This window comes from Microbispora sp. NPDC004025, from assembly GCF_053604425.1.
In genome coordinates, this window is sequence record NZ_JBSGHN010000020.1 from 1 (window position 1) to 55,299 (window position 55,299).

The following is a 55,299-nucleotide window of genomic DNA, read 5'->3' on the forward strand; positions in this document are numbered from 1 at the left end:
CGAACTCGCTGGTCAGACGCCGTTTTGGCTGGTTGAGCGGAGAGCGTGGGATTCGAACCCACGAGACCGGTCACCCGGCCTAGCGGTTTTCAAGACCGCCGCCATCGTCCACTAGGCGAGCTCTCCCCGGCGCCCCGCGCTGGAGGCGCCACGCAGCAGCCTAGCCTCTCACCCGCGGGCGCGTGACCGCGACCGCGAAAGAGATCATTCCCGCCCTGTCAGTCGCCTACAGGTGGTCCGGAATCTCGGAGAACCTGCGCTCGGACAGCGCCTGCGGGCCCGCGAACCCGTCGCCCACGCTGGCGGCCAGGCGGAGGTAGGCGTCCCGGGTCGTCTGCTGGAGCCGGTCCAGGTCGATCTCCGCACCCTCCTCCAGGTGAGGGTCGTACGGCACTCGGACCACGGTGCGGCAGCGGGCGGCGAAGTGGGCCTCCAGCTTGTCGAGGTCCACCGTGGACTTCGACCGGGGCCGTACGCTGCACAGCACCACGGTGGCGGCCCGGACGAGGTCGCCGTAGTGGTGCGCCTCCAGCCAGTCCAGCGTGGCCGAGGCCGCGCGGGCGCCGTCCACGGACGGCGAGCTGACCAGCACGATCTGGTCGGCCATGCCGAGCACGCCCGACATGGCGGAGTGCAGGAGACCGGTGCCGCAGTCGGTGATGCAGATGGAGTAGAAGTTCTCCAGCACCTGCGCCACCGCGTGGTAGTCCTTGGCGCTGAACGCCTCCGACACCGACGGGTCACGGTCCGACGCCAGGATCTCCAGCCGCGAGGGCGTCTGGGACGTGAAGGCCCGGATGTCGACGTACCGCTTGATCTGCGCGCGCTCGTTCAGCAGGTCGCGTACGGTGGCCGCCGTCTCCAGCTCGACCTTGTCGGAGAGCGTTCCACGGTCGGGGTTGGCGTCGACGGCGATGACGCGGTCGCCGCGCACCTGCGCGAGCGTGGCGCCGAGGCCGACCGTCGTCGTGGTCTTGCCCACGCCGCCCTTGAGGCTGAGCACGGCGACCCGGTGGTGGCCGGTGGCGACGGGCGTGCGGGCGCGCTGCACGAGTTCGCGGCGCCGCCGCACCTCCGGGGCCTCGCCCGGCTTGATCAGTCCGGCCGACGCCTTGTAGACCAGCCGCCGCCAGCCCGTCGCGGGGGTGTTCCTCCGCCCCCTCAGCAGGGTGACCGGGTCGAGGCTGTCGGCGGTCGGCTTGGACCCCGCCTTCGACCCTGTCGTACGCGCCGGCGAGCTGAAGGCGGAAACGGGAGGAGCCGGGCGGCGCGCGGTCTGGTACGCCTCCCGCTCCGCCACCGCGTCACGTTCCACCGCGTCGCGTTCCACGGTGGGCGCCTGCTCGAGTGCGGGGCTCGGCGCCGACGCGCGCTCGGGCGGGGGCATGGGCGCGGGTGACGGCACGGGCGCGGGCGCCGCGACAGGACCCGGCTCGTACGGCTTCCGCTCCTCGGCGGCCAGGTCCTCCCGCAGCGAGCCGGTGAAACGGTCGTCCGTGAAGTCAGGCGCGGTCTCGGCCCGCGCAGGGCCGAAGGGCCCCTCGGGGACGAAGGGCCGCTCAGGGCCGAAGGGCCGCGCGGGAGGCTCCTCCGGCTCGGTGGCGCGTTCCTGTTGCGAGGGCGGCACGGGTACGGCCGGCTCCAGCCAACCCCGCAGAGGCTCCTGCGACGGAGACGGCTCGCCGGAGGCCGGTGGGGTGTCGGGCTTGACGGTCTCGCTGCCGGAGAAGGCCCCGACGTTGTAGGAGTCGGTGTCCGCGGGGGAGCCGGGGATGACGCCGCCGCCGAAGCCCCGTTCGCCGAACAGGGGGGTCGTGAAGGCCGAGGAACCGCCCGGCGGCGGGATGGAGTAGCCGTCGTCGTCCGGCTCCCGGTCGCCGCTAGGCGACTCCGCCGCCGCCTCCGAGGGCTCCGGTCTCGCGTCGACTGACGAACCGAAGGACGACGCGGCCGATCGATCCGACGCCTGGCCGTAGGACGACTCGGACGCCGGCTCGTAGGACGACTCGGACGGCGAACCGTAAGACGACTCGGACGCCGAACCGTAGGAAGTCTCGAAGGACGGGGCGCTGACGGGCCCGGTCGACGCGGCGGACGTCTCCGAGCCGGAATCGGGGCCCTTCTCGGAGGCATCCGCAGCGGCCGGGCGCTCGGCCGGCGCGTCCTCGCTCTCCTCGGTAGACGAGGGCTGAGGCCTGGTCACGAAGGCCGTGTCACCGAAAGCCGAGTCACCGAAGCCCGAATCACCCAGGCCGGTGTCACGGAAACCACCGTCACCGAAGGCCGTCTCGCCGTAGCCCGATTCGGCGCCATACCCAAATCCGGACTTTTCGCCACTTTCATACCCAAAGCCGCCCGAATATCCACCGAAGGTGGACTCCCGGATGGGACTGGTGGCGGACGCCTCGCCGGTCTCCGAACTCTCGAAGGTCTCCGCGTCCTCCCGCGACGGGGCACCGTACGCGGAGCCGGTCGCGCTGTCGGCGGCGCCGCGGAGCAGCCCGCCGGAGGCGGGCTCGGACGGGACGAGGCTCCAGGGGTCGGCGGGGTACGGGGAGGCGGACTCGGGGTCGGCGGGCGGCGGCTGTGGAGAGGCAAGGGTGGCGGAGGTGACAGCGCTGACCGCTATCTCCACCTCATCGGGCATCTCCTTGATCGCGTCGAGCCACGCGAGCTGGTCCTCGAGAGAATGGGGATCCTCGCGATCATGTCTCGCCACCGTGTACCCCCTCGGGCTGGGCTAATGGGGTAGCAAACACATTGCAGATTAGCGCCACGTAACCCGGTGAATACGGGCAACCGCCGAGTTCTGTGCCACGCTACTTTAGGTCACATGCGTGCGATAGTGATTTCCGAACCCGGCGGACCTGAGGTTTTGGCCTGGCAGGAAGTGCCCGACCCGCGTCCCGCCGCAGGTGAGGTGGTCATCGACGTCGCCGCGTCGGCCGTCAACCGGGCGGACCTGCTCCAGCGCCGCGGCTTCTACCCGCCGCCGCCCGGCGCCTCCGAGATCCCCGGGCTGGAGTGCTCCGGAGTGATCATAGAGGTCGGGGAGAACGTCCCGCACCTCGCGCCGGGCGACCGGGTCTGCGCCCTGCTCGCGGGCGGCGGGTACGCCGAACAGGTGGCGGTCCCCTGGCAGCAGGTGATGCCGGCGCCGGAGGGGATCGCGCTGGACGAGGCCGCCGCCCTTCCCGAGGTCGCCTGCACGGTGTGGTCGAACGTGTTCATGACCGCCCGCCTGAGGAAGGGCGAGACCCTGCTCGTCCATGGCGGCGCGAGCGGCATCGGCACCATGGCCATCCAGCTCGCCAAGGCGTACGGCTCCCGCGTGCTGGTGACGGCGGGCTCGCCGGAGAAGATCGAGCGGTGCCGTGAGCTGGGCGCGGACGAGGCCGTGAACTACCGCGAGGAGGACTTCGCCGAGCGGTTCGAGGGCCGGGCCGACGTCATCCTCGACATCATGGGCGCGAAGTACCTGCCGGGGAACCTCCGTGCCCTCGCCACCGGCGGGCGGCTGGTCGTCATCGGCATGCAGGGCGGCACGAAGGGCGAGCTCGACCTCGGCGTGCTGCTCGCCAAGCGGGCGGCGGTCCACGCGACCGCCCTGCGCAGCCGGCCGGCCGACGACAAGGGCGTGATCTGCCGCGGCGTCGTCGACAACGTCTGGCCGCTGGTCGCGGCCGGGTCCGTACGGCCCGTGGTGCACGAGCGGATCCCCCTCGACCAGGCCGCCCGCGCCCACCAGGCGCTCGAAGAGGGGGAACACGTCGGCAAACTCCTGCTGGTCAGGTGAGTTAGGTTGGATCGGGTCGGGAGTGCCTGACGAAGCTGCCCGTCGCATGACAGGGCGGTGATCCGGCAGGTACGACCTGGCACGGTGTGCCCCAGCGGAGCGAATCAGGAGTTGTAAGCGATCGATGAACGCAGACGAGAGCACGCCGCAGATCGTGGTCGTGGGGCCGCAGGGCCTTTCGGTCTCCGGCGGCAACGGTAAGGACGAGCACGAGGAGCGGTCCGTCGCCGACCTGGTGGAGCAGCCCGCCAAGGTGATGCGGATCGGCAGCATGATCCGCCAGCTGTTGGAGGAGGTGCGGGCGGCTCCTCTCGACGAGGCCAGCCGCAAGCGGCTCAAGGACATCCACCAGAGCTCCATCAAGGAGCTCGAGGAGGGCCTGGCGCCCGAACTGGTGGAGGAGCTGGAGCGGTTGTCCCTGCCGTTCGCCGACGATAGCGACACCGCGCCCAGCGACGCGGAGCTGAGGGTCGCGCACGCCCAGCTCGTCGGCTGGCTGGAGGGCCTGTTCCACGGCATCCAGACCACGCTGTTCGCCCAGCAGATGGCCGCCCGGGCGCAGCTTGAGCAGATGCGCCGCGCACTCCCCGGCGGCATGGGCCAGGCCACGCAGGACGACCAGGGCCACCGCGCGGGCGGCCCCTACCTCTAGAACCCCCCGTACGCGCGGACTCAGAACAGGGTCTCGAGCACGACCGCCACACCGTCGTCGTTGTTGGCCGCCGTCACGTGATCGACGGCGGCCAGCACGTCGGGGTGGGCGTTCGCCACCGCGTACGAGATGCCGGCCCACGTCAGCATCGGCAGGTCGTTCGGCATATCGCCGAACGCGACCACCTCCGCGGGCTTGATCCCCCGCTCGTCGGCAAGCGTGGCCAGCGCCGTGGCCTTCGTCACACCGTGCGCGCTCATCTCGATCAGCGCCCGCCCGCTCGAGTGGGTCGGGGTCACGATGTCGCCCACAATCTCCAGCACCCCGCGGTGCAACTCGTCGGGGTCCATCGAGGGATGCTGCGCGAGCAGCTTGGCGCACGGCCGGGCCGTCAGCGCCGAGATCGCCAGCTTCCGGCCGAAGGACAGCTCCCGGGCGTCCCACCCGCCCAGCGGGTAGTCGGCCTCGTGCGCGAAGCCCCCCTCGTACTCGACGGAGAACGTGAGATCCGGCACATGCCGCCGCAGTCGGGCGACGCACTCTTCGAGGACGTCGGACGCGATCAGGTGCGACTCGACGATCTCCTCGGTGTGGAGGTCGTACACGAGCGCGCCGTTCGCGCAGATCGCGAGCCCGCGGTGCCGTACGGCTCCCGCGACGGTGTGCATCCACCGCGGTGGCCGGCCGGTCACGAAGACGAGGGTGCCGCCCGATTCCTCCACCCGGGCGAAGGCGGCGGCCGTACGAGGAGAGATCGTGCCGTCGGTGCGCAGAGCGGTGCCGTCGAGGTCTGTGGCGACGAGGCGGGGGCAGGTCATGACAGGTTCCAGTGTGCACTGAGATATGCCATGGCATGTCCTCGGCCGCCCCCCGGGCGAGAAATCTCCTCCAGACGTGGAACACCAACGGGCTACATAGTGTTAGATGTGAAGGCGTTGTATTAGCTGTTCCCGTAGCGAAAACCAGTTTGACTGTATGAGCCACCCGGGGAGCTGTGCGACACACCCGGGGTCCACGAGGTGTGGTCCCCAAGATTCACTTCCTTAGGGAGAGCAGTAATGGCTCAGGGAACCGTCAAGTGGTTCAACGCTGAGAAGGGCTTCGGCTTCATCGCACCGGACGGCGGCGAGCCCGACGTGTTCGTGCACTTCTCCGCGATCACGGGCAGCGGCTACCGCAACCTGGAGGACGGCCAGCGGGTCGAGTTCGAGGTCATCGCCGGTCCGAAGGGTCCGCAGGCTTCGAACGTCCGCGGCCTCTGACCTGACGCGACGAAGGCGGGGCTCGCCTGGCGAGCCCCGCCTTTCGCGTGCCCGGGGATGTCCGGACCGGGCAGAGCGGCGCCGCCGAGCTCAGGAGCCTGAGCCGAGTCCTCCCCGGAGGAGAGCCGAGCCCGGCCGGCCGCGCGCGGAGCGGTCGAGGTCACCCGGACGGCCGAAAGACCTCCGCGCATGAAAGTTTCACTCGCAAGGCCTTCTCCGCGCGCAAATCCCGTCCGAACTGAGAGATTTACATCACACCTGACGGCCCTACCGCCAAGGGCGGCGTTTCGCACTCTCTGGGGCTTCCGGCCGCACTTTCCGGCAGCGGCCGACGGTGTCCCGCGCGAATCGCCGCGGCCAGGACTTTCTCACGATGAGACACGAAGACCTCCGGACCTGGCGGTCGCCCGCCACGCCGGAGGTCCTCCATGGACAGCCCGTCAGCGGGACAGCGGCTCCAGGACGTCGAGCCCCACGTACGGCCGCAGCGCCTTGGGCACGACCACCGAGCCGTCGGCCTGCTGGTGGTTCTCCAGGATCGCCACGATCCAGCGGGTGGTCGCGAGCGTGCCGTTGAGGGTGGCCACGTGCTGCGGCTTGCCGTCCTCGTCCCGGAATCGCACCTTCAGGCGACGGGCCTGGAAGTCGGTGCAGTTCGAGGTCGAGGTCAGCTCGCGGTAGCGGCCCTGCGTGGGCACCCAGGCCTCGCAGTCGTACTTGCGCGCCGCCGACGAGCCGAGGTCGCCGCCCGCCACGTCGATCACGCGGTAGGGCAACTCGACCTTCTCGAGCATCTCCTTCTCCCAGGCCAGGAGCCGCAGATGCTCCTCGTGGGCGTCCTCCGGGCGGCAGTAGGAGAACATCTCGACCTTGTCGAACTGGTGGACCCGGATGATCCCCCGGGTGTCCTTGCCGTACGACCCGGCCTCGCGGCGGAAGCAGGACGACCATCCGGCGTAGCGCAGCGGCAGCGACGCCCGGTCGAGGATCTCGTCGGAGTGGTAGGCCGCCAGCGGCACCTCGCTGGTGCCGACCAGGTAGAGGTCGTCGGCCTCCAGCCGGTAGACCTCGCTCGCGTGGGCGCCGAGGAAGCCGGTGCCGGCCATCGCCTCGGGCTTGACCAGCACGGGCGTGATCATCGGCGTGAAGCCGGCCTCGACGGCCTGCTGGATCGCCATGTTCAGCAGCCCGAGCTGGAGCCGCGCGCCGACGCCCTTGAGGAAGAAGAACCGGGCGCCCGAGACCTTGGCTCCGCGCTCGGTGTCGATCGCGCCGAGCAGCTCGCCCAGCTCGACGTGGTCGCGGGGCTCGAAGTCGAAGACCGGCTTCTCGCCGGCCTCCTCCACCACCACGTAGTCGTCCTCGCCGCCGGCGGGCGCGCCCTCCTCGACGATGTTCGGCACGGTCATGAGCAGCTCGTCGAGCTCGCTCGCCAGCGCGGCGGCCTCGCCCTCGGCCGCCTTCACCTGCGCGGCCAGCTCCTTCGCGCGGTCGAGCAGCGCCTGGCGCTCGTCTCCGGACGCGCGGGACACCGACTTGCCGATGCTCTTCTGCTCGGCGCGCAGCGACTCGAAGTTGTTGAGCGCGGCACGGCGGCGCTCGTCGAGCGACAGCAGGGTCTCCACGACCGAATCGTCCTCGCCGCGGACGCGCTGCGACGCCCGGAGCCGGTCAGGGTCCTCACGAAGGGTTCGCAGGTCAATCACGGCTCAAAGGCTACCGGAGCCGGTGTGGCTTCCGCCCGTCAAGCGCGACCGGCGCGGATCTTCGCGAGCCAGTCGGCGGCCTCGGCGAAGTCCGCGTCCGCCGTACCCTCCTTGATCTGCGTGAGAACCCGGTCGGCGCGCGGATAGCTGCCGAGGAAGCGCACGTCGTCACAGAGCCGGTGCAGGCCGGCGACGGCCTCCCCGACGCGGGCGTCGGCGATGTGGCCCTCGAGATCGAAGTGGAAGAAGTAGCGGCCGATGCCGTCCCCGGTGGGACGCGACTCGATGCGGGTCAGGTTGACCCCGCGGACCGCGAACTCGCTCAGCATCTCCAGCAACGCGCCCGGGTGGTCGTCGCGGAGGAAGGCCACGAGCGAGGTGCGGTCGGCTCCGGTGGGCTCGGACAGCCGCCCCGGGCGGTTCACCTTGATGAACCGGGTGACGGTGTCGGAGCGATCGCCGATGTCCGAGGCGATGGCGTCGAGCGCGTAGTACTCCCCGGCGATGGCCGGGCTGATCGCCGCGTCGTACGGAGACTCGGGAGAGGCGACCTCCTGCGCGGCGGCGGCCGTCGACGACGCCGCGACAACGACGGCGCCGGGCAGCTCACGCTCGATGTACCCACGGCACTGCGTGTGAGCCGCCGGGTGGGTGATGACCCGCTTGATCTGTCCCAGCTCGGTGCCGGGCCGCACCAGCAGGGAGAACTCGACCGGAAGCAGCCACTCGCCGGTGATGTGGAGCGGCCTTCCCCCGGCCAGCTCGTCGAGGGTCTGGGTGATCGCCCCCTCCACCGAGTTCTCCAGCGGGACGACCGCGCCGTCCGCCTCGCCGTCGCGGGCGGCGTCGAGCGCGGCTCCGACGTTGGCGCAGGGCAGGCGCTCGGCGTCCGGCTCCAGGAGTCGCAGGGCCGCCTCACAGAAGGTGCCCTGAGGCCCCAGGTACGCGAGCTTCGACATGTCCTCAAGGGTATCCGCAGGTTCGTGTGGCGAGCATGCGAAAAACGCTCCCTGTGGACAACTCCACGATCACGCTTGCCCTGTGGACGGCCCACGTCGGCGCCGGTCAGCGGAGGGGAACACCGCGTCAGCGGGGGGCACGGTACGCCCTCGGAGGGCGCGGCACGCCCTCGGGGGGCACCGTGCGTCAGCGGGGGGACTGTGCGTCAGCGGGGGACGCGGCGCGGCTCGGCCTCCGGCCCGATGCCGAGCCTGGCGGCCCACACGGCGTGCTCCTCCTCCGGCGACAGCGGCTGCACTCCCTTGCCCCCGCGTACGGCACGGGCGTACGTGCGGGTCTCGGTGCGTCCGTTGATCGACGTCAGCACGATCCCGTCACCGAAGCCGTTGATGAGCGCGACCGAGAACGACAGCCTGCCGGTCATCTCGTCGAGCGCGTCGTACCGGTACAACGCCACGTCGCGGATCGCCCTGCTGTCCCCCTGGCCCTCGACGCCCTCGACGGCGGCCCGCCGGGCGAGGACGTCCAGGCACTCCCGCACACTGCGGCGGGCGGCCCGCAGCGCGATCAGACCGACGGCCACACCGGTCGCACCCGCCAGGACCCCGGCCATTTCCACAACGGTAACCAGCACGGCACCGAGCGTAATGAGCCGGTCAAGTCGCCGCAGCGGGAACGGCGACAGCGGCCCGCCGTCGCGGCAGCCAGGAGCCGAGGAGCCAGACCAGGCCGATCGCGCCGAGCCCGAACGCGTTCTGCACGATCTTGCCCGCGACCGGGCTGAGCACGGGGATCTCCAGCGCCTTGAGCGCCACCCCCCACCACGGGATGGGCAGCACGTAGAACAGCCACACGCCCGCCGCGACCAGCAGCCGGACCGGATCGCGCCCGGACCCCGCGAGGGCCGCGAGCACGACCACGACCCAGGCGATGTGGTGGATCCAGGCCACCGGCGACAGCAGCACCGCCATCAGCCCGGTGAGCGCCACCGCGGTCGTCACGTCGCCGTCCAGGTGGGCCCGGCGGGCGCGGCGGAAGCCGTACCAGCCGATCGCGGCGACGGCGGCGAGCCAGGCGACCGAGGTCAGCCAGCCGGGCAGGTAGAGCCTGAGCAGCATGCCGCGCAGCGACTGGTTGGTGGTGGCGGCGTTGGCGCCCAGCCGCTCGGAGTCGAGCAGCGCCCCGAACCAGAAGTCCCGGGCGTCGTCGAAGATCACCAGGAACGGCAGCAGCGTGAGCAGGGCGGCCGTGAACACCGCCATGAGGAAGGCCCTGCGCTGCGCCGTGTCGCCCTCCCGGGGCGGGAACGCGGTGATCGCCAGGTAGACGAGGAACACGCCGGGAGTGAGCTTCACGGCGGTCGCGAGGCCGATCAGCATCCCGCGCGGCCACCACGGCCTGCGCGCCACGCAGTCCAGCAGGCACAACGCCAGGAGGAACAGATCCACCTGGCCGAACCTGAACTGGTCCCTGATCGGCATGAGATACGTGCACGCGACGCACAGCACGGCGAACAGCAGCGGCGCGGCAAGGGCGCCGCGCACGCCGCCCAGGAAGGCCCGGAAGGCATGCCGGACGGTCACGGCGAGGACGGCCACGATGGCGGCCGTCCACACCCACTGCGCGACCGGCCACGACATCAGGGCGAGCGGCACCGCCAGCATGGCGGCCACCGGCGGGTAGGTGAACGGCAGCAGCTGGGGAGCCGGCGTGATCACGTCGTAGACGGGCAGGCCCCGCAGCAGCGCCCAGCCGCCCGTACGGTAGACGTCCAGGTCCACCAGACGCTGGTCCTCCGGATTGGTCAGCCAGTAGGCGATCAGCGGCGCGGCCGCGGCGGCCACCGCCACGAGGGCGAGCGCCCATGCCCAGGCGGGCCGGCGGGCCCCGGCGATCCGGCCAGTCGTCATGATTAGGCAGGTTACCGTGGAGGACCGCGGCCACAGCGTCGTCGATCATGAGGGAGCGCGCGACAGTGCCACCTGGTTCAGCACCGGCTCCGGCGGGCCCGGCGATCCGGGCCTCCGGCCGGCCGGGCGGCTCGCCGTGGCCCTCGAACACGGCCCGGCCCTCCGGCGGCTCCCTCCGCTGCGGGAGCCGCGACCGGCGTCGCGGACTGCCCACGCTCACCGCCGTCACAGGCCACCCACGGGCCGTGCCCGGCCTGTCCGCCACGCGGCACCGCCCTCCGCTGACCGTGCCCGGCCTTCCCGGCGCCCGGCGTGGTGCGCTTGCGAAGGTCTTCGCGTCGCTGCTGATGCTCCTCGTCGCGGCCCTCGTCCTGCCCGCCGCCCCCGCGTCGGCTTCGGGACACGCCACCGCCGCACAACAAGCCACCGCCGCACAACAAGCCGCCGCCGCAGGACAAGCCATGGTGACGGGCCGGGTCGTGCTGATCGGGGTGCCCGGGCTCCGCTGGGACGACCTCGACCCGCGGCGGACGCCCGCGCTGTGGGATCTGGCCGGTCGCGGCTCCAGCGGGTCGCTGTCCACGAGGGCCGTCCCTCCGGAGGGGCTGCCGGTGACCTGCCCGGCCGCCGGATGGCTCACGGTGTCCGCGGGCCAGCGTGCGGGGGCTCCGGGCCCGGGCTGCGCGCCACTCCCCGGACCCGGCGGCACGGCGACGATCCCGGACTGGTCCGAACTGGTCGCCGTGCAGCAGGCCGGCCCCTTCAAGGCCCGGCTCGGGCTCCTCGCCGACGCCGTGACCGCCGCCGGAGGACGGATCGCGGCCATCGGCCCGGGGGCGGCTCTGGCCGCCGCCGACTCCTCGGGCAGGGTCGCGACGTACGCCGCGACGCCCGCCGCGCTGCCCGACCTCACGCCGTACGCCCTCGTCGTCGCCGAGGCGGGGGAGATCACCGGCGCCGGAACCGGCGGGCAGGCGCGCCGGGAGGCCGTGAACGCGGCCGACCGGACCGTCGCGGAGGTGCTCGCCAAGGTGCCCGCCGGTTCGGCCGTGCTCGTGGCGGGGCTGTCCGACTCCCCCGGCCGCGGCGAGGGCTCCACCGCCCACCTGCACGTCGCGATCGCCGCGGGCGGGCCGTACGGGCACGGGTGGCTGACCGCCGCCTCGACCCGGCAGCGGGCGCTGGTCACGATCACCGACGTCACGGCGACGGTCACCCACCTGCTCGGGGTCCCAACTCCCGAGGGCGCGGTCGGCAGGGCCTGGACGGGCGACGGCGCGATGCCGCCCGTGGCCGAGGCGGCCCGCGAGCTGGCCGACGCCGACCTGGCGAGCCAGATGCTCCGGGAGGTCAGGGAGCCGTTCTTCATCACACTGGTCGCCGCGCAACTGCTCTTCTACGCCCTGGCCGCGGTCGTGGTCAGGCGTCACCGGCGGATGCTCACCACCACGCGGGTGGTGGCGACGGTCAGCGGCGCGCTCCCGGTGTCGATCTTCCTGGCGCAGCTCGTGCCGTGGTGGGGCTTCGCGCACCCGATGCCCGCCCTGCTCGGCACGATCCTGGCCTTCGCCGGTCTGGTGGCGGGGCTCGCGTACGCCGGGCCGTGGCGCCGCCACCTACTGGGGCCGCCGGCCGTGGTCGCCGCGGTCAGCTCGCTCGCGCTCCTCGCCGACGTGGTGACGGGCTCGCGGCTGCAGGTGAACGCCGTGGCCGGGTACGAGCCCGTGACCGGCGGCCGGTTCTACGGCTTCGGCAACATGGCCTTCGCCGTCTACTCGACGGGCACGATCCTGCTCCTGGCGGCCGTCGCCCACGCGCTGCGCCGCCGGCCGAGGCTCGCCGTGGCCGTCTGCACGGCGTACGGCCTGCTCGCGATCGCGGGGGACGGCTGGCCGACGTGGGGCGCGGACTTCGGCGGGGTGCCGTCGTTCGTGCTGGGCGTCGCGGTGTGCGTGCTCATGGCCGCGGGCGGGCGGGTGTCGGTCCTCCGGCTCGGGCTGGTCGCCGTGGCGGGGGTCGTGCTCATCGCGCTGATCGCGGTGCTCGACTGGCTGCGGCCCGCCGACCGGCGTACCCATTTGGGGGCCTTCGTCCAGCAGCTCGTCACCGGCGAGGGCGGTTCGGTCGTCGGGCGCAAGCTCGGGGCGATGCTCCACACGCTGGGCAACCTGCCGCTGACGCTGCTGTCGCTGGTCGCGCTGGCGTTCCTGTTCCTCGTGCTGGCCCGGCCGTCGCGGTGGGGCGCCGCCGCGCTCAGCCTGGCGTACGAACGGGTCCCGGAGTTGCGGGCCGGGCTGATCGGGGCGCTGACCGCGGCGTTCGCCGGGTTCCTGATCAACGACTCGGGGATCGCGATCCCGGCGATGGCCCTGACGGTCGCGGTGCCGCTGGCGCTCGCGGCGTCCGTACGCGCGCTGCAGACCGCGCCGCCCACCACAGCAGCGCGATCGTCAGCGCCAGCAGGAGCGACGGCGCCACCCAGGCCCTGACCACGTCGACGAGCCAGCCCAGGTCGCGCGGCTGATCCGCCTGGCGCGCGGGCAGGTAGGCCAGCGAGAGCACGGCGAGCCGGGCGACCAGGAACGCCTCCAGGCCCGGCCAGGCGACCAGGGCCAGCAGCGCGAACCCCAGCCCGTCGTACCAGGGCAGCGCGTACGGCGTGGCGAACAGCCAGGCCACGGCGACGGCGAGGGCGACCACCGGCCCCTCGCGGTCCGCCGCGGGGCGTCCCCGCAGCAGGAGGACGGCGAGCACGGCCAGCAGGAGCAGCGACCCGGCCTGGATCCACGCCCGGTAGGCCCCAGGGCCGGACAGCGCCTGCAGCGCCCTCTGCGCGAGCTTCCACGGCGTGGCGAGCGAGACCGACTTGCTGGCGTTCAGCAGCTGGTCGAGCGCGTGGGGCCCGGCCAGCAGATAGGCCACGAGCACGGTCAGCGCCGCCAGCCCGGCGACCAGGGCGAGCCGCCGCGGGTTCCTGCGCAGCTCCCACGCCGTGCCCAGCGCCACCAGGCCCACGGTGGCCTTGACCGCGACGCCCAGGCCGAGCGGCACGCCCCTGCGGGCGGCCAGCCCGGCCACGACGAACGCGATGGCCACGGTGTCGAGGTGCATCCCGGCCACGAGCTCGTAGACGACCAGCGGGTTGGCCGTCCACAGCAGGGCCGCGCGGCGCTGCCGTACGGTGTCGCCGGCGGCGGCCCGGTGGAGCAGCAGGCCGGTGGCGATGAACGCGGCGGCGTTGACCAGGGCCATCACGAAGACCGTCAGCCGGACCGACTCGCCTCCCGCGTGGCTCGCCAGCGCCTGCACGGCCGTCGCGACCGGGCCGTACACGCTGGGCGTCCTGGTCCACTCCTCCACCCGGCCGACGACGGGATCGGCGGGAAGGTCGGCGGGCACGGTCACGTACGGGTCGAGGCCGAGAGCCGCCATCCGGCCGTACGCCGCGTAGTTGAGGTGATCGGCCGACCCGGAGGGCGGCAGGAACGCGAGGACCACGGCGGCGGCGCACCCGGCCAGGACCAGCGTGCGCGCCCGCGGCATCCGGTCGGGGTACGCGAGGCCGGCGGCCAGGCCGATCGCGCCGAGCACGAGCGCCGCGGCGGCCAGGGCGACGACGAGGTGGCCGCCGGGCGCGAGGCCGAGGGAGTAGGGAGGCTGCCACGGCCGCCCGGGCAGCGCGGGCACCATCGCGGACGGCCCGAGGGCGCCGATCGTGATCGTGAGGAGGATCGACAGGCCGCCGGCGGCCGGGGCCAGCCGGGCGGCGGTCCGTGCGCGCCCCCGAGAATCCACCCGAGAATTCCACCACATCGGCCCGCGACGTCGGCGAAGTCACCGGTTCGGGCCTCCCGGGCGCACGGGCCGCCACAGCGGGTCAGCGGCCCGACGCAGCGGCGCGGCTCAGCGGCGCGGCGGGCGGAGGGCGGAGCGCGCCTGGCCCACGGCGGGCTCGCGGGCGGCGAGGGCCAGGCCGACGTCGCGGAGCTGCCGGGCTCTGTGCAACTGGGAGCGCCAGTCGGTGCCGGTCGCCCGGTGCGCCATTTCGACCTCGACCTCGACCACCCGGAAACCCTTCCTGAGCAGGTCGACGGTCAGGCCGGTCTCGACGCCGAAACCGTGCGCGAGCGGCCGGCCCGCCTCGAACGCGGCCCGGGTGAGACAGCGCTGCCCGTTGAGCGGCTGGGTCGCCTCCCAGCCGGTGAGCCGCTTGATGCCGTCACGGGCCAGCCGTACGACCATGCCGTGCCCGCCGAGCTTGACCCTGGTCATGAACGCCGCGATGGTCATGTCGGCCTCGCCGTCGCGCACCGGCGCGATCAACGGGAGGGCCGCCGCCGCCGTCTCGCCCAGGTCGGCGTCGAGGAACAGCAGGTGCCGAGGATGCTCCTCGTCGAGGAGGCGCACCGCCTCGGCCCCGCTCTCCATCGCCGCGGCCTTGCCCCGGTTGCGGCTGTGCCGTACGACGCGGGCGCCCGCCGCCCTGGCCACCCGGCCGGTCTCGTCGGACGAGCCGTCGTCGACCACGACCACGAGATCCACGCCGGGCAGCTTCAGGGCGGCGGTCACGGTGGCGCCGATCCGGTCGGCCTCGTCCTTCGCCGGGATCACCACCGCGGTGTCCGGCTCGGGCACTGCCATTTCCCCCATGCGCCTAACCCTGGTGCTCGGCCGTGAGCAGATCGGCGGGCACCGTGTCGTGCACGGTGAACACCGAGTCCAGCCCGGTGACCTGCAAAATCTTGCGTACCGCCGGTCTCGGCGCCGCCACCTCCAGCGTGCCGCCCCGCTCGCGCAGCCGCTTGAGCGCCGACAGCAGCACGTTCATGCCCGTGGAGTCGCAGAACTCCACTCCGGACATGTCGATGACCACCCGGTCCGGCCCGGTCTCCAGCAGGCGGGTGAACTCCGCCTGCAGCCGGGGCGCGGTATATAGGTCGATTTCGCCGAAGACAGCCATGACGGCCTGACCGGCGTGGGATTGCGTCGCGACTTTGAGCTCCACGAGGCGCACACTAGCGTCGTCCCGGCCCCGGGTCACGCTCCATCGGATTCATCGAAGAGTCGTCCGCCCTTTGTCCCCGATTCCGGCCCCATGTAAACGGCGAGTGCGCGAAGCTTGACGCTATGCGACACCGGCGTCGCCGGATGGAGGGCCCGGAACCTCCGCGTCTTGGTCGTCACTTCGCAAAGGAGGGCGGGCGCCGAGCACAGCGGGCCCGAGATCAGATGAACACTGAGATACCCGAGGATCCCCACCGCCGCGTGCTGCGCGAGCATCTGGAGACCATCCAGGTGCGCACCGAGAAGGCCTCGTCGTGGCGCGAGGCGGCCGAGCCGCTGCGCGGCCTGGTCAACCGCGAGGGGTACGTCCCGGTCAGCGCCCGCCTGGCGGCCGAGGACCTCGATTTCCTCGCCGAGGCCCGCGAGGAGCTGCTGTGCTTCTCCGAGCTCGGCATCCGGCTGCTCGACCTGCATCAGCCCAGGGACGCGGGCGGCATCTCGAGCGACCCGGCCAACCCCATCCTGCGGTGCCGGAGCTGCATGTGGCGCTGGCCCTGCCCCACGTTCCGGGCCATGACGGAGGCGTTCGCCCCGCGCCGCCGGGAGGCCGCTCCCGGCATCCCCCCGTGGCGCGGCCAGCTGGAGCACCAGGGCGAACCGTGACCTCGCCGACCTGCGCTTTCCTGCGGCTTCTCCCGGCGCCAAGAGCCGGCGAAGTCGTCGTTAAGCGACCGCCATGGAGGCGCTCCTAACTTCCCCTGTGTAAGGGCCGGCGTACGGAGACGGACGCCGGCCGACACAGGAGAGGACCGCGAAGCCTGGACGTGGAAGGGCTTCCAGGTCCTGGATGGGAAGAGCGTCATGAAACTGGTCTACAAGGTCCTGGCCTCGCTCGTCGCCGCCGAGGTCGCCGTGCAGGCGATGATGGTCGTCCTCGGCGACGCCGGCCTGTTCAAGTACGTCGAACAGGGTGGCGTGATCGACAAGGCGACCGCGGAGAGCGGGGGGATCCAGTTCCCCGAGTTCTTCGCCTTCATGGTCCACGGCGTGAACGGGATGATGGTCATCCCCGTGATCGCGCTGCTCCTGCTGGTCTCCTCGTTCTTCGCCGAGATCCCCGGGGCGGTCAAGGGGGCGGCCCTCGTGGTCCTGCTCGTCGTGGTCCAGGTCTCCCTCGGTCTCCTCGGTCACCAGATCCCCGCCCTGGGCGCCCTGCACGGCCTGAACGCACTGCTGCTGTTCAGCGCGGCCGTCCACGCCGCACGCCGTGGCCGCCGGACGGAGAGCGTCCCGGACCGGTCGCACGCCCGTGTCGAGACCGCCGTCTGACGGCGACACGATGGACAGGACTCGCCGCCGCGGCGCCCGCCTGCGCCTCGCCCTGGCGGGCGCCGCGACCCTCGCCCTGCTCGGCCCGCCGATCTGGCTCTGGCAGGACAGCCTCATGCCCGGTACGTACTCCGTCATGGACATGGGGTACGCCGACCACGGCGGCGCCCTGACCCACGTGGCCGGCACTTCGGAGCACGCAGAGCACACACAGCACAGCACCGGACACGGCGCAGGGCACAGCGCCGGAGACAGTGCCAGAGACAGCACCGGACACGCAGGGCACGGCACGCCGGCGCGCAGCCTGACGTCGTTGACCGCAGATCCGGGCCGCGCGGCCGACGTCGCGGTCACTCTGGTCGCCCGCAAGCAGCGGTTCCGGCTGCCCACCGGCCGCTCGGTGGACGGCTACACCCTGAACGGCACCTCGCCCGGCCCCGTCATCCACGCGACGGTCGGACAGCTGGTGCAGGTCCGCTTGGTGAACGAGTCGGTGCCGGACGGCATCACGCTGCACTGGCACGGAGTCGACGTGCCGAACGCCGCCGATGGGGTCGCCGGTGTCACCCAGGACGCGGTCCGCGTGGGCGGGTCGTTCACCTACCGCTTCGTCGCCGGTCAGGCCGGCACCTTCTGGTACCACTCCCACCAGGTCTCCCACGAGCAGGTGCGCCGCGGCCTGCTGGGCGCCCTCGTGGTCGCCCCGGCGCGCCCGCCCGCCGGCGTCGTCGACGTCGTGGCGCTGATGCACCTCTACGACGGAGCCCGCACGATCAACGGCCGGGAGGGCGACGTGCGCGCCGAAGCCCGCCCCGGCGAGCGGGTGCGTGTGCGGGTGATCAACACGGAGAACGGCCAGACACCCGTATGGGTCGGCGGAGCCCCGTTCCGGCTCGTCGCCGTCGACGGCACCGACCTGCACGAGCCCGCACCCGTGCGGGACACCGCCGTGCCGGTCACGGCGGGTGGCCGCGCCGACATCGAGGTGACCATGCCCGAGGACGGCTCGCCGGTGCGGGTCCACGTCGGCGGCCCGGCCGGCGTCGTGCTCGGTTCGCGGTCGTACGACGTGCCCGCCGTCCCCCGGCCCGCGGTCACACTCGACCTGCTCTCCTACGGCACGCCGGCCCCGCTGGGGCTCGACGCCGACCGGCCCGACCGGCGGTTCGACTACGAGATCGGGCGCCGCCCCGGCTTCCTGGACGGGCGTCCCGGGATCTGGTGGACGATCAACGGTCACATGTTCCCCGACGTGCCGATGTTCGTCGTCGCCGAGGGCGACGTGGTGCGGGTGCGCATCGTCAACGACAGCGGCGAGCCGCACCCGATGCATCTGCACGGCCACCACGCCGTGGTGCTGAGCCGGGACGGCGTACGGGCGACGGGCAGCCCGTGGTGGGTGGACTCGCTCGAGGTCGGCGCCGGCGAGACGTACGAGATCGCCTTCGTGGCCGGCAACCCCGGCATCTGGATGGACCACTGTCACAACCTGCCGCACGCGACCGAAGGTCTCGTCGCCCACCTCATGTACGAGGGGGTCACCACGCCCTTCACCGTGGGCGGGACCGCCGCGAACGAGCCGGAGTGAGCCTCAGGCCAACGGCAGTGTGATCTCGAAGCGGCAGCCGGGACCCTCGTTGACCACGCCGATCCCGCCGTCGTGGGCCTCCACGATGCCGCGCGCGATCGCGAGGCCGAGCCCGGCGCCGCCGTCGGGGCCCGGCGTCCGCGCCGCCTCGCCGCGGAACGCGACGTCGAAGACCCGGGGAAGGTCCTCCTCCGGGATGCCGCCGCAGCCGTCGAGCACGGACAGGCGGGCGGTGGTCCCGTCCGCCGTCGCCCGCACGACGACCGTTCCCCCGGCGGGCGTGTGACGGATCGCGTTCACCACCAGATTGCGTACGGCCCGGCCGAGCTGCCCGGCGTCGGCGTGGACCGGGACGCGCGGGTCCGCCTCCCCGGTCAGGCGCACGCCCCCGGCGCGGGCGAGCGGCTCGACGGCGGCGAGGGTGTCCGCGACGAGGTCGCCGAGCCCCGTGCGGGTGAGCGTGGGCCGCAGCGCGCCCGCGTGGATCCGCGACAGCTCGAACAGGTCCTCCACCATCCCGGCGAGCCGGTCGACCTCCACCCTGATCTGGACGTGATAGCGCTTGACGGTCTCGGGGTCGTCGGCCACCCCGTCCTCCAGCGCCTCCACCATCGCCCGCATGCCGGCCAGGGGGGTGCGCAGGTCGTGGCTGACCCACGCGACCAGTTCGCGCCGCGCGCTCTCCAGCGCCCGCTCGCGCTCGCGGCCCAGCCGCAGCCGCTCGTAGGCCTGCTCCAGCGCGGTGCTGATGGTCTGCAGCTCGGCCGGGAGCGGCGTGGGCGGCGGGACGAACCGGCCGGAGGGCGGCACGCGCTCCAGCGCGCCGACGAGGCTCCTGCTGGCGCGCACCACCGTCCGGGCGTTCACCAGAGCGACACCGAGCCCCACCAGGCCGCCGATGCCGACGACGGTGAGCACGATGTTCTTCGGCCGCCCGTCGATGATCATGGCGAGCGTGATGGCGACCACCCCGGCCAGTGTCGCGGAGACCGTCACCGCCGCCACGACCGCGAGCATCACGCCGATCGACCGGCGGCGCAGCGCCCGCAGCAGCGCCAGGCCGAGGGCCGCGATGACGAGACCGAGCCCGGCCGCGACCGCGACGATCTGGACGATCACGACAGCGGTTCGTAGCGGTAGCCGACGCCCCAGACCGTCACGATCCGGTGCGGGTCGGTGGGGTCGTCCTCGATCTTCTCCCGCAGCCTGCGCACGTGGACCGTCACGGTGGAGGAGTCGCCGAACGACCAGCCCCAGACCTGGTCGAGCAGGGCCGTACGACTGAACGCCTGGCGGGGGTTGCGCAGCAGGTAGACGAGCAGGTCGAACTCGCGGGCGGTCAGGGTGATCTCCTTGCCGCCCAGGCGCACCTCGTGGGCGCCGACGTCGACCACCAGGTCGCCGTCGCGCAGCACGCCGGTGCCGGTGGGCACCAGCGCGCCCCGGGCCCGCCGCAGCACGGACTGCACGCGCAGGGCCAGCTCGCGCGGACTGAACGGCTTCGTCACGTAGTCGTCCGCGCCGGTCTCCAGGCCGACCACCCGGTCCATCTCCTCGCCGAGGGCGGTCAGCATGATCACCGGCACGGGCCGGCGCTCCCGCAGCTTCCGGCAGACCTGCAGGCCGTCGAGCTTGGGCAGCATCAGGTCGAGAACCATCAGGTCGGGCGGGTCGGCCAGAGCCCGGCGCAGCGCCTCGGCGCCGTCGCCCACGCACTCGACCTCGTGCCCGTCGCGTTCCAGATAGCGGGCCACCACCTCGGCGACGGTGGGGTCGTCTTCCACCACCAGGACGCGGGCGGGATTCTGGGAAGTTCTCGAGGAGGGCACGTCCCCCACGGTAAGTCCGCCGGGCGCCCCGGCGAAGCGCCGTCATCGCCCCGTAAGAACCCGCCGCTCGCGGCGGCCGTCGCACTTCGAGGAGAACACGCACTTCGTGGACACGGTCGTCCCCGGCCGCCGCGTCTGCGGCATCAGGGAGACGACACTCCCGCGGTACGCAGGTCCACGATGCTGCGACGCTCTCGTGCGGGAGGTGTCGTGTCGTCCAGGGGCGGCACGCCGATGGCCGTCATCGTGAGGATCCGCCAGCCGGGCCTGACGCCGAGCCGGTTGTGCAGCCCCTCCAGGTCGAAGGCGCGAAACTGCCTGCAGGACAGGCCCATCGCGTGGGCCTGCACAGTCATGTGGGCCACCGCCTGGCCGAGGTCGTAGTCGGCGAACTCGGAGTAGAGCAGGCCGCTGTCGTCGGTCTCGTGACGGGCCAGGTTGACGACCAGCGCGCTCGCATCGGGCGCCCACCGGCGCGAACTTCCGGCGAGGTGCTCCACGAGTTGCTCGTGCCCGTCCTCTCCCCGGCGGCGCAGATGGAACGACCAGGGCTGCGAGTTACCGGCGGACGGAGCCCACCGGGCCGCCTCCAGCAGGGTCTCGACGTCCGGGCCGGACAGCCGATGGTGCGGATCGAAGCGCAGCGGACTGAAACGCCCTTGGAGGGCCGGTGTGAGTCGCGGAAGGTTCATGCCTCAACCAGGGGGACCGGATCGTGTGCGCCGCGCAACCGCGTCAGGGACGCCACGAGTCGGGTGATTCGCGGTGATCGAGTGGAGTCTACGCCGCATGCGGCGCAGGCAGCCGATGGGACCGCAAGAGGCCGCCGGAGGAGCCATGACGTTCTGTCGACGAACTGCCGCCGAACGCGATGATTCACGTGAAACCTCATGAATCACGGGTATGCGAACCGGTTCCGAATCAGGGGTGTGGCTGCCGGATGCCGCCCGTCGCGAGCGCGGATCCAGGTGGACGCATCGCGAGGCCGAGGACGGCCGACACGATCAAGCTCGCGGTTGTCGGTCCCACCGCGTACCTTGTGGCTATGGCCCGTACCGTACTGACCGTACTGGGGATCCTCCTGGCCCTCTGGCTGGTGTTCGGATTCGTGATCCCCGCACTGTTCGCGACGCTGAAGTTCCTGCTGATCATCGGCATCATCGCCCTCGTCGCCGTGGTCGTCGTCACCGTCGTCGGGAAGCTGTCCCGCTGAGGTGAACACGCTCCAGGCCGCCATCGGATCGCTCCTCTGGCTGCTGGCCGAGTTGGCCGCCGGGTCCCCGGACCCCGGCGCGCTGACCACGGTCGGCCTGGCCGGCGTGGCCGTCCTGGTGTTCGCCTGGATGCTCTGCCGGCTGACCGGCGTCCCCCTTCTGCGCCGGGGGCCGGGCAGGCCGTCGTACAACGGTGAGACGGCGATGGTCAGGTTGCGTGATCCCGGCGCGCCTGGCCGTCCCCGTCCCCGCGCACCATCAGGAAGCCCCGCGCTCGTCTGACCGGAAATCCAGCCGGACGAGCGCTTTCGTCATGCCCTCATCCACCGGCAACAGGTCACAGACGAAAGGCTTCCCATGTTCGACTTCGTGCTCGACCCCGCCTACCGCCTCATCGACGCGCTCAGCCACCTCACCGGCGCCGGACTCGCGATCGTCCTGGTCACCCTCGCCGTACGGCTGTCGCTGCTGCCGCTGAGCGTCCGCGTCGCGCGGGCGCAGCGGATCCGCATGCGGCTCGCACCCCAGGTGGACGGGCTGCGCACGCGGTGGAAGAACGACCCGCAGCGGCTCCTGCGCGAGGTCAACGCGTTGTACGCCAAGGAGGGCGTCGGCCAGTTCACCGGCTATCTCCCGGCGTTCGCGCAGTGGCCGTTCTTCACGGTGACCTACCGGCTGTTCACGGCGGCCGTCATCGCGGGGCACCCGAACCTGCTGCTGGCCCAGAGCGTGCTCGGCGTGCCGCTGGGGGAGCACCTCGCCGCCGTGCTCGCCGGGGCGGGCCTGCTCAGCCCTGCCGCCGGGGTGTTCGCCGCGCTGCTCGCGCTGCTCGTGGCCGTGGCCGTGATCGCCGCCCGCAGGGTCGAGCCCGCCACGCCGATGCGGCGCCTGGCGGTCCTGATGCCGTTCTGGACCGTGCTCGCCGCGGCCTTCCTCCCGCTCGCGGCGGGCGTCTACCTGCTCGTGAGCAGCGCCTGGACGACGGCCGAGCGGGCCGTGCTCTACCCACGCGCGGCCTGACCCGGGATCGGTGGAATGCTGGCGGCCATGATCGGTGACCTCGCGATAGCGACCTGGGCGGCCGGGGACGACGGCCGGGAGGACGTGCGGGCGCTTCTGGCCGCCTACCACCTGCGAACCGAGGCCGAGAAGGGCGTCCCGGTGGCCGACGCCACGCGCCTGCCCGAGCGTTACCGGGCGGAGGTCGAGAACCCGGGCGCGGCGTTCGCTGACGACGTCGTGCTGGTCGCGCGCCGCGGCGACGCCGCGATCGGCTGCGTGGTGCTCGCGGCGCCCGCCGGCGGACGGGCGGAGATCAAACGCCTGTGGGTGGACCCGGACGAGCGGGGCAGGGGCGTGGCCGCCGCGCTCGTCCGTGCCGCGCTCTCCCGGGCGCACGCGATCGGCCTGCGGTCGGTACGGCTGTCGGTGTGGCGGTGGCGGACGACGGCGATCGCCCTCTACGAGCGGCTCGGGTTCACCGTCACCGCGTCGTGGGACTCCCGCGACGACCTGATCTGCATGGAGCACGCCCTCGGCCGGCCCTGAACCGCGACCTTGAACCCCGGCCCTGAACCGCGCCCGCCAAGCCCCGGCCCTGAACCCCGGCCCTGAGCCGTGGCTGTGCGCGGGGCGTGAGCGCGCCCGTCAGCCGACCTCGCGCAGCACCGGAATTTCGGACAGCTCGGCATGCCCATTCTGGTCAGGCCATGAGGCGGGCACGACGGCCCAGACGGTGGTCGCCTCCTCCTCGTGCCGGACTCCCCAGCGCTCGGCCAGGTACTCCACGATGCCGAGCCCACGACCGCCGAGGGACGACAGCGTCGGGCGGCCCGCGCGGGGCTCCGTGTACGCGCCGCCGTCGCTCACGGCCACCTCGACCTGCGAATCCGAGCAGATCCAGGCCACTTTGAGCCGTCCGCACGGGAGAGGGTGGGCGTGGCGCAGCGCGTTGCTCAGCAGTTCACTCATGATCAACACGACGTCGTCGACGGCGGAGGCGAGCAGCCCTGCGGTCGAAAGCTCGGCGCTCAGGCGCTGACGTGCGACGGCGACGCTCGACGGTGCGTACGGCAGCATCACGACGCTCGACGCACTCACCTCCCCCTTACCCCCGTATCTGCTGCACGAGCAACTACGACCGAAATGCCCCGCTCGCTCGGCCGGGAAACCGTGCCCCGCATCACAGCTTGTGCACATTGGACAATAGATCAGTCCTTAAGTGGTGACGCCACGCTCCGTTCTGTCCTGTCAGGATGAAGATTCCGCCGAGTTCAGCACCAGCCGCATCCGGGTTCCCCCACCGGAGCGGGGCAGCGCGGCGACGTCCCCGCCCTGGGCCCGGGCGAGGTTGCGCACGATGTAGAGCCCCAGGCCGACGCCGCCGAACCTGCGCCGGTTGCCGCTGTCGGCCTGGACGAACCGCTCGAAGATCCGTTCCCGGTCGCCCGGCGCGATGCCCACTCCCTCGTCGTCCACCACCAGCACGACCCGGTCGTCCTCCGGCCATGCCTCGACCCGGATGAGGCCGCCGTCGGGGGAGTACTTGAACGCGTTCTCCAGCAGCTGGGCCAGGAGGATGTCGGTGGCCAGGGCGTCGCCGTACACGCGGGGGAGATCGGGCGGGATGTCCACCTCCAGCCGGTGCCGGTCCGACAGGACCGGCAGCCCGAGCGTCGCCGCGTGCACCCGGGCGGCCAGGTCGAAGGGCTCGACCCTGACCTTCAGCTCCTCCGCGCCCGCCCGCGCGCCGAGCAGGAGATGGTCCATGAGCTGCCCGAGCGAGCGGGCGCGCTCGGCGATCGTGTGGACCGCCGACCGCCGCTCCACGTCCGACAGGTGGTCCCAGCGGGAGTCGAGCGTGCTGGCGAAGCCGTGCACGATCGTGATCGGCGTGCGCAGTTCGTGGCTGGTGGTGGCGAGGAACAGGTCCTTGGCCTCCTCCAGCTCCTTGGCCCTGGTCACGTCGCGGAAGTCGACGACGGTCTCCCCCGTCTCCCGGATCTCCGCGCACAGCACGTCGAGCCACCGGCCGGACGGGAGCTGGAAGGTCAGCTTCTCCCCCGGCGCCGGCAGCGGGAAGGGCGGAGGCCCGCCGATCACCCGGTCCGCCGGGTGGCCGGTCAGCTCGGCCGCGGCCGGGTTCCACCGCACGACCGCTCCCGTGCCGTCCAGCACCGCGATGCCGTCGGCGCTGGCGTCGAAGACCGCCCGCTCGTGGGCGCGCTGCCGCACCGCGTCCTGGTAGGCCGTCGCGTTGGCGACCGCGATGCCGGCGTGCCCGGCGAGCAGTTCGAGCAGTTCGAGCTCCAGATGACTCGCCTTGCGCCGGGCGAACAACGCGTAGAGCGCTCCATAGGGACGCCCGCCGACGGCGGCGATGCCGACGGCGATCGTGTGCAGGCCGGGCAGGCGCGCCCAGATCAGGTCCGGGAAGCCCTCCGGGCCGGTCTCCAGCAGCACGGTCTTGCCGGTGCGCAGCAGCTTGGCGACCAGGCTCGTGTGCAGGTCGGCGGTGGCCCCGCGCAGCGTCTCGGGCAACCTGTGGACGCCGACCAGGCGCAGTCGGTCCCCCTCGATGGACACGAAACCGCCGGCGTCGGCACCGGTCAGCTCGGTCAGGCTCGCGGCGATCCGGTCGAGCACGACGGGCAGGTCGAGTTCGGCGTTGATGTCGCCGACCACGTCGGTCAGCCGCCGCACCAGGCGGGCGCGGCGCACCATCCTGCCGTGCGCCGCGTCGTCGTCCTCGGCCGCGTGGTAGACGTTCACGTACCCCAGCAGGACGCCGCCCGGCGAGCTCAGCGCGCTCGTGTCCACCCGCAGGTCGAGCAGCCGCCCGTCGCGGTGCAGACGTTTGGTGGTCAGCGACACCCGGCCGCCCGCGCGTACGCGTTCGAGCACGGCGTTGTGCTCGGCCATCAGCTCGTCGGGCACGATCGGCGCCCGCCTGCCGAGCAGATCGGCCGCGGGCCAGCCGAACATCCGCTCGGCCGCCGCGTTCCAGCTCAGCACGGCCAGGTCGCGGTCGAGCGCGACGATCGCGTCGGGGGAGCCGGCCAGGACCGCACGCGCGAGGCCCTCCTCGACGTCGCTCCCGTGGAGACCCGTGCCGGCGCCGCCGCCCGGCTCCATGTCGAAACCGCCCGCGAGCACGTCCGCGGTGTCAGCGATCACGGGGGCGATGTCCGCCGCCCGGCCGTCCACGCTGCTGTCACCCACGCCCCCATCGTGCCTTCTTTCACGTTTTGATCTTGGCCTTTTCCGTCACCTCGCAACCGCTCCGATACGCTGCCTGCACGCGGAGAAGAGAAAGTGGGGCGCCCATGTCCACCGAGGACCTCGAAGCCCTGCTGCGCGTGACCTCGCCGGGCTACGTCGGCGAGACCCCGCCCGAGGTCGCCTTCGGCACCACCGACGCGCCGGTGGGCCGCCTGGTCCTCGCGGTGACCGCACGCGGCGTGCTGGCCTGCACCTACGAGGGCGAGCACGAGGTCTTCGCCCGCATCTCCCGCGCCGTCGGCTCGTTCATCGGACCCGACCCGCGCCGCCTCGATCCCCTCCGCAGGGAGCTCGACGCCTACTTCACGGGCAGGCTGCGCACCTTCTCCCTCTCCGTGGACCTGCGCCTGGTCACCGGCTTCAGCCGTACGGTGATTCAGCTCATGCCGGCCGTGCCGTACGGCAGCGTCACCACTTATCAGGACATCGCCGAGCGCATCGGGCGGCCGCAGGCGCCCCGCGCGGTGGCCAACGCCCTCGCCGGCAACCCGGTCTGCCTGCTCCTGCCGTGCCACCGGGCCGTGGAGGGCCCCGGCGCGCTCGGCGGCTACGCGGGCGGCCAGCCGGCCAAGGAGCACCTGCTCCGCCTGGAAGGCGCTCTCTAGCCCTCCTCCAGCCCGGCCCGGCCCGGCTCTGCTCCGGCCCGGCTCTAGGCCGCCCGGCCCCGCGACCGCAGGCGGCGGGCCGGGACGGACAGCGCCACGGTCGCCAGCGCGGCCACCAGGAACGCGGCGAGCGCGGCGTTCATCCAGGGCTGGTGGACGAACCCGAGGGCCAGGCGGACGTCGGTCCACAACCCGTCCCACCACCCGACCGTCGGGGTGGACGTGACGATCCAGTACGCCACGAACCCGAGGATCCACGGCACGACCATGAGCCACCGGGATGGGGCGTCCTCGGCGGTGTTCCACCGGGCCGTCCCGCCGAGCAGGAAGTAGTCGACCACGAGGACGGCGAACATCGGCACGAAGACCGCCCCGATCACGCTCAGGAACGCGCCGTAGGAGTTCACGTCGGCGAACAGCGCGATAAGAGTCGTGAGCACGCCGATCACGATCGAGATCGCCCGGCGGTCCCAGCGCGGCGCGAGGTTCTGGATCGAGACGGTCGTCGAGTAGACGTTCGCGAACGACTGGTCGGCCTCGCGCAGCACCAGGATGCCGAAGAACAGGATCCCGAGCGGGGCGGCCACGAACGGCTCCCACACCTTGTCCGGGTCGTTGCCCACCAGGGCGAGCGCGGCGATGCCGAGCGCCAGGCACGCCACCTGGGCGATCGTGTAACCCGCCACCACGCCGGTGAACGCCGCGCCGCTCGACCGCGAGTGCCTGGCGTAGTCGGCGGCCATCGGCACCCACGACACCGACAGCGCGATGACATAGTCGACGGCGGGGGCGAAGGCGTCCCAGGAGCCGCCCCCCACGGACGGCCCCTGAGCGAACAGGGCGACCGAGAGCCAGATCATCGCGACCACCACGCCCGCCGTGACGTAGCGGCGCAGCAGCCGCAGCGCGCCGAGCGGCCGGATCGTCAGCGCGATCGTCAGCGCACCGGCCGCGACCGCCCACACCGCGTACGGCACCGCCGTGCCGAACAGGGCCTGCGCGCCGTTGGCGATGACCCACAGCTCGAAGGCGCCCCAGCCGAGCATCTGCACGATGTTCAGCACGGTCGGGATGTACGAGAGCCGGGCCCCGAACAGGCCGCGCAGCAGCACCATCGCCGGCCGGCCGGTCCGCGCGCCGGGGATCGCGGCCAGGCCGACCATGGCCGTGCCCAGCAGGCTGCCGACGACGGCGGCGAGCACCGCGGCGGTGAACGTCAGCGGCTTGCCGCCCAGGGGGTCGAGCAGGAACAGGGCCCCCGAGAAGCCGAGGAGACTGACGCCGAGGTTGGCCCAGAACGCGCCCTGGTCGAGCAGCCCCAGAGTTCTGGGGGCCTCCTCGTCCAGGGTGAGGGGAACCTCCGCGTGCGCGTCGTCGACGACGGCAGAAGCCATCACACACTCCCTACGCCGGCATTATCCGGACAGGTTCATGCGGTCGGCGGCACGACTTCGATCCGCCCTCTCAGCCCGGTCACGCCCGAGCTCCCGCGGGTATTGATGATGTCTTTGGGATTATGACACTTCTTTGACCGTTTTCCTACGCGGGGTAGGGCTTCTCACGCGACGTAGGGCGCCCCGCCGGTCTCGCTGACCATCGGACGTCCGACGGCCGCCCACAGCTGCATGCCGCCGTCCACGTTGACGGCGTCCCTGCCGATGTGGTTGAGCCACATCGCGGCGTGGGCCGACCGTCCGCCGACGCGGCAGACCACGTACACCGGCCGGTCGTGCGGCACCTCGTCCACCCGCGCCTGCAGCTCGGCGAGCGGGATGTGGACGGCGCCGGGCGCGTGGCCCGCCACCCACTCGTCGTTCTCACGGACGTCGAGCAGGTACGCGTCGTCGGGCAGGGCGTCAGGGGTGATTTCCGGCAATGTCATGCGCCCATTGTGGCCGCACGCCGCCGATGCCCGGGCCCATGCCGGAAGCTGTGACCCACGGTGATGCGCGGACGCTACTTGAGGAGGCGGGACAGCCGGCGGTCGGCCAGCGGCTTGCCGCCGGTCTGGCAGGTCGGGCAGTACTGCAGCGACGAGTCGGCGAACGACACCTCCCTGATCGTGTCGCCGCACACCTCGCACGTCTCGCCCGTACGGCCGTGCACGCGCAGGCCCGACTTCTTCTCCGACTTGAGGTCCTTGGCGGCCAGCCCCCTGGCCCGGCCGACCGCGTCCCGGAGCGTGCTCACGATCGCGTCGTGCAGGTCGGCGACCTGGCCGTCCGTCAGCGTTCCGGCGATCTTGAAGGGGGACATCTTCGCGACGTGCAGCACCTCGTCGGAGTAGGCGTTGCCGATGCCGGCGATCACCTTCTGGTCCCGCAGCAGGCCCTTGATCTGCGCCCGGCTGCCGCCCACGATCGTCTTCAGCACGCCCGGCGTGAAGTCCTCCGCCAGCGGGTCGGGCCCGAGGCCGGCGACGCCGGGCACGTCCCCGGGATCGCGCACCACGTACACCGCCAGGCGCTTCTGCGTGCCGGCCTCGGTGAGCTCGAAGCCGGGGGCGCGGCCGTCCTCGCCGGGCGACAGCCGTACGCGGACCGCGAGCGGGCCCTTGCCCGGCCGCACCGGCCGCGCGCCCGTGAGGTCGTCGCGCCAGCGCAGCCAGCCGCCGCGCGCCAGGTGGGTGACGAAGTGCAGGCCGTCGCAGTCGACGTCGAGGAACTTGCCGTGCCGCGCCACGCCGGTGACGAGCAGCCCGGCGAGCGCGGTGACGGGCGGGTCGACGGTCTTCAGGGCCTGGAAGGCGGTCACGTCGACCCCGATGACGGCATGGCCGACGGCGTGCTCGCGGAGGAACTCGGCGAGCGCCTCGACCTCGGGCAGCTCCGGCATGCCCTCACACTAACCCGGCCGGTTAAGGGACGTCCCAGAACGCGAGCTCGTGCTCCATGCCCCGGACGAACAGCTCCCGGGCGCGCGCCGGGTCGGGAGCCGCCTCGTCGATCATGACGGCGATGCGCTCGGCGAGGGCGGCGAAGCCGGGATCGGCGTAGGTGTCCACCCACGCCTTGTATCGGGGCTCGGCGGGCGGGTCGGCGGCCAGGATCCGGCCGAGCGTCGAGTAGCCCCACATGCAGGGGTACAGCGCGGCCAGGCCCTCCCCGTAGTCGGCGGCCGCCTCCAGCAGGAAGGAGGTGTACGCCGCGCAGGCCGGGCCCTTCACGGCGCCGTCGAGGTCGGCGCCGAACTCGGCCGACAGTGACCGGTGCAGGTCCAGCTCGTCGTGCCAGGTGGCGTACGCGAGATCGACGAGGTCACCGAGGTGGGCGTCCGGAGCCTGCCAGGCCAGCCGGCTGAACACCCGGACGTAGTCGAGCAGGTACAGGTAGTCCTGCTCCAGCCACGACCGGAAGACCGGCTCGGGCAGGTCACCCGCCGCGATTCCGCGTACGGTCGGGTGCGCGAGCTGGGCGTCGAGCATCGGCCGCCCGATGGTGTGCAGCTCATCAGATATTCCCATAAAGGCACATTCTGGCCTGGATCGGCGCGTTACGCTCGATCACGTGACACTGACGATCGCCGAGGAAGTGCTGCTGCTGGCCTACCGGGAGGACACCGGCAAGCCGATCATCGGGTCGATTGAGCTCGACTGCGCCCTGGCGGGCGCCCTGCTCGCGGAGCTCGCCGTACGCGGACGTGTCGGCTTCGACGGCAAGAAGCTGCGGGTCGAGAACGGCGCCCCGCTGGGTGACGAGGAACTGGACGCGACGCTGTCCCGGATCATCGGCGAGGCCAGGCGGCGCGACGCCGGCTGGTGGGTGGGCAAGCTACGCATGGGCAGGCTGCGCAAGCGGCTGCTCACCCGCCTGGCCGCCCGGGGCGTGCTGAGCGAGCAGGAGGGCAAGATCCTGGGGATCTTCCCCACCACGCGCTATCCGGAGCTCGACCCGCGCCACGAGCAGGGCGTGCGGGAACGCGTCCAGGACGTGCTGACCGGGGCCGAGCCCGACGAGCGGACGGCGGTGCTGTTCGCGGTCATGCACGCGGCCAAACTCGACCGCAAGGCGTTCCCCGGGGCGCCGAAGGACCGGGTCAAGGAGATCGCCCAGGGCCAGTGGACGGGCGAGGCGGTCCGCAAGACGATCGCGTCCGTGCACGCCGCCGTCGTCGCGGCCACGACCGCCGCGGCGATCGCCGCCTCCGCCGGAGGCTGACCCCCGCCGCTCGTGCCGCGCACGCCGCGCGCACGGATGAGCGGCCGGGCGCGTCGACACCGTCCGCCGCGGTTACTTGGTGATCACGTCCTTGGGCACCTGCTTGTCGGCGGCGAGCGCCTCGAACAGGCGCAGCGCCTTCTGCGTGTCCCACTTGACCACCGCCTGGCCGCCGATCGTCGGCAGCGAGCCGACCGGCACGGCGGTGGCGACGGGTCCCTCGCGCATGGCCAGGCCGACCGACAGCAGGTCGAACAGGCCGGTGCCGGGGTCGACGGCGACCGAGTCGGCCGCGTTCAGCGCCAGCGGGACCGAGGTGAACGGGTTGATCAGCGTGCCCGGGCTCGCGGCCTTCTGCACGACGGCCGAGAAGAACTGACGCTGCCGCTGGGTGCGCTCGAAGTCCGGGATGGCGCCGGTGGCCCTGGTGCGGACATAGCCGAGCGCGGTGCCACCGTCCATGTCCTGGCAGCCCTTCTTCAGGTCGATCCCGGCCTTCGGGTCCTTGATGTCCTGCTTCACGCAGATGTTGACCCCGCCGACCGCGTCCACGATGCCGACGAACCCGCCGAAGCCGATCTCCATGTAGTGGTCGATCCGGATGCCGGTCACCCGCTCGACGGTCTTGGCCAGGAGCTTCGGCCCGCCGAAGGCGTACGCCGCGTTCAGCTTGCCGCTGCCGTGACCCTCGATCGGGACGTACGAGTCGCGGGGCAGGCTGACCAGGGTCGGCCGGCCGCTCTCGGGGATGTGCAGCAGCATCATCGTGTCGGTGCGCTTGCCGACGGCCTTGCCGGTGGCGAGCTTCCTGCGCTGCGCCGCGGTCAGCCCCGCCCGGCTGTCGGACCCGACCAGCAGCCAGTCCTCGCCCGGCGTCTCGGCGGGCCGTCCGCTGTAGTCGGTCAGCGACTCGACCGGCTTCAACCGGGACCCGATCCAGAAATATCCGGCGACGGCGGCGACGAGCAGGAGCACGACCAGCACCACGACGACCCGCAGAATGGTCCTGCCGGTCCGCCTCGGCCCGCGGCCACCGCCGCCGCGCACGGCCCCGTCACGGCCCCTCGGCCCGCCGCCGCCACCGTGCGGGGCGCCGTCCCGGTCTCCGGGCTCGTGCCCGCTCCCGCCGAGCGGGCGGATCGGAGTCTCGCCGGAGCGCGGCTTGCCGTACACCTTGGAGCGGACGCGGGGGACCGTGTCCTCCCTGCCGGACCCCACCCGAGCGGCCGGAGCCTCCGCGCGGGGCTGTGCCACCGGGGGCTGTGCCTCCGAAGGCCGGGCCGTACGGCGGTACGCGCGGGTCGCCTCGTCCTCGTCGGCCACCTGAACCCCCAGCCCCTCAGCGTCCTTGCGCCTGCTTTGACCGCAGCGGCCGAAGTCTTTGCCGATGCGCCCCCTTCTTCACGGTACCCAGACGCCCTCTAAGCAGTCAGTAAAGGCTGCCGGGAAACACAGGAGAGATTCCAGCCGTTACGGTGGTATACCACCACGCGAAAGGATCGTCGTGTCCGTTTCGGACCCCTGGAGTACCTGCCCGTGCGCACGCACGGGATCTCATGATCGCACGGCGGGCGCCCAATGAGCGCCGCCCTCGGCCTCCTGGCCGTGCTGCTCCTGACCCTGGCCACCGGGTTCTTCGTGGCTCAGGAGTTCGCCTTCGTCGCCGCCGACCGCGGCACCCTCCGCGAGCAGGCCGCGGCCGGTGACAGCGCCGCGCGCCGGGCCCTCGACATCACCGGACGCCTGTCGTTCATGCTCTCCGGCGCGCAGCTCGGGATCACCGTCACCACCCTGCTGGTGGGTTTCATCGCCGAACCCGCGATCTCCAGTGTGCTGCGCGGCCCTCTCGAGGCCGCCGGGCTGCCCGGTGCGGCCGTCCCCGGTGTCGCCGTGGCCCTCGGTGTCGCGATCGCCACGATCGTGCAGATGATCATCGGCGAGCTCGCCCCCAAGAACCTCGGCATCGCCCGTCCCGACGACGTCGCGAAGTTCCTGTCTCGCCCGACGCACGTCTACCTCATGGTCGCCGGGCCCGTCATCCGCTTCTTCGACGCCTCGGCGACCCGGCTCGTGCGCCTGTTCGGCATCGAGCCGGTGGAGGAGCTCGAACACGGCGCCACCCCCGAGGAGCTGTCGCGCATCGTGACGGAATCGGCCGCGGCGGGCGAGCTGCCGCCCCGGCTGGCCGACATGCTGGAGCGGGCGCTCGAGTTCGGCGACCGAACCGCCGAGGACGTCATGGTCCCCCGCCCGCGCGTGGTCTCGCTGCGCGCGGAGTGGCCGGTCGCCGAGTTCCTCGACGCCCTGCGTTCGCACGGCCACTCCCGCTACCCGGTCCTCGGCACCGACGCCGACGACGTCGTCGGGGTGGCCGGGCTGCCCGAGTATCTGAGGGCCGGCGCCCCGGCCGACGGGCTCGTCGGCGGCATCACCCGCGCGCCGCTGCTCGTCCCCGCGACGCTGCCGCTGCCCGAGCTGCTGCGGCGGATGACCTCCGCGGGTGAGACGCTCACCTGCGTGATCGACGAGTACGGCGGGCTGGCCGGCGTGGTGACGCTGGAGGACCTGGCCGAGGAGCTCGTCGGCGAGCTGGTGGACGAGAACGACCCCGAACCGCTCGGCGTGGTCCGGCGCGGCGACGACGTCTGGGACGTGCCGGGCACCCTCCGCCTCGACGAGGTCGAGCGCGCGACGCGCGTGCGGCTGCCCGAGAGCGAGGACTACGAGACCGTGGCCGGGCTCGTCCTCGCGCTCCTCGGCCGGATGGCCGAGCCCGGTGACCGGGTCGTCTCCCCCCTCGTGCCCGAGCCCCATCTCTTCGACGACGAGGGGGAGGACGCCGAGCGGGCCGTGCTCACGGTGCTGAGCGTGCGCCGCCGCGTCCCCGAATGGGTGCGGGTGTCGACGGAGTCGACCGCGGTGGAATCGGCGCAGGCGCCGGAAAAGGAACGGCCGGAGCGGGAGAAGGCCCGCGCCGCCGCCCGCGGCCCGGGCGGCGCCGACTACGCCACCGAGCTGTTCTCCGCGCTGTTCCAGGGCAGGCCCGCATGAGTTCTCTCACCGGAGTGCTGCTCGGCATCGTGCTGCTGGCCGCCAACGGGTTCTTCGTGGCGGCCGAGTTCGCCTTCGTCTCGGCCCGCAGGCACCGGCTGGAGGAGGTCGCCGTCAGCGGCGGCCGGCTGGCCAAGGTCACGGCCCGCGCCGCGGTCAGGGGTGGCCGCGAGCTGTCGCTCATGCTCGCCGGGGCGCAGCTCGGCATCACCCTGGCCTCCCTGGGCCTCGGCATGGTCGCCGAGCCCTCCATCGAGCACCTGATGGAGCCGGTGCTCACGCTGCTGCCCGAGTCGCTGCGCACGCCCGTGGCGTACGTCGTGGCGCTCGCCCTGGTGACGTTCCTGCACATGGTCGTGGGCGAGATGGCCCCCAAGTCGCTGGCGCTCACGCATCCCGAGCGGGCGGCGATGGGACTGGCGCTGCCGTTCCGCGGCTTCGCCTGGGTCGTCCGCCCGATCCTCGCCGTGCTGAACGCGCTGACCAACGGCATACTGCGGCTGGCCGGCGTACGGCCACGCGACGAGCTGGCCACCACCCGCACGCCCCGCCAGCTCGCCATGCTGGTCGCCGAGTCGGGCCGGATGGGCATGCTCGATCGCGACGAGCACGACCTGCTCACCCGCGCGCTGCGGGTGCACTCCCAGCCGGTCGAACGGCTGATGGTGCCCGTCGGCGAGGCGCCCTCGGTGCCCGCGAACGCCGACGACCTGCTCGTACGCCGGACGGCGGCGCGCGGCGGGAGCCTGCGCATGCTGGTGGTCACCCCCGACGACGTGGTCGGCGTGCTCCACGTGCGCGACTCGGTCATCCAGCCGGGACGCCTGGCCGGCGAGCTGGCGACCCCCGTCCCCCGCATGGCGAAGAACACCACGATCTCCGACGCCGTGACTCTGCTGCAGGAGGCCCGGGCCCAGCTCGGGCTCGTCACGGACGCCGGCGGCACGCCCGTCGGTGTGATCGATCTCACCACCCTGGTCGGTGAGCTGCTCGTCGCCTGACAGGCGCGGGGACGTCTCTCACTACGAGACGCCAATGCTCACCGACTGGGACAAATAGTAAAGGTCGCCGCCTGCAAGTGCGCGGAAAGTGGTTTGAAAGGCGGCCTCCGGAGAATGTGCAGTGCGCGCGGAGGGGGCCCCGATCTTCGTTCGGGGCCCCCGGCGCGACACGCACACGGGGCCCGTGCCGTACGGGCCGGGGAGGGGAGGCCGGACGTGGAAGCTTCGCTTGCGACCAGGCGAGGCACGCCGTCCGGCCGGGCGCCCCAAGGGGCCGCCCCCCTGAGCTGCACAAGAAGAAATTCCCGGCCGGCGACTGCCAAGCGGAGCTTGTCATCCGGCCGGGGGTTCCAGGGGGTCGCTCCCCTGGGTTGCACAAGAAAAAAGCCCCGGCTGGCTACTGCCAAGCGGAGCTCGTTTCTGGTGGGCAAGGGGGGAGTTGAACCCCCACGTCCTCTCGGACACACGAACCTGAACCGTGCGCGTCTGCCATTCCGCCACTTGCCCTTGCGGTTGGCCCCCATCTCTGGGTGCCTGGAAAGGTTAGCACGTATCCGCCCGTGCTTACGAACCCGGATACGATCCTTCTAAACGACGATGCGAAGGAGCTCAGTGCAGCACCGGAGCGATCGCGACCGTAGTGGCAGTGGAAGGGAGGTATCCGGTGGGAGTCCTTCAGCGCTTCGAGCGCAGGCTCGAAGGGTTGGTTGAAGGGGCCTTCGCGCGGGCGTTCAAGTCCGATCTCCAGCCGGTCGAGGTTGCCAGCGCCGTGCAGAGGGAGATGGACGAGCGCGCCGCGATCGTCGCTCAGGGTCGCACGCTCGTGCCGAACGACTTCGTGGTGGAGCTGTCGACGACCGACAGCGAACGGCTGGAGGTGTACGCCGACAGCATCAGCCATGAACTGGCCACTCTCGCGAGGGAGTACGCCAAGGAGCAGGGCTACTCGTTCGTCGGGCCGGTGCGGGTGCGGTTCGAGACCGCCGACGATCTCGCGGTCGGGCTTTTCCGCATCCGGTCCGGGGTGATCCGCGGCGCGACGGTGGAGCAGGACGAGATCCGTCAGCCGCCGAGCGACGTGCCCGCCGGCCGCCCCAACCCGTTCCAGGGGCGTCCGCGGCTGCTCGTCTCGACTCAGGACGATCCCCAGGGCCAGCGGTCGTACGAGCTGACCACACCGGTGACGCTGCTGGGCCGCGGAACCGATTGTGATCTTCGGCTGGTGGATCCCGGCGTATCACGGCATCATGCCGAGCTAAGAGTGGAAGGGCCGCAGGTCGTGCTCGTGGACCTGGGCTCGACCAACGGCACCTTCGTCAACGGCCAGCCGGTCCGCAGGGTCGAGATGCAAGACGGGACGAGGGTGACCCTCGGCCGTACGACACTGGTGTTCAGGCGCGATTAGAGGTAGACAAACGGTCCATGTCCGAGCTAACGCTGCTGCTGATCCGGCTCGCCTTCCTGGCGGTGCTGTGGTTCTTCGTGATCGCCGCGGTCGGCGTCATCCGGACAGACCTGTTCGGTCCGCGTACGGCTCCCGCGCCCGCACGCAAGCCGGTCAAGCAACCCCGACCGGTTTCCAAGCCCAAGAAGGGTGAACCCCGCCAGCTGATCGTCACCGGTGGTCCCCTGCAAGGGACCATCATCAACCTCACGGAGACGCCAATCACCATCGGCCGGGCGAACGACGCCACGCTGGTTCTCAGCGACGACTACGCTTCGAGCCGGCACGCCCGGCTCTTTCCCCAGGACGGCCAGTGGTTCGTGGAGGATCTCGGCTCCACGAACGGCACGTACCTCGAACGCTCGAAAGTGACCCGCCCGACCCCGGTGCCCCTCGGAGTTCCGATCCGCATCGGCAAAACCGTCATCGAATTGCGCAAATGACCATCGCACTCCGCTACGCCGCTCGCTCGGACGTCGGGCTCCTCCGTGAAGGCAACGAGGACTCGGCGTACGCCAGCGGCCGCCTGCTTGCCGTCGCCGACGGCATGGGCGGGCATGCCCACGGCGAGGTGGCCAGCTCGGTCGCCATCGCCGCACTGTCGTCCCTCGACAGGGACGCCTCCGGTGGTGACCTGCTCAGCGCCATCGAGGCGGCCGTCCGGGACGCCAACCACCAGTTGCACGCGATGGTGGCCCGTGACCCGAGCCTCAAAGGCATGGGCACCACCCTCACCGCGATGCTCTGGAGCGGTGCACGCTTCGCGCTGGTCCACGTGGGCGACTCCCGCGCGTACCTGCTCAGGAATGGCGAGCTGTACCAGATCACGCACGACCACACGCTGGTGCAGTCCCTCGTCGACGACGGGCGGATCACCCAGGAGGAGGCCGCCAACCATCCCCAGCGCTCGATCCTGCTGCGCGCGCTGGACGGGAGCGGCGAGGTCGACCCCGACCTGCAGGACCGGGAGGCCCAGGTGGGCGACCGTTACCTGCTGTGCTCGGACGGCCTGTCCACGGTGGTCAGCGCCGAGACCCTGCACCACACCCTGACCACGATCGACGATCCCGAAGACGTCGTCCGGCAGCTCATCGACCTCGCCAACCGGGGCGGCGGGCCGGACAACATCACCTGCGTGGTCGCCGACGTGATCGAGGTGGACGACCTTCAGCCGCCGCTCGGGGCGGCGGCGGTCGTGGGCGCGGCCGGTTCCGGCCGGGTGCGCTCCGCGCCGCCGGACACCCCCGCCGGCCGGGCCACCACCGTGACCGCGCCGCAACCGGTGATCACCGACGACGACCTGGACGACGAACCCGCGCGCGAGGCCCAGTCCTCCGCGCGGCGTTCGCGCAAGCGCCGGTCGGGCCCGAAAGTGGCCGCCGGGGTGCTGGTCGTCGCCGCCGCGCTCGGGGCCGGCGGCTATTTCGGCTACGAGTGGACCCAGAGCCAGTTCTACGTAGGCGTCAAGGGAGACGAGCTCGTCGTCTTCCAGGGCGTCGACGCGGAGGTCGGGCCGGTGTCCTTCAAGAAGGTCGCCTACACCGACCACCTACTCGTCTCGACGCTGCCGGCCGTGCAACAGGACCAGGTCCGCAGCGGCATCCCGGTCGACGACCTGCAGGCCGGGATCACCAGGATCAAGAGTTTCGGCGCGTCGGCGGCCCCCACGCCGGACACCGAGGCGACACCGACCCCCACGAGGTCCAGTAAGTGACTGCTGTCGAAGCCACGCCCGTACCGATGACCGCGAAGAGGCGGGGGGCCCAGCTGGGCATGCTCGCCTTCGCCGTGCTGATCGTGATGGGCGCGTACGCCAGCGTCGGGCTCGGGATCAACGGCAAGGTCCCGTCCGGCATGCTCGGCTACGGCCTCGGCCTCGGCGGTCTGATGCTCGCGGCCTACCTGGTGCTGGCCAAGTGGGCGCCATGGGCCGACCCTCTTCTGCTTCCTCTCGTGACGCTGGTCAACGGCATCGGCCTGGTGATGATCTACCGGATCGAGCTGGCCGGCGAGAAACTCGCGTCGGCGGCCAACCAGCTCATGTGGACGGCGCTCGGCGTGGTGATGTTCTCCGCGGTCCTGATCGCGTTGAGAGACCACCGCGTCTTGCAGCGCTTCACCTACACCGCCGGCTTCGCCGGGCTGGGCCTGCTGGTGCTGCCCATGCTGCCCTTCATCGGCAAAGAGATCAACGGCGCCCGCATCTGGGTCGGCGTCGGCCCCTTCAGCATCCAGCCCGCCGAGTTCGCCAAGCTGGCCCTGGTCGTCTTCTTCGCGGGCTACCTGGTCGCCAAACGCGACGTGCTGGCCCTCGCGGGCCGCCGCCTGCTGTTCATCGACCTGCCCCGGGCACGCGACCTCGGTCCCATCGTCATCACCTGGATGATCAGCCTCGGCGTCCTGGTCCTGCAGAAGGACCTCGGCAGCTCGCTGCTGCTGTTCGGCGCGTTCATCGTGATGCTCTACGTCGCCACCCAGCGCACCTCGTGGGTGCTCATCGGCATCCTGCTGTTCGTCGGCGGCGCCTTCGTCGCCGGCCAGATCTTCAGCCACGTCGAGGCCCGATTCGACGTCTGGCTGCACGCGGAGGACCAGCGGCTGTACGACGCGGGCGCCGGCAGCTACCAGCTCATGCAGGGCATGTTCGCCATGGGCTCGGGCGGCATCCTCGGCACCGGCCTCGGGCAGGGTTACCCCTACCAGATCCCGCTGTCGTTCTCCGACTTCATCTTCACGGCGGTGGGCGAGGAGCTGGGCCTCACCGGCCTGATGGCCATCCTCATGGTCTACGCGCTCATCGTGCAGCGGGGGCTGCGCACGTCGCTGGCGGCCCGCGACCCGTTCACCAAGCTGCTCGCGGGCGGCCTGTCGTTCATCCTGGCCTGGCAGGTGTTCATCATCGTCGGCGGCGTGACCCGGCTGATCCCGTTGACCGGTCTGGTGACGCCGTTCATGTCCGCCGGAGGCTCGGCCCTGCTGGCCAACTGGATGCTCATCGCCCTGCTCGTACGGATGTCCGACGCGGCCCGCCGCCCGCCGCCGCAGGCGATCCAGGACGAGGGGATGACCCAGGTGATGCAGCGATGAACAGCCCGCTCAAGCGTGTCGCCGTGGCCTGCCTGCTCATGTTCGGCCTGCTCATGGCCAACGTGACGTATCTCGGCGCGGTGCGGGCCGAGGGGTTGCGCAACGACTCCCGCAACGTGCGCATGCTGTACGCCCGCTACAACGTCGACCGCGGCTGGATCACGGCCGACAACGGCAAGACCACCCTGGCCAAGACGGTGGACACCGGCGACAAGAAGTTCCGGTTCGAGCGGGAGTATCCGCTCGGCAAGCCGTTCACGCACGTGGTCGGCTGGTTCGCGCCGGAGAGCGCCGCGGGCATCGAGGCCGCGATGAGCCGCTACCTCGACGGCAGCCACCCCGACCTGGTCGTCCGCCGGGCGATCGACATGGTCGCCGGCAAGCCCGCCAAGGGCGCGAGCGTCGACCTCACGCTGAACACCAAGGCCCAGGAGGTCGCGTACAAGGACCTGGCCGGCACCGGCAAGCGCGGCGCGGTCGTCGCGCTCGAACCGAAGACCGGCAAGATCCTGGCGATGGTGTCGGTGCCGTCGTACGACCCGAACCCGCTGGCCAAGGCGGACAAGGGGACCGTCAACAAGGCCTACAACAAGCTGGACAAGGACGACAACAAGCCGCTCCTCAACCGGGCCATCAACCTGACGTTCGCCCCGGGGTCCACGTTCAAGACCGTGACCGCCGCCGCCTACCTCAGCGACGACGAGTCGCGTGACGAGAACACCCAGGTCGACGCGCCCGACTCGCTGCCGCTGCCGGGCACGAACATCTCGCTGCCCAACTACCACGGCGAGTCGTGCGGCGGCCGGGCGACGCTGGTCGAGGCGTTGACGATCTCCTGCAACACGCCGTTCGCCATCATGGGCATGGACGTCGGCTACGACAAGCTGAAGGAGCAGGCCGAGAAGTTCGGAGTCGGCCAGCCGCTGGAGATCCCCCTGGAGGTCTCGCCCAGCGACATCGGCCCGGACGAGAGCAAGGCCGCCCTCGCCAAGACCGCGATCGGCCAGCAGAGCAACCAGATGACCCCGCTGCAGATGGCGATGGTCGCGGCCGGCATCGCCAACCAGGGCACGGTCATGAAGCCGTACCTGGTCAACAAGATCATGGCGGACGGCTCGGAGATCGACGGGACCGACCCCGACGAGCTGGACGAGGCCGTCAGCCCCGAGGTCGCCGGCGAGCTGACCAAGATGATGATCAACGTGGTCGAGCGCGGCACCGGCGGCGCGGCCAAGCTTCCCGGGATCACCGTGGCCGGCAAGACGGGCACGGCGGAGACCCTGCCGGGCAAGCCGTCGCACGCGTGGTTCATCTCCTTCGCCCCGGTCGACAACCCCAAGGTCGCCGTGGCGGTCTTCGTGGAGTCGGGCAGCGCCGGCAACGACGCCACCGGCGGCGCGGTCGCCGCGCCGATCGCCCACGACGTCATGCAGGCGGTGCTGGGACAGTGACGGACGCATGAACGACACGGTGCTCGGCGGGCGATACCGGCTGACCTCCCCCATCGCCGCGGGCGGCATGGGCGAGGTCTGGCGGGCCGACGACGAACTGCTCGGCCGGGAGGTGGCGATCAAGCTGCTCGGCCGCCACGTCGCGGACGACGCCACCTTCCGTGACCGGTTCCGCTCCGAGGCCAGGATCACCGCCGCCCTGACCGACCCCGGCATCGCCCAGGTCTTCGACTACGGCGAGACCGACGGCCTCGCCTACCTCGTGATGGAGCTGGTGCGAGGCGAGCCGCTGTCGGCCATCCTCGCCCGCAACGGCGCGCTCGGGCCGGAGGTCACGCTCGACGTCGTCCAGCAGGCCGCCCGTGGCCTGTACGCCGCGCACCGGGCCGGGGTGATCCACCGGGACGTCAAGCCCGGCAACCTGCTCGTCACCGAGGACGGACAGGTCAAGATCACCGACTTCGGCATCGCCCGCGCGCTGGAGGCGGCGCCGCTGACCGCGACCGGCCTGATCCTCGGCACCGCCCAGTACGTGAGCCCGGAGCAGGCGTCCGGCACGGCCCTGACCGCGGCGAGCGACGTCTACTCGCTCGGGGTGGTGGCCTACGAGTGCCTCACCGGCCGCCCGCCGTTCACGGCGGAGACCCCGGTGGCGCTGGCACTGCGGCACCTCAACGACACGCCCCCGCCGCTGCCTGGGACCGTGCCCGCGCCGGTGGCGGCTCTCGTCATGGCCATGCTGGCCAAGGACCCCGCCGCGCGGCCCGAGACCGGGCCGGTGCTCCTCGACAGGGTGCGGATGCTGCGTGAGACGCTCACGGGCACGGCGGCCCCGACGGCGGTCCTCGGCTCGCTGACCGACCCCCGGGGATTTCCCGCGACCGGCGGAGCGGGTGGCGCCGCCGCGGCCGCGCCCGGGCTGACGGCGCCGCTGAGCCGGCAGCCGGGCCAGGAGACCCAGCGTCCCGGCGCCACCGCGCCGCTGGGGCCGGTCCCGGCCGCCCCGCGCACGGCTCCCGCGGGCGTCCCCGGCGCCCGTACGCGGCGCCCGGGCGGTCCGGACGGGCCCGTCGGCGGGCGGCGCCGCCGTCCGGCGGCCCTGCTCCTCGCGACGGCCGGCTGCGCCGCCGCGGTCGGCATCGGGGTCCTGGCCTTCACTGTCGCCCAGACCGGCGAAGCGCCGCCGGACCCGGGAGAGACGACCGCGCCCGTCACGCCGTCCTCCTCGCCGTCGCCATCGCCGTCGTCGGCACGTACGCACAGGTCAGAGGTTCCGCGAACGCATCGGCCGTCTGCTGTGGCGACGTCGACCAAGCCGAGCGCCGTTCCGTCGGCTACCGTAAGCAGGTCGGCACCATCGACAACCCAGTCGCCCACACCGGCTTCGTCCCCGACCTCGACCCCGACTCCGACGTCCACCTCGGCCCCGGAAACCGATGAGACTTCGCTCCCGACGGAAGCCCCACCCGACGACACGAACCCTCCGGATGAGGGGGAGTGATGAGGAGAGGGGTCGATGATGGAGACCGGTGGCACCCCAAGATGAACGGCAAGGGACAGTGCAGGAAATGACTCAGCCACGACTTCTCGGCGGACGCTACGAGCTGGATGGCGTCGTGGGGCGTGGCGGCATGGCCGAGGTGTATCGCGCCCGGGACATCCGCCTGGACCGTGTCGTCGCCATCAAGACGCTCCGCTCCGACCTCGCCAGGGACCACACCTTCCAGGCGCGCTTCCGGCGTGAGGCGCAGTCCGCCGCCTCGCTCAACCACCCGTCGATCATCGCCGTGTACGACACCGGCGAGGACATGATGGAAGCCACCCCCGTGCCGTACATCGTGATGGAGTTCGTCGACGGGCGGACGCTGCGCGACCTGCTGCGCGCCGACCGGCGGCTGCTGCCCGAGCGGGCCATGGAGCTGGTGGACGGCATCCTGCGGGCGCTGGACTACAGCCACCGGGGCGGCATCGTCCACCGGGACATCAAACCGGCCAACATCATGTTGACGGTCAACGGCGAGGTCAAGGTCATGGACTTCGGCATCGCCCGGGCGATGGCCGACTCCGCCGCCACGATGACCCAGACGGCCCAGGTGATCGGCACCGCGCAGTACCTGTCCCCCGAGCAGGCCCGCGGCGAGCGCGTCGACGCGCGCAGCGACATCTACTCGACCGGCTGCGTGCTGTACGAGCTGCTCACCGGCCAGCCGCCCTTCACCGGCGACTCCCCCGTGGCGATCGCCTACCAGCACGTGCGGGAGGACCCCATCCCGCCGTCGCGGATCGACCCGGAGATTCCGCAGTGGGCCGACGCGATCGTGCTCAAGGCGATGGCCAAGGACCCGGTCCAGCGCTACCAGAGCGCCGCCGAGATGCGCGGAGACATCCAGCGGGCGCTGTCCGGCATGCCGGTCGACCCGCAGACGATGGCGATGGCCACCCAGCAGTACAACGGGTACGGCGGGGCGGACCGCACGCGGACGATGGCCACGGCCGGCGGCGCCGCCATGACCCAGAACACCCGCGCCATCCCCGACTACGAGTACGCCCAGGAGGAGCGCGGCGGCGGCAGGTACGACGGGCGGCGGCGCAGCAACGGCGGCGGCAACAACGCGCTGAAAACGGCCCTGTGGATCCTCATCCCGCTGTTGGTCATCGGCGCGATGGTCGGTGTCGGCTACGCGTTCCTCGGGTCCGGCGGCTCCTCCACGGCCGACAAGGTCGAGGTGCCGTCGGTGACCAACCAGAACAAGGCCGCGGCCGAGCAGGCGTTGAAGGCGGCCGGGTTCAAGGTCGCATTCGGGCCGGAGGAGTTCAACGGCGACGTGCCCAAGGGCGCCGTCGTGAGCACCGATCCCGCCGGGGGCGAGCAGGCCGACCCGGGGTCGACGGTCACCGTCGTCGTCTCCAAGGGCCAGGAGAAGGTCGCCATCCCCGAGACCGTGCTCGGCAAGTCGCCGGAGGAGGCGAGGGCCGAGCTGGAGGCGCTGGAGCTCAAGGTCAGCATCGTGCCGAAGGCCTCGACCAAGCCGCAGGGCAAGGTGTTCGACACCAAGCCCAAGCCGGGTGAGAAGGTCGAGAAGGGCGCCCTGGTCACGCTGTACGTGCCCAAGGAGATGACCGAGGTCCCGAGCGTGGTCGGGCTGACGGTCGACGACGCGAAGCAGACGCTGGAAGGCGCCGGCTTCAGAGTCAAGACCTCGCCGCAGCCGAGCGACACGGTGCCGGAGGGCAACGTCATCGACCAGGCGCCGCAGCCCGGGGCCAAGCTCAACCCCGGCACCACGATCACGCTCACGGTCTCCAGCGGCCCCTCGCAGGAGCAGCCGCCGACCCAGCAGCCGACCGGCGACACGCCGACGGACGGCACGGGAGACGGCACCGGCGACGGCACCGGGGACGGCACGGGAGACGGCGGCGACGGCACCGGTGACGGTGGGGGCGGCGACAGCGTCCAGGTCGGACCCCCGGGAGAGGGCGGGGACAACCCGTTCGGCAACTGACGGCATGGGCGGACGGCGGTCATCGCGAGGCGGTGGCCGCCGTCGGCGTTTCCGGGCGCCCGCCGGGGAGCGCGTGCGGCGTTCGGCCTGCACATGCCTGGACATGAGGAAGGGCTTCCGCCACTCGGGGGCAATGGCGGAAGCCCTCACTCATGTAGTCGTAACAGGAGCGGAAAGCGTTACACGATCTGCGCGAGCCAATTTCCGAGCAGCCGGTGGCCGTGCTCCGACACGACCGACTCGGGGTGGAACTGCACGCCCTCGACGGGCGCCGCGCGGTGGCGCAGGCCCATGATGACGCCGTCGGGGGTCGTCGCCGTCACCTCCAGCGGGTCCGGAACGGTGCCGGGGACCACGGCGAGCGAGTGGTAGCGCGTCATCGTGACCGGCGACGGAAGCTCCCGGAACACGCCCCGCCCGTCGTGGGAGATCAGGCTGGTGCGGCCGTGCATGAGCTCCGGTGCGCGCTCCACCACGGCCCCGTACGCCACGGCGATGGCCTGGTGGCCGAGGCAGACTCCGAGCAGCGGCAGGCCGCGCTCGGCGCAGTGCCGTACGAGGGGCACCGACACCCCCGCCGCCTCCGGCGTGCCGGGCCCGGGAGACACGAGCACGGCGTCGAAGCCGTCGGCGTCGTCCACGACGACGTGGTCACGCGGCCGTACGTCGCAGTCGGCGCCCAGGCCGCGCAGATACTGCACGATCGTGTGCACGAAGCTGTCGTGATTGTCGACCACGAGCACCCGGGTCGGGCTCATAGGTGTCTCCCGCTTGACCGGCGTGGCTGGGCGTGCAGGGCGGAAATCGGACTTTCAGCGTACGGCAATCCCTCGTGGGGGATCGCCCGGCGGGGTCCGAGCCGACTATCCTTGCTCGGGACCTCACCGCCACAGCGATTACGCTATTGACACCAGCCCGCACGACCGCGCGGGTACCCACCAGGAGACGCTCCCGTGCCCAAGTCGAAGACTCGCAAGAAGGCCGTATACACCCCGCCGCAGAAGGCGCAGACGGTGAAGGTCAGCCCGCGTTGGCTCGCCCCCGTCATGGTGGCCACCTGGATCATCGGTATCGCCTGGATCGCGGTCTACTACATCGCGCCGAACGTTCCGGGGATCTCCAGCCTGCAGAACTGGAACCTGCTGATCGGGTTCGGGCTCATCATCATCGGCGTCGTGCTGTCGACAAAGTGGCGCTAGAGCGCTAGCCGGAAAACTTTCCACAGTTTTTATCCACAGCCTGTGGGCAACTCGTGACCGAACGGCTCGGGCCGTCCGGACCTGACGTGACGGTCCGGGCCGGACCGGCGTGCGGAGCGTTCGGTCCGGCCCCGGTGAGGCTCAGCTACGGCCGAGCATCTCGGCGGTGAGGACGTTGCCGCCGAGGCCCCAGCCGCCGTCGGCGACCTCCTCGACGAGGACCAACGTGGTCGCCCGGGCCCGCTCGCCGTACACGGCGGCGTACGCGTCGGTGACGGCGTCGATGAGCTTCTTCTTGGACTCGGTGGTCAGGGTGCCGGCGGGCACCTTGAGGTTGGCGAACGGCATGGTCGTTACCTCCGGTGATGTCTATCTGAAGTGAGGCGGCCGAGGACAGGACGTCCTCGGACGTCGATGCGGGGGCAGCTCCCCGCGGACTGCTGTGAGACGGCCCGGCGGCGTCAGACGATGCCGCCGTTGGCACGCACGACCTGCCCGTTGACCCAGTGCCCCGCGGGGCTCGTCAGGAAGGCGACGACCTCCGCGATGTCCTCCGGCGTGCCGAGCCGCTCCAGCGGGGGCTGCTTGGCCAGCCGCTCGATCGTGGCCTCGTCCTTCCCGTCGAAGAACAGCTCGGTGGCGGTCGGCCCGGGCGCGACCGCGTTGACGGTGATGTCCCGCCCCCGCAGCTCACGGGCGAGCACGAGCGTCATCGCCTCGACGGCGCCCTTGCTGGCGACGTACGCGCCGTAGTTCGGCAGTTGCAGGCCCACGACGGACGTGGACATCGTGATGATCGCGCCCCCATCGCGCAGGCGGCGCGCGGCCTCCCGCGCGACCACGAAGGTGCCGCGGATGTTGGTCCGGTGCAGCGCGTCCAGGTCGTCGAGGTCGAGGTCGGCGATCGGGGACAGCGACAGACGCCCCGCCGAGTTGACGACCACGTCGACACCGCCGAAAGCCTTGTCCGCCGCGTCGAACATCGCCGCGACCGCGTTCTCGTCGGCGACGTCGGCCTGCGCCGCGATCGCCCGGCCGCCGGCCGACGTGATCGCGTCGACCACCTCGCCCGCCGCCGAGGACGACCCCTGGTATCCCACGACGACCGCGAGACCGCGGCCGGCGAGCGTCGTCGCGACGGCCCGGCCGATCCCGCGGGAGCCGCCGGTGACGACGGCCACGCGCTGATCACTCATTGGAGAACCCCCCTTGGTATCTATATCGCCGATACGCATCTTCCGTATCGGCGTTATGAGAGAGACGCTAGCACGAACTCCGTATCGGCGCTAGCGGAAGTCCGTATCATTGGTTACATGGCAGATGCGGAGTCCCTACGCGCGGCGATGATCGAGGCCGCCGAGAAGCAACTCGCGGCGTCGTCCGACAACGACATCGCCACCCGGGCGGTCTGTGAGGCCGTCGGCGTGACCCAGCCCGTGCTCTACCGGCTGTTCGGCGACAAGCGGGGGCTCCTCGACGCCGTCGCCGACCACGGATACGAGCGCTACGCCACGCTCAAGGCCGCCCAGGAGCAGACGGCCGATCCGGTGACCGACCTGCGGGCCGGCTGGGACGGCCACATGGCGTTCGCGCGGGAGAACCCGGCCCTCTACCAGCTCATGTTCACCCCGCGGCCGTGGTCCCACTCCACGGCTCGCGACCGCGTGTCCGACCTCCTGGAGGCCACGCTCGTACGGTGCGCGGCGGTCGGCGCGCTGAGGGTCGAGCCGTCCGTCGCCGCCCGGCTGATCCTGTCCGCGAGCGTCGGCGCCGCCCTCGATCACCTCGCCAGTCCGGAGCGCTTCGACGACCCCACGGTGTCGCACCGCATGCGCGACGCCGTGTTCGCGCACGTGCTCAGCGAGACGACCGCGCGGGACGACGGCGATCCCCTGCGCGAGGCCGCGCTGCGCCTGCGCGCGCAACTCGGCCTCGCCGGCACCGGGGCACTGGAGCCGGTCGAGACCGCCCTGCTGCTGCGCTGGCTCGACCGCATCACCCAGGGAGCCCCGGAGACCGTCAGGTGAATGCGCCCTCCAGGCGCAGGCCGTACGGCGGGAGCATGGTGACGAGCAGGACCAGCGCCACCAGCACGGCCACGGCGACGCCGAACTGCACGAGGGCGCGGTTGCGGCGCGGCGCGTAGGCGAAGCCCGCCGCGACGACCGCTCCGGTCACGAGCCCGCCGAGGTGGCCCTGCCAGCTGATGCCCGGGACGACGAACGTCAGCACCACGTTGATGCCGATCAGCCACAGGACGCCGCGCGCGTCGTACCCGAGCCTGCGGGCCACGACGAACAACGCGCCGAACAGGCCGTAGATGGCGCCGGACGCGCCGACGGCCGCCGTGCCGAACAGGTAGATGGCGACCGAGCCGCCCAGCGCCGACAACAGGTAGAGCGTGGCGAACCGGCCCGAGCCGAGCCTGCGCTCCAGTTCGGGACCGAGCGCGTAGAGCGCCCACATGTTGAACAGGATGTGCCAGAAAGAGGGCGGCGGGGAATGCAGGAAGGCGCTCGTGACCAGCCGCCACCACTCGCCGAGGTAGACCCGGACCGACGACATGGCGAATTCGTTGATGACCTCGTCCGGGCGCAGGACCTCCGCCCCGTACGCGAGCACGTTGAGGACCAGCAGCGTCCACGTGACGCGGGGCGTGGCGACGGCGGCGCCGCCGAACGTGGAACGGGCCTGCCGCACCTCCCGGTTGCCCTCGCGGACGCACTCGGGACACTGGTGACCGACCGCCGCGTCCCGCATGCAGTCGGGGCAGATCGGGCGCTCACAGCGCTGGCAGCGGACGTAGGTCTCGCGGTCGGGGTGCCGGTAGCAGGTGGGTACGGCTTGCGCCCCCGGCTGCGGGGGCGGCGGAGGCTGGGAGGTCATGGGGTCCTTTCCTGGCGTGTCCCTGTGCGGGAGCGCATCCACGAGCCAGCCTATAAGCCGGAAACGCCCCGGCCGCGCGTTCGCCGCGGCCGGGGCGCCGGGATCGGGCGTCGCGGCGTCAGGACCGCTCGATGGTGACCTCTTCGAGCACCACGTCGTTCACCGGGCGGTCGTTGCGGCCGGTGGGGGCCTTGGCGATCGCGTCGACCACCTCGGTGCCCTCGATCACCTCGCCGAAGATCGTGTGGCCCTGGTTGAGGTGCGGCTGCGGGCTCACCGTGATGAAGAACTGCGAGCCGTTGGTGCCCTTGCCGAACCGCTTGCCCGCGTTCGCCATGGCGAGCAGGTACGGCCGGTTGAACTGGTTCTCCGGGTGGATCTCGTCGTCGAAGCTGTAGCCGGGGCCGCCGACGCCCTGGCCGAGCGGGTCACCGCCCTGGATCATGAAGCCGCTGATGACCCGGTGGAAAATCGTGCCGTCGTAGAGCTTGACGTTCGTCTGCTTCTCGCCGGTCTCCGGGTGGGTCCACTCCCGGGTGCCCTCGGCGAGTTCCACGAAGTTACGCACGGTCTTCGGCGCCTTGTTGGGGAAAAGCTGGACGCGGATCGTGCCGTGGTTCGTGCGCAGATTCGCGATGAGGTTGTCAGCCACGAGGGCCGCCCCCTTTGTCTGATCGTGTTTGTTGTCCGTGAACAGGGTATCGAGCATGCCTTCAAGCACTGCTCGTGATTACGTCGCGACCATCCGGGAAGGGGTCGTTCCGGGGCCCCGTCGATAGGGGAGGTTGATCGTGTCCCTGACAATGAACAGAAGGCGCCGCGCCGAAGTGGTCATCCCGCAGACGTGGTTGAGCAGGATGAGAGACCAGGCGAGGAGAGCCGGCGGCCGGGTGAGCCCGGTGGCGGAGACCGCCCGGGATCTCGCGACGCACCGGATCGAGGACGCCAGGGTCTGGGCGGCGCCGAAGCTCGACCAGGCGGCGCAGTCGGTCGAGGAGCAGATCGCGCCGATCGTGAGCGCGTTCCTGACCGAGATGGCCCGCCGGATCGACGTCTCCAGCACCAAGAAGACGCGCCGGCGCTGGCCGGTCCTCGCGTTGCTGAGCGGCGTCGCGATCGGCGCGGTCGGTGTGGCGATGTATCGGAACAACGCCCAGCGCTGGACCGAGACGATGCGGGAGAGCATGCGGCACACCGGCTCCGACGCCAGCAAGTGGGTCGGAGACAAGGCCGGGGAAGTCGGCGAGAAGGCCGACAGGGCCGCCGACGAAATCTCGGGAAAAATGCCCTAGCTCATCCCTCACAGCCACCCAGTACGGCCGGCGTCCCCCACGCCGGCCGTACTGTGTTTCCCGCTTCGCTCGTCGGGGCGCTCACTCCCGCCGTCTTCCCTCGTCGTTCGGGAGTTCGTTCCTCACTCCCTCTCTCCTCAGTCCAGACCGGCGGCGCGCCCCTCCGGCTCGCTCGGTGTTGCCCGCTTCGCCGTCGGGGCGCTCGGTGTTCGCCTAGATGGCCAGACGGTGGAGCATGGCGGGCAGACGGTCCTCGTAGAGCACGGTGAGCCGCCGGGTCGCCCGGGTGATGGCGACGTACAGGTCCTGGCCACCTTTGGGCGACTGGCTCAGGATGCCCTCGGGGTCCACGACCACGACGGCGTCGAATTCCAGGCCCTTCGAGCTCCGTACGGTGAGAACGGCGACCGGGCTGTCCAGGGGGTCGACGGCCTCGGGGAACAGCGCGGCGACCTCCGCGTGCCGGGCGTCCGGCGTGACGACGCAGACCCGTCCCTCTTCGATCTGACGCAGCTCCGACTCCACGAGCAGTCGCAGGTCGGTCCCGGCGGCGGGCAGGGCGCGGGGGCGGGCGCCGCCGAAGCGGACCGACTCGGGCGGCTCCTCCCCGGGCGCCACGGCGCGCAGCACGTCGGCGGCGACCTCCATGATCTCCGCCGGCGTCCGGTAGTTGACCAGCAGGCGCTCCTCCCGCCAGCGTCCCTTCACATAGGGGTCGAGCATCTCGCCCCAGGAGCGCGCGCCCGCGGCCGAGCCGGTCTGGGCGATGTCGCCGACCACCGTGAGGGAGCGGGCAGGGACCCGGCGCATGATCGTCCGCCAGGCCATCGCCGACAGCTCCTGCGCCTCGTCCACGATCACGTGCCCGTACGCCCAGGTGCGGTCGCGGGCGGCCCGGTCCGCGGTCGTCACGTACGCTCCGTCGTCGCGGTTGCGGCCGGCCAGCAGGGTCGCGTCGAGCACGGGGTCGACGTCGGTGATCGTCAGCACTTCCCGGGCGTACAGCTCCTCCTCGCGCCGCTCCTCCTCCGCGCGGCGCCGCCTGGCCCCGGCCCCGTAGTCGTACTCGCCGAGCAGTTCGGCGGCCTCGTCCAGCAGGGGGACGTCGCCGACCGTCCACGGCGCCTCGCGGGGCCGCAGCAGGAGCGCGCGCTCCTCCTCCGTCAGGTACGGCCCGGCCGCCGCACGCAGCCGTTCCTCGTCCGACAGAAGCTCGCGGACGAGCCGCTCCGGGGTGATCTCCGTCCACAGGGCGTCGAGCGCGTCGCGCACCGGCCGGTGCTCCCACAGGGTCGTGGCGGCGTACCTCAGGTCGCCGTCCTCCAGCGGCCGGTCGAGCCGCGCCGCCTCGTCCAGCGCCAGTGCCCGCAACATCTGGTCCATGAACGTCCACCGGGCGATGTTGTGCTGACGCCGCAGGCCGCGGGCGCGATCCCGGGCCCGCAGGCAGGTGGCGTGGTCCACCCGCAGCGCCATCTCCTCGACCACCACCTCCACGCCGCCGCGCACCGACGTGCGTACGGGGATCTTCACCTCCAGGTCGCCTTCCGGCACGCGCTGGCGATCGCGCACCGCCTCCTCGACCACCCGGGCCATGCGCGGGTCGCCCTTGACGACGGCGGCGGCCGGCTCGTCCTCGGCGGTGGCCCGCACCCCGGGATGGAGCCCGCCCATGCTCGTCAGCACCACCTGCGTCTCGCCCAGCGCGGGCAGCACCTGGCTGATGTAGCGGGAGAACGTCGCGTTGGGACCGATGACGAGCACGCCGCGCCGCTCCAGCGTGTCGCGGTGCGTGTACAGCAGGTACGCCGCGCGGTGCAGGGCGGCGACGGTCTTGCCCGTGCCCGGCCCGCCCTGCACGACGAGCGCGCCGGCCAGGCCGGAGCGGATCACCCGGTCCTGCTCGCGTTGGATGGTGGCGACGACCTCGCCCATGCGTCCGGTGCGCCCGCGGCGCAGCGCCGCGAGCAATGCGGCCTCGCCGACGAGCGTCCGGCGGTCTCCGTCGGCCATCCGGTCGAGGTCGAAGACCTCGTCGTCGATGCCCACGACCTCGCGGTGCCGCGTGTGCAGGTGGCGGCGGCGTACGAGGGCGCCCGGGTCACCGGGGGTGGCGACGTAGAAGGGGCGGGCGGCGGGGGCTCGCCAGTCGACGAGCACGGATGTGTGGTCGTCGTCGCGCAGCCCGATGCGGCCGATGTAGAGGCTCTCGCCGCCGGCGTCGTCGATGCGGCCGAAGCACAGGCCGCGCTCGACCGCCGACAGTTGCGCGAGGCGGCGGGAGTGCTCGGCCGCCGTCACCTCCCGCTCCACGACGGCCTGCCGGGTGCCCGTGCCGCCGCGGGCCAGGGCCTCCCGCATGCGATGCCCGGCCCGCTCACGGGCGACGTCGAGGCGGTCGTACAGCATGGAGACGTAGGACTGTTCGATCCGCAGGGCTTCGGCGCGAGCGGAGTCGGATTGACGGTCACCCATTGCCGTGATAAACTCCTAGTGAGAGTGTCTGTTTTCAGATGACTGGGAATCTCTCACTATAGGGCATCGCATGTGCATGCCTCGATCTCCACTCCGCCTCGGGGTGGATTTTTTGTTTTCCGAGACTTTTGTGACGGATGTGAGTGATGGCGCGTCCGTTCTGGGTAGCCGACGTCCGGCGCGGCCGACTGGAGCCCTTGCCTCGTTCCATCCGGATTCGCGTCGCGCCATGGTCAACCGCCGCGTGCCGCGGGACGTCTTTGGAACAAGGAGGCCCGGATGGACGTCCTCGAAGGCCTCGTGGACGACGAACTCCGCCTGGAGCTCGTCCTGGTCGAGGCACTGCACCATGAGGCGGAACGGCTGGCCGCCCCAGCCGTACGCTGAGATCACCCGCCCGCCGCCTCACCTCGGGGCGGCGGGCGACCCCCTACGTCACGCCCAGGGCCGGAAGACGGCGCGGACGCAACCGTCCTTCTTGTGCTTGAACATGTCGTAGCCCTTCGGCCCCTCGTCGAGCGTCATCGTGTGCGTCGCGAGGTAGGAGGTCTTCAGGTCGCCCTTCGCGATCCGGTCGAGGAGCTTCGGGATGTACCGCTGGCCGTGCTGCTGCGCGCCCCGTAGCGTCAGCCCCTTGTTCATCAGCGCGCCGAGCGGGAACTTGTCCACGAATCCGGCGAAGACCCCCAGCACGAAGACCGAGCCGCCCTTGCGGCAGGCGTGGATCGCTTCGCGTACCGCGATCGGGCGGTCCTGCTCCAGGCGGAGCTGCTGCTTGATCCCGTCGTAGACGCGCTGGATCCCGGTGCTGTCGGCCTCCATGCCGACGGCCTCGACGCACACGTCCGGGCCCCGGCCGCCGGTGCGCTCGCGCAGCTCGGCGGTGACGTCGGTGCTCGTGTAGTCGATCACCTCGCAGCCGACGTGGCGGGCGGTCATGGCGAGGCGTTCCGGGTAGCGGTCGATCGCGATGACCCGTTCGGCGCCGAGCAGCATGGCGGCCCGGGCGGCCATCTGGCCGACGCCGCCGCACCCCCACACCGCGACCACGTCTCCCGGCTTCACGCCGCCGAGCTCGGCGCCCATCCAGCCGGTCGGGGCCGCGTCGGAGGCGAACAGGGCGTCGAGGTCCAAGATGCCCTCGGGGACGGTGAACGCGTTGTAGTCGACGAAGGGAACGCGGATGTACTCGGCGTGACTGCCCCGGAAGCCGCCCATGGCGTGGGAGTAGCCGAAGATGCCGGCGGTCGTGCCACCCCACATCAGATCCGTGACGCCCGGCTTGGGGTTGCTGTTCTCGCACAGCGACCACTGGTCGTGACGGCAGGCCCAGCAGCGGCCGCATCCGATGATGGAGCAGACCACGACGCGGTCGCCCACGCGGTGCCGGTTCACCTCGGGGCCGACGTCGACGATCTCGCCGATGAACTCGTGCCCGATGACATCTCCGGCCCGCATCGCGGGGATGTACCCGCCGAGCAGGTGCAGGTCGGAACCGCAGGTGGTGCTCGCCGTCACCTTCACGATCGCGTCCTGGGCGTTGAGGATCGCGGGGTCGGGCACCTGCTCGACCGACAGCTCGTTCACGCCCTGCCAGCACAGCGCCTTCACAGCCGGCCCCCCTCCGCCGCACGTCCCAGCGCCATGTCGAGCACCTTGCCCGGCATCGTCGGCCTGGTCGTCCCGAGCTCCTCGTCCGACCGCAGCACGTCGCCGGTCTCCAGCAGGGACTTCGTCTCACGCAGCGCCGTACGGATCGCCGTACGGGGATCGTCACCCCGCAACCGGGCGAGGACGCCGTCGGCGCCGGCGCGGTGCTCCCTCGGCCGGGCGTAGATCTCCGTGCCCCGGTCGCCCGGCGCCCGGTTCATCCGCACCTCGGCGTCCACCCGGGCCAGCGGATCCGGCAGGTTCCCGCCCGGGGCGACCTCGTCCGGCGGCCGGTTGACCGTGACGCCGAGCCAGCGGCTCGACTCCAGGGGGTCCTTCGCCCCGGTCGGCACACGCCTGCGCGAGGCCGCCCATCGCGCCGCTCCCAGGCCCGCGGCGGCAAGGGCCGCCGCTCCGGCAACGAGACGTTTCATGACCTTCGCCCCCTCCACGGCCGACTTCTCGGTGCTACCCCCGGCTCCGGGGCTCTACCCGCCCGTGCGGTACCTGAGAGAGTCGATCGCGGGATGGAGGGCCGGCGGGCTACTCCGCGCCGCGGGACGGCGCGGCGGCGAGGGCGTCCGCGACGGTGGGGAAGACCGGGACGTGGGAGGCCAGCCCGGTGATCCACAACGCGCGGGCCGCGCCCTGCTCGACCGCGACGAGGGCCAGCCAGCCTCCCTCGTCCAACGCGCGCTTCCAGCAGTTGACCAGCAGGCCCGTCGCCCTGGAGTCGAGGAAGTCCAGTTCGAGCAGGTTCACGACGAGGTACGGCCCGAAATGGGCGAAGGCCTTGTCGAGGAATTCCGTGGCCACCTCGTGGGTGGTGAAGTCGAGGGTCCCCCGCACGGTAAGCAGTCCGATGCTTCCGGTGCTCTCGGCGGCGAACGTGGTCTCGGCTGTCGAGATGTTGTGCAGATCAGACATCAGGACACTTCCGTGGAGTTCGGCAGAATGCGCGCGACCAGAATGCAGGTGTCGTCGCCGGTGTTGCTCGGGGCCAGAGCCTCCATCACCGCCGCCACGCGATCCTGCGGCGGCACCTTCGGCACTGTCTCGGCGATCGCGGCGCTGAGGATGTCCAGGCCCTCGAACAGGTCCCGGCCCGGCCGCTCGATGAGACCGTCGGTGAACATGAGGAGCAGATCGTCCGGCTCCAGCCGGATCTCGGCGCAGGTGTAACTCACGTCCTCGAAGACGCCGAGCAGCACGCCCGGATGCAGCAGCCGATGGACCCTGCTCCCCCGGACCAGCAGCATCGGCGGGTGACCCGCGTGGGTCCACTGCAGCGTGCGGTCCTTGGTCCGGTAGCGGGCCACCACCGACGTCGCCAGCACGTCGGGCCGCATCCGCCGCAGCAACCGGTTCAGCGCGACGAGGATCTGCGCCGGGTCGTGGTCGGCGAAGGCCAGCCCGGTGATCGCGTGCCGCAGCTTGGCCATCGCGGAGGCGGCGGCCAGGCCGTGCCCGGCGACGTCGCCCACGGCGAGCAGCGCCTGCCCGTTGTCGAGGTGGATGGCCTGGTACCAGTCGCCGCCCAGCGGAGCGGTCTCGGCGGGGAAGTAGCGCACGCCGATCTGCAATCCGGGCACCGCGTCCTGCACGGGCAGGATGATGCTCTGCAGTCGCGCGGTGAGCTGCGACTCCTCCTCCAGCCGCTGGGTGACCTCGGCGAGCTCGTAGGCGGTCCTGCGCCAGTCGGTCACGTCCTGTATGACGCCGTGGATCTCGACGGGCCGTCCGTTCGCGTCCCGGCTGACCTCCGCCGTGGCCCTGATGTGCCGGTATTCGTCGCGGACGCGGACGCGGACCTCGAACTCGTGCGGCCCGCCGCTGCTGGTCAGCGTCGTGAGCGCGTGCTCGACGATCGGCACGTCGTCGGGGTGGGCGATCTCACGGTAGTGCTCCAGCGCGAACGGCCCCTCGGCCGGGTCGCGCCCGTGGATGACGTAGAGCTGGTCCGACCA

Annotated in this window: 53 protein-coding genes, 2 tRNA genes and 1 riboswitch (1 of these 56 only partly in view); of the genes, 24 read left to right on the forward strand and 31 right to left on the reverse strand. The window is 71.7% G+C overall.

Going from position 1 to position 55,299, the window contains the following annotated elements; genetic code table 11:
* Positions 1-37 precede the first annotated feature (37 nt).
* Together ACWEQG_RS34845 and ACWEQG_RS34850 are read right to left on the reverse strand one after the other, a co-directional pair.
* Positions 38-126 (reverse strand) — tRNA-Ser (locus tag ACWEQG_RS34845).
* 100 nt (positions 127-226) lie between these two features.
* Positions 227-2,719, reverse strand: coding sequence for a nucleotide-binding protein (locus ACWEQG_RS34850; RefSeq protein WP_452291390.1), 2,493 nt, complete (start codon positions 2,717-2,719; stop codon positions 227-229).
* Positions 2,720-2,833: 114 nt separating this feature from the next.
* On the opposite strand from ACWEQG_RS34850, the gene ACWEQG_RS34855 reads away from it, so the two are divergent.
* Both ACWEQG_RS34855 and ACWEQG_RS34860 read left to right on the forward strand, forming a co-directional pair.
* On the forward strand, positions 2,834-3,796 hold the full coding sequence (locus ACWEQG_RS34855) for an NAD(P)H-quinone oxidoreductase (protein ID WP_452291392.1): 963 nt from the start codon (positions 2,834-2,836) through the stop codon (positions 3,794-3,796).
* Between the two features lie 124 nt (positions 3,797-3,920).
* Entirely contained in the window at positions 3,921-4,448 is a 528-nt protein-coding gene (locus ACWEQG_RS34860) for a bacterial proteasome activator family protein (protein ID WP_452291394.1), read from the forward strand.
* A gap of 20 nt (positions 4,449-4,468) precedes the next feature.
* Here the strand turns inward: ACWEQG_RS34860 and ACWEQG_RS34865 are convergent, their stop codons facing one another.
* Positions 4,469-5,266 (reverse strand): HAD family hydrolase, encoded by a 798-nt coding sequence (locus tag ACWEQG_RS34865; protein WP_452291396.1) that lies wholly within the window; start codon positions 5,264-5,266, stop codon positions 4,469-4,471.
* Positions 5,267-5,506: 240 nt separating this feature from the next.
* Between ACWEQG_RS34865 and ACWEQG_RS34870 the strand changes: the two genes are divergently transcribed.
* A complete protein-coding gene (locus ACWEQG_RS34870) occupies positions 5,507-5,710 on the forward strand; it encodes a cold-shock protein (protein WP_041952879.1) in 204 nt (67 codons plus the stop codon).
* A gap of 440 nt (positions 5,711-6,150) precedes the next feature.
* Here ACWEQG_RS34870 and serS read toward each other — a convergent pair whose 3' ends face one another.
* The 7 genes from serS to ACWEQG_RS34905 form a co-directional block, all read right to left on the reverse strand.
* Positions 6,151-7,416, reverse strand: coding sequence for a serine--tRNA ligase (gene serS, locus ACWEQG_RS34875; protein ID WP_363462699.1), 1,266 nt, complete (start codon positions 7,414-7,416; stop codon positions 6,151-6,153).
* A gap of 38 nt (positions 7,417-7,454) precedes the next feature.
* Complete coding sequence (gene pheA / locus ACWEQG_RS34880) at positions 7,455-8,375, reverse strand: prephenate dehydratase (protein ID WP_363462698.1); 921 nt, start codon at positions 8,373-8,375, stop codon at positions 7,455-7,457.
* A 206-nt stretch (positions 8,376-8,581) separates the two neighbouring features.
* On the reverse strand, positions 8,582-9,010 hold the full coding sequence (locus ACWEQG_RS34885) for a DUF4446 family protein (protein WP_452291398.1): 429 nt from the start codon (positions 9,008-9,010) through the stop codon (positions 8,582-8,584).
* Positions 9,011-9,032: 22 nt separating this feature from the next.
* Positions 9,033-10,286: a glycosyltransferase 87 family protein gene (locus ACWEQG_RS34890; protein WP_452291400.1), complete on the reverse strand. Its 1,254-nt coding sequence runs from the start codon at positions 10,284-10,286 to the stop codon at positions 9,033-9,035.
* 2,334 nt (positions 10,287-12,620) lie between these two features.
* The gene (gene mptB, locus ACWEQG_RS34895; RefSeq protein ID WP_452291401.1) at positions 12,621-14,081 is read right to left on the reverse strand and encodes a polyprenol phosphomannose-dependent alpha 1,6 mannosyltransferase MptB; all 1,461 of its coding nucleotides are present in this window, start codon (positions 14,079-14,081) and stop codon (positions 12,621-12,623) included.
* A 108-nt stretch (positions 14,082-14,189) separates the two neighbouring features.
* On the reverse strand, positions 14,190-14,936 hold the full coding sequence (locus tag ACWEQG_RS34900; protein ID WP_452291403.1) for a glycosyltransferase family 2 protein: 747 nt from the start codon (positions 14,934-14,936) through the stop codon (positions 14,190-14,192).
* A 4-nt stretch (positions 14,937-14,940) separates the two neighbouring features.
* On the reverse strand, positions 14,941-15,291 hold the full coding sequence (locus tag ACWEQG_RS34905) for an STAS domain-containing protein (RefSeq protein WP_030511009.1): 351 nt from the start codon (positions 15,289-15,291) through the stop codon (positions 14,941-14,943).
* A 224-nt stretch (positions 15,292-15,515) separates the two neighbouring features.
* Here ACWEQG_RS34905 and ACWEQG_RS34910 point away from each other — a divergent pair, with 224 nt between their 5' ends.
* From ACWEQG_RS34910 to ACWEQG_RS34920, 3 genes are all read left to right on the forward strand, one after another.
* A complete protein-coding gene (locus ACWEQG_RS34910; protein ID WP_452291404.1) occupies positions 15,516-15,953 on the forward strand; it encodes a hypothetical protein in 438 nt (145 codons plus the stop codon).
* 198 nt (positions 15,954-16,151) lie between these two features.
* Complete coding sequence (locus ACWEQG_RS34915) at positions 16,152-16,619, forward strand: hypothetical protein (RefSeq protein WP_452291406.1); 468 nt, start codon at positions 16,152-16,154, stop codon at positions 16,617-16,619.
* Positions 16,620-16,629: 10 nt separating this feature from the next.
* Positions 16,630-18,207: a multicopper oxidase family protein gene (locus ACWEQG_RS34920; RefSeq protein ID WP_452291408.1), complete on the forward strand. Its 1,578-nt coding sequence runs from the start codon at positions 16,630-16,632 to the stop codon at positions 18,205-18,207.
* 3 nt (positions 18,208-18,210) lie between these two features.
* Here ACWEQG_RS34920 and ACWEQG_RS34925 read toward each other — a convergent pair whose 3' ends face one another.
* The 3 genes from ACWEQG_RS34925 to ACWEQG_RS34935 form a co-directional block, all read right to left on the reverse strand.
* Positions 18,211-19,326 carry a sensor histidine kinase gene (locus tag ACWEQG_RS34925; protein WP_452291409.1) on the reverse strand — a complete coding sequence of 372 codons (1,116 nt, stop codon included), beginning with the start codon at positions 19,324-19,326 and terminating at the stop codon, positions 18,211-18,213.
* Complete coding sequence (locus ACWEQG_RS34930; protein WP_182905073.1) at positions 19,323-20,036, reverse strand: response regulator transcription factor; 714 nt, start codon at positions 20,034-20,036, stop codon at positions 19,323-19,325. Before ACWEQG_RS34930 ends, ACWEQG_RS34925 begins: the two co-directional genes overlap by 4 nt.
* A 143-nt stretch (positions 20,037-20,179) precedes the next feature.
* The gene (locus ACWEQG_RS34935) at positions 20,180-20,728 is read right to left on the reverse strand and encodes a nitroreductase family protein (protein ID WP_452291411.1); all 549 of its coding nucleotides are present in this window, start codon (positions 20,726-20,728) and stop codon (positions 20,180-20,182) included.
* Positions 20,729-21,081: 353 nt separating this feature from the next.
* Between ACWEQG_RS34935 and ACWEQG_RS34940 the strand changes: the two genes are divergently transcribed.
* From ACWEQG_RS34940 to ACWEQG_RS34955, 4 genes are all read left to right on the forward strand, one after another.
* Positions 21,082-21,249: a hypothetical protein gene (locus tag ACWEQG_RS34940; RefSeq protein ID WP_182905071.1), complete on the forward strand. Its 168-nt coding sequence runs from the start codon at positions 21,082-21,084 to the stop codon at positions 21,247-21,249.
* 1 nt (position 21,250) lies between these two features.
* Complete coding sequence (locus ACWEQG_RS34945) at positions 21,251-21,532, forward strand: DUF6412 domain-containing protein (protein WP_452291413.1); 282 nt, start codon at positions 21,251-21,253, stop codon at positions 21,530-21,532.
* 75 nt (positions 21,533-21,607) lie between these two features.
* Positions 21,608-22,270 carry a YidC/Oxa1 family membrane protein insertase gene (locus tag ACWEQG_RS34950; protein WP_452291415.1) on the forward strand — a complete coding sequence of 221 codons (663 nt, stop codon included), beginning with the start codon at positions 21,608-21,610 and terminating at the stop codon, positions 22,268-22,270.
* A 27-nt stretch (positions 22,271-22,297) separates the two neighbouring features.
* Positions 22,298-22,798, forward strand: coding sequence for a GNAT family N-acetyltransferase (locus ACWEQG_RS34955; protein WP_452291417.1), 501 nt, complete (start codon positions 22,298-22,300; stop codon positions 22,796-22,798).
* 99 nt (positions 22,799-22,897) lie between these two features.
* Here the strand turns inward: ACWEQG_RS34955 and ACWEQG_RS34960 are convergent, their stop codons facing one another.
* Together ACWEQG_RS34960 and ACWEQG_RS34965 are read right to left on the reverse strand one after the other, a co-directional pair.
* Positions 22,898-23,350: an ATP-binding protein gene (locus ACWEQG_RS34960; RefSeq protein ID WP_363462686.1), complete on the reverse strand. Its 453-nt coding sequence runs from the start codon at positions 23,348-23,350 to the stop codon at positions 22,898-22,900.
* 150 nt (positions 23,351-23,500) lie between these two features.
* The gene (locus ACWEQG_RS34965) at positions 23,501-25,384 is read right to left on the reverse strand and encodes a PAS domain S-box protein (RefSeq protein WP_452291584.1); all 1,884 of its coding nucleotides are present in this window, start codon (positions 25,382-25,384) and stop codon (positions 23,501-23,503) included.
* 191 nt (positions 25,385-25,575) lie between these two features.
* Here ACWEQG_RS34965 and ACWEQG_RS34970 point away from each other — a divergent pair, with 191 nt between their 5' ends.
* Positions 25,576-26,136 (forward strand): methylated-DNA--[protein]-cysteine S-methyltransferase, encoded by a 561-nt coding sequence (locus ACWEQG_RS34970; RefSeq protein WP_452291419.1) that lies wholly within the window; start codon positions 25,576-25,578, stop codon positions 26,134-26,136.
* Between the two features lie 44 nt (positions 26,137-26,180).
* Here the strand turns inward: ACWEQG_RS34970 and ACWEQG_RS34975 are convergent, their stop codons facing one another.
* The 4 genes from ACWEQG_RS34975 to ACWEQG_RS34990 form a co-directional block, all read right to left on the reverse strand.
* Positions 26,181-27,530: a purine-cytosine permease family protein gene (locus tag ACWEQG_RS34975; RefSeq protein WP_452291421.1), complete on the reverse strand. Its 1,350-nt coding sequence runs from the start codon at positions 27,528-27,530 to the stop codon at positions 26,181-26,183.
* Positions 27,521-27,637: riboswitch (TPP riboswitch) on the reverse strand. It overlaps the preceding gene by 10 nt.
* A gap of 57 nt (positions 27,638-27,694) precedes the next feature.
* Positions 27,695-28,018, reverse strand: coding sequence for a rhodanese-like domain-containing protein (locus tag ACWEQG_RS34980; RefSeq protein ID WP_452291423.1), 324 nt, complete (start codon positions 28,016-28,018; stop codon positions 27,695-27,697).
* Positions 28,019-28,092: 74 nt separating this feature from the next.
* On the reverse strand, positions 28,093-28,971 hold the full coding sequence (locus tag ACWEQG_RS34985) for an Fpg/Nei family DNA glycosylase (RefSeq protein ID WP_452291425.1): 879 nt from the start codon (positions 28,969-28,971) through the stop codon (positions 28,093-28,095).
* Positions 28,972-28,993: 22 nt separating this feature from the next.
* Positions 28,994-29,599: a TenA family protein gene (locus ACWEQG_RS34990; protein ID WP_452291427.1), complete on the reverse strand. Its 606-nt coding sequence runs from the start codon at positions 29,597-29,599 to the stop codon at positions 28,994-28,996.
* A gap of 43 nt (positions 29,600-29,642) precedes the next feature.
* Between ACWEQG_RS34990 and ACWEQG_RS34995 the strand changes: the two genes are divergently transcribed.
* Positions 29,643-30,293 (forward strand): GOLPH3/VPS74 family protein, encoded by a 651-nt coding sequence (locus tag ACWEQG_RS34995; RefSeq protein ID WP_452291429.1) that lies wholly within the window; start codon positions 29,643-29,645, stop codon positions 30,291-30,293.
* 72 nt (positions 30,294-30,365) lie between these two features.
* Here the strand turns inward: ACWEQG_RS34995 and ACWEQG_RS35000 are convergent, their stop codons facing one another.
* The gene (locus ACWEQG_RS35000) at positions 30,366-31,616 is read right to left on the reverse strand and encodes an LCP family protein (protein WP_452291431.1); all 1,251 of its coding nucleotides are present in this window, start codon (positions 31,614-31,616) and stop codon (positions 30,366-30,368) included.
* 255 nt (positions 31,617-31,871) lie between these two features.
* Between ACWEQG_RS35000 and ACWEQG_RS35005 the strand changes: the two genes are divergently transcribed.
* A complete protein-coding gene (locus ACWEQG_RS35005) occupies positions 31,872-33,344 on the forward strand; it encodes a hemolysin family protein (RefSeq protein WP_452291433.1) in 1,473 nt (490 codons plus the stop codon).
* A complete protein-coding gene (locus ACWEQG_RS35010; RefSeq protein WP_452291435.1) occupies positions 33,341-34,345 on the forward strand; it encodes a hemolysin family protein in 1,005 nt (334 codons plus the stop codon). The genes ACWEQG_RS35005 and ACWEQG_RS35010 overlap by 4 nt, the downstream gene beginning before the upstream one ends.
* 421 nt (positions 34,346-34,766) lie before the next feature.
* On the opposite strand, the gene ACWEQG_RS35015 is transcribed toward ACWEQG_RS35010, so the two are convergent.
* Positions 34,767-34,852, reverse strand: a tRNA-Leu gene (locus ACWEQG_RS35015).
* Between the two features lie 157 nt (positions 34,853-35,009).
* On the opposite strand from ACWEQG_RS35015, the gene ACWEQG_RS35020 reads away from it, so the two are divergent.
* The 7 genes from ACWEQG_RS35020 (at position 35,010) to pknB (ending at position 43,830) form a co-directional block, all read left to right on the forward strand.
* The gene (locus tag ACWEQG_RS35020) at positions 35,010-35,750 is read left to right on the forward strand and encodes a DUF3662 and FHA domain-containing protein (RefSeq protein WP_363472996.1); all 741 of its coding nucleotides are present in this window, start codon (positions 35,010-35,012) and stop codon (positions 35,748-35,750) included.
* 17 nt (positions 35,751-35,767) lie between these two features.
* Positions 35,768-36,232 (forward strand): FHA domain-containing protein FhaB/FipA, encoded by a 465-nt coding sequence (locus ACWEQG_RS35025; protein ID WP_363472998.1) that lies wholly within the window; start codon positions 35,768-35,770, stop codon positions 36,230-36,232.
* Positions 36,229-37,503, forward strand: coding sequence for a Stp1/IreP family PP2C-type Ser/Thr phosphatase (locus ACWEQG_RS35030; RefSeq protein ID WP_452291437.1), 1,275 nt, complete (start codon positions 36,229-36,231; stop codon positions 37,501-37,503). Before ACWEQG_RS35025 ends, ACWEQG_RS35030 begins: the two co-directional genes overlap by 4 nt.
* Before the next feature lie 26 nt (positions 37,504-37,529).
* Entirely contained in the window at positions 37,530-38,876 is a 1,347-nt protein-coding gene (locus ACWEQG_RS35035) for an FtsW/RodA/SpoVE family cell cycle protein (protein ID WP_363473004.1), read from the forward strand.
* Positions 38,873-40,327: a peptidoglycan D,D-transpeptidase FtsI family protein gene (locus tag ACWEQG_RS35040; protein ID WP_363473001.1), complete on the forward strand. Its 1,455-nt coding sequence runs from the start codon at positions 38,873-38,875 to the stop codon at positions 40,325-40,327. Before ACWEQG_RS35035 ends, ACWEQG_RS35040 begins: the two co-directional genes overlap by 4 nt.
* A gap of 7 nt (positions 40,328-40,334) precedes the next feature.
* Positions 40,335-41,828 (forward strand): protein kinase domain-containing protein, encoded by a 1,494-nt coding sequence (locus tag ACWEQG_RS35045; RefSeq protein ID WP_452291439.1) that lies wholly within the window; start codon positions 40,335-40,337, stop codon positions 41,826-41,828.
* A gap of 67 nt (positions 41,829-41,895) precedes the next feature.
* On the forward strand, positions 41,896-43,830 hold the full coding sequence (gene pknB, locus ACWEQG_RS35050; protein WP_452291441.1) for a Stk1 family PASTA domain-containing Ser/Thr kinase: 1,935 nt from the start codon (positions 41,896-41,898) through the stop codon (positions 43,828-43,830).
* 179 nt (positions 43,831-44,009) lie between these two features.
* On the opposite strand, the gene ACWEQG_RS35055 is transcribed toward pknB, so the two are convergent.
* Entirely contained in the window at positions 44,010-44,588 is a 579-nt protein-coding gene (locus ACWEQG_RS35055) for an anthranilate synthase component II (RefSeq protein WP_346228720.1), read from the reverse strand.
* Between the two features lie 195 nt (positions 44,589-44,783).
* Between ACWEQG_RS35055 and ACWEQG_RS35060 the strand changes: the two genes are divergently transcribed.
* Positions 44,784-45,029, forward strand: a complete 246-nt coding sequence (locus tag ACWEQG_RS35060; protein ID WP_452291443.1) for a cell division protein CrgA — start codon at positions 44,784-44,786, stop codon at positions 45,027-45,029.
* Between the two features lie 141 nt (positions 45,030-45,170).
* Here ACWEQG_RS35060 and ACWEQG_RS35065 read toward each other — a convergent pair whose 3' ends face one another.
* Together ACWEQG_RS35065 and ACWEQG_RS35070 are read right to left on the reverse strand one after the other, a co-directional pair.
* Entirely contained in the window at positions 45,171-45,377 is a 207-nt protein-coding gene (locus ACWEQG_RS35065) for a 4-oxalocrotonate tautomerase family protein (protein WP_346228721.1), read from the reverse strand.
* A 113-nt stretch (positions 45,378-45,490) separates the two neighbouring features.
* A complete protein-coding gene (locus ACWEQG_RS35070; protein WP_452291445.1) occupies positions 45,491-46,225 on the reverse strand; it encodes an SDR family oxidoreductase in 735 nt (244 codons plus the stop codon).
* A 117-nt stretch (positions 46,226-46,342) separates the two neighbouring features.
* Between ACWEQG_RS35070 and ACWEQG_RS35075 the strand changes: the two genes are divergently transcribed.
* Positions 46,343-47,056, forward strand: a complete 714-nt coding sequence (locus ACWEQG_RS35075; RefSeq protein ID WP_452291447.1) for a TetR/AcrR family transcriptional regulator — start codon at positions 46,343-46,345, stop codon at positions 47,054-47,056.
* On the opposite strand, the gene ACWEQG_RS35080 is transcribed toward ACWEQG_RS35075, so the two are convergent.
* The gene (locus tag ACWEQG_RS35080) at positions 47,049-47,915 is read right to left on the reverse strand and encodes a rhomboid family intramembrane serine protease (protein ID WP_452291449.1); all 867 of its coding nucleotides are present in this window, start codon (positions 47,913-47,915) and stop codon (positions 47,049-47,051) included. The two genes, ACWEQG_RS35075 and ACWEQG_RS35080, sit on opposite strands and share 8 nt — an antisense overlap.
* 118 nt (positions 47,916-48,033) lie before the next feature.
* On the reverse strand, positions 48,034-48,567 hold the full coding sequence (locus tag ACWEQG_RS35085; protein WP_346228725.1) for a peptidylprolyl isomerase: 534 nt from the start codon (positions 48,565-48,567) through the stop codon (positions 48,034-48,036).
* Between the two features lie 205 nt (positions 48,568-48,772).
* Here ACWEQG_RS35085 and ACWEQG_RS35090 point away from each other — a divergent pair, with 205 nt between their 5' ends.
* On the forward strand, positions 48,773-49,207 hold the full coding sequence (locus tag ACWEQG_RS35090; RefSeq protein WP_452291451.1) for a hypothetical protein: 435 nt from the start codon (positions 48,773-48,775) through the stop codon (positions 49,205-49,207).
* A gap of 213 nt (positions 49,208-49,420) precedes the next feature.
* Here the strand turns inward: ACWEQG_RS35090 and ACWEQG_RS35095 are convergent, their stop codons facing one another.
* The 5 genes from ACWEQG_RS35095 to ACWEQG_RS35115 all read right to left on the reverse strand — a co-directional run.
* On the reverse strand, positions 49,421-51,682 hold the full coding sequence (locus ACWEQG_RS35095; RefSeq protein WP_452291453.1) for a HelD family protein: 2,262 nt from the start codon (positions 51,680-51,682) through the stop codon (positions 49,421-49,423).
* Positions 51,683-52,117: 435 nt separating this feature from the next.
* Positions 52,118-53,293 carry a zinc-dependent alcohol dehydrogenase gene (locus ACWEQG_RS35100; RefSeq protein WP_452291454.1) on the reverse strand — a complete coding sequence of 392 codons (1,176 nt, stop codon included), beginning with the start codon at positions 53,291-53,293 and terminating at the stop codon, positions 52,118-52,120.
* A complete protein-coding gene (locus ACWEQG_RS35105; protein WP_452291456.1) occupies positions 53,290-53,766 on the reverse strand; it encodes a hypothetical protein in 477 nt (158 codons plus the stop codon). The genes ACWEQG_RS35100 and ACWEQG_RS35105 overlap by 4 nt, the downstream gene beginning before the upstream one ends.
* Positions 53,767-53,875: 109 nt before the next feature.
* A complete protein-coding gene (locus ACWEQG_RS35110; protein ID WP_452291458.1) occupies positions 53,876-54,259 on the reverse strand; it encodes an STAS domain-containing protein in 384 nt (127 codons plus the stop codon).
* Positions 54,259-55,299, reverse strand: partial view of a SpoIIE family protein phosphatase gene (locus ACWEQG_RS35115; RefSeq protein ID WP_452291460.1) — the 3' portion only. It continues 438 nt past the right edge of the window; only the last 1,041 of its 1,479 coding nucleotides appear in the window; its start codon lies off the right edge, out of view; its stop codon occupies positions 54,259-54,261. Before ACWEQG_RS35115 ends, ACWEQG_RS35110 begins: the two co-directional genes overlap by 1 nt.

Coding starts and splice junctions, on each gene's coding strand:
- ACWEQG_RS35080 (WP_452291449.1), bottom strand. CDS start 47,915: ATGACCTCCCAGCCTCCGCCGCCCCCGCAGCCGGGGGCGCAAGCCGTA.
- pknB (WP_452291441.1), top strand. CDS start 41,896: ATGACTCAGCCACGACTTCTCGGCGGACGCTACGAGCTGGATGGCGTC.
- ACWEQG_RS35070 (WP_452291445.1), bottom strand. CDS start 46,225: ATGAGTGATCAGCGCGTGGCCGTCGTCACCGGCGGCTCCCGCGGGATC.
- ACWEQG_RS35040 (WP_363473001.1), top strand. CDS start 38,873: ATGAACAGCCCGCTCAAGCGTGTCGCCGTGGCCTGCCTGCTCATGTTC.
- ACWEQG_RS35110 (WP_452291458.1), bottom strand. CDS start 54,259: ATGTCTGATCTGCACAACATCTCGACAGCCGAGACCACGTTCGCCGCC.
- ACWEQG_RS35030 (WP_452291437.1), top strand. CDS start 36,229: ATGACCATCGCACTCCGCTACGCCGCTCGCTCGGACGTCGGGCTCCTC.
- ACWEQG_RS34950 (WP_452291415.1), top strand. CDS start 21,608: ATGTTCGACTTCGTGCTCGACCCCGCCTACCGCCTCATCGACGCGCTC.
- ACWEQG_RS34935 (WP_452291411.1), bottom strand. CDS start 20,728: ATGAACCTTCCGCGACTCACACCGGCCCTCCAAGGGCGTTTCAGTCCG.
- ACWEQG_RS34965 (WP_452291584.1), bottom strand. CDS start 25,384: ATGGAGCCGGGCGGCGGCGCCGGCACGGGTCTCCACGGGAGCGACGTC.
- ACWEQG_RS35090 (WP_452291451.1), top strand. CDS start 48,773: ATGAGAGACCAGGCGAGGAGAGCCGGCGGCCGGGTGAGCCCGGTGGCG.
- ACWEQG_RS34985 (WP_452291425.1), bottom strand. CDS start 28,971: ATGCCGGAGCTGCCCGAGGTCGAGGCGCTCGCCGAGTTCCTCCGCGAG.
- ACWEQG_RS35065 (WP_346228721.1), bottom strand. CDS start 45,377: ATGCCGTTCGCCAACCTCAAGGTGCCCGCCGGCACCCTGACCACCGAG.
- ACWEQG_RS35045 (WP_452291439.1), top strand. CDS start 40,335: ATGAACGACACGGTGCTCGGCGGGCGATACCGGCTGACCTCCCCCATC.
- ACWEQG_RS34940 (WP_182905071.1), top strand. CDS start 21,082: ATGGCCCGTACCGTACTGACCGTACTGGGGATCCTCCTGGCCCTCTGG.
- ACWEQG_RS34920 (WP_452291408.1), top strand. CDS start 16,630: ATGGACAGGACTCGCCGCCGCGGCGCCCGCCTGCGCCTCGCCCTGGCG.
- ACWEQG_RS35055 (WP_346228720.1), bottom strand. CDS start 44,588: ATGAGCCCGACCCGGGTGCTCGTGGTCGACAATCACGACAGCTTCGTG.
- ACWEQG_RS34975 (WP_452291421.1), bottom strand. CDS start 27,530: ATGGCTTCTGCCGTCGTCGACGACGCGCACGCGGAGGTTCCCCTCACC.
- ACWEQG_RS35105 (WP_452291456.1), bottom strand. CDS start 53,766: ATGAAACGTCTCGTTGCCGGAGCGGCGGCCCTTGCCGCCGCGGGCCTG.
- ACWEQG_RS34865 (WP_452291396.1), bottom strand. CDS start 5,266: ATGACCTGCCCCCGCCTCGTCGCCACAGACCTCGACGGCACCGCTCTG.
- ACWEQG_RS34870 (WP_041952879.1), top strand. CDS start 5,507: ATGGCTCAGGGAACCGTCAAGTGGTTCAACGCTGAGAAGGGCTTCGGC.
- ACWEQG_RS34915 (WP_452291406.1), top strand. CDS start 16,152: ATGAAACTGGTCTACAAGGTCCTGGCCTCGCTCGTCGCCGCCGAGGTC.
- ACWEQG_RS35010 (WP_452291435.1), top strand. CDS start 33,341: ATGAGTTCTCTCACCGGAGTGCTGCTCGGCATCGTGCTGCTGGCCGCC.
- ACWEQG_RS34890 (WP_452291400.1), bottom strand. CDS start 10,286: ATGACGACTGGCCGGATCGCCGGGGCCCGCCGGCCCGCCTGGGCATGG.
- ACWEQG_RS34900 (WP_452291403.1), bottom strand. CDS start 14,936: ATGGGGGAAATGGCAGTGCCCGAGCCGGACACCGCGGTGGTGATCCCG.
- ACWEQG_RS34970 (WP_452291419.1), top strand. CDS start 25,576: ATGTCCACCGAGGACCTCGAAGCCCTGCTGCGCGTGACCTCGCCGGGC.
- ACWEQG_RS34980 (WP_452291423.1), bottom strand. CDS start 28,018: ATGACATTGCCGGAAATCACCCCTGACGCCCTGCCCGACGACGCGTAC.
- ACWEQG_RS34990 (WP_452291427.1), bottom strand. CDS start 29,599: ATGGGAATATCTGATGAGCTGCACACCATCGGGCGGCCGATGCTCGAC.
- ACWEQG_RS35025 (WP_363472998.1), top strand. CDS start 35,768: ATGTCCGAGCTAACGCTGCTGCTGATCCGGCTCGCCTTCCTGGCGGTG.
- ACWEQG_RS35075 (WP_452291447.1), top strand. CDS start 46,343: ATGGCAGATGCGGAGTCCCTACGCGCGGCGATGATCGAGGCCGCCGAG.
- ACWEQG_RS34910 (WP_452291404.1), top strand. CDS start 15,516: ATGAACACTGAGATACCCGAGGATCCCCACCGCCGCGTGCTGCGCGAG.
- ACWEQG_RS34955 (WP_452291417.1), top strand. CDS start 22,298: ATGATCGGTGACCTCGCGATAGCGACCTGGGCGGCCGGGGACGACGGC.
- ACWEQG_RS35005 (WP_452291433.1), top strand. CDS start 31,872: ATGAGCGCCGCCCTCGGCCTCCTGGCCGTGCTGCTCCTGACCCTGGCC.
- ACWEQG_RS35035 (WP_363473004.1), top strand. CDS start 37,530: ATGACCGCGAAGAGGCGGGGGGCCCAGCTGGGCATGCTCGCCTTCGCC.
- ACWEQG_RS34855 (WP_452291392.1), top strand. CDS start 2,834: ATGCGTGCGATAGTGATTTCCGAACCCGGCGGACCTGAGGTTTTGGCC.
- ACWEQG_RS34860 (WP_452291394.1), top strand. CDS start 3,921: ATGAACGCAGACGAGAGCACGCCGCAGATCGTGGTCGTGGGGCCGCAG.
- pheA (WP_363462698.1), bottom strand. CDS start 8,375: ATGTCGAAGCTCGCGTACCTGGGGCCTCAGGGCACCTTCTGTGAGGCG.
- ACWEQG_RS35095 (WP_452291453.1), bottom strand. CDS start 51,682: ATGGGTGACCGTCAATCCGACTCCGCTCGCGCCGAAGCCCTGCGGATC.